56 protein-coding genes and 1 tRNA gene (1 of these 57 only partly in view) are annotated in these 56,784 nt (G+C 56.4%); 18 read left to right on the top strand and 39 right to left on the bottom strand.

What is annotated here, in order from left to right:
* The 6 genes from JaAD80_RS10985 to JaAD80_RS10960 form a co-directional block, all read left to right on the top strand.
* A protein-coding gene (locus tag JaAD80_RS10985; RefSeq protein WP_219726809.1) for a heparinase II/III family protein crosses the window boundary here: on the top strand, positions 1–1,655 show its 3' portion. 58 nt of this gene lie to the left of the window's left edge; 1,655 of the gene's 1,713 nt are visible here — the last part of the coding sequence; its start codon lies beyond the left edge, outside the window; it ends in the stop codon at positions 1,653–1,655.
* The gene (locus JaAD80_RS10980) at positions 1,652–2,884 is read left to right on the top strand and encodes a glycosyltransferase family 4 protein (RefSeq protein WP_102294200.1); all 1,233 of its coding nucleotides are present in this window, start codon (positions 1,652–1,654) and stop codon (positions 2,882–2,884) included. The genes JaAD80_RS10985 and JaAD80_RS10980 overlap by 4 nt, the downstream gene beginning before the upstream one ends.
* Positions 2,885–2,891: 7 nt before the next feature.
* Positions 2,892–3,836 carry an SDR family oxidoreductase gene (locus JaAD80_RS10975; protein ID WP_102294199.1) on the top strand — a complete coding sequence of 315 codons (945 nt, stop codon included), beginning with the start codon at positions 2,892–2,894 and terminating at the stop codon, positions 3,834–3,836.
* A gap of 5 nt (positions 3,837–3,841) precedes the next feature.
* Positions 3,842–4,402 carry a sugar transferase gene (locus JaAD80_RS10970; RefSeq protein ID WP_102294198.1) on the top strand — a complete coding sequence of 187 codons (561 nt, stop codon included), beginning with the start codon at positions 3,842–3,844 and terminating at the stop codon, positions 4,400–4,402.
* 76 nt (positions 4,403–4,478) lie between these two features.
* On the top strand, positions 4,479–6,401 hold the full coding sequence (locus JaAD80_RS10965) for a nucleoside-diphosphate sugar epimerase/dehydratase (protein ID WP_102294197.1): 1,923 nt from the start codon (positions 4,479–4,481) through the stop codon (positions 6,399–6,401).
* A gap of 251 nt (positions 6,402–6,652) precedes the next feature.
* Positions 6,653–7,924, top strand: coding sequence for a lipopolysaccharide biosynthesis protein (locus tag JaAD80_RS10960; protein ID WP_146012354.1), 1,272 nt, complete (start codon positions 6,653–6,655; stop codon positions 7,922–7,924).
* A 596-nt stretch (positions 7,925–8,520) separates the two neighbouring features.
* Here the strand turns inward: JaAD80_RS10960 and JaAD80_RS10955 are convergent.
* Positions 8,521–10,059, bottom strand: a complete 1,539-nt coding sequence (locus JaAD80_RS10955; RefSeq protein WP_102294195.1) for a DEAD/DEAH box helicase — start codon at positions 10,057–10,059, stop codon at positions 8,521–8,523.
* A 318-nt stretch (positions 10,060–10,377) separates the two neighbouring features.
* Between JaAD80_RS10955 and JaAD80_RS10950 the strand changes: the two genes are divergently transcribed.
* Positions 10,378–10,629: an oxidoreductase-like domain-containing protein gene (locus tag JaAD80_RS10950; RefSeq protein ID WP_102294267.1), complete on the top strand. Its 252-nt coding sequence runs from the start codon at positions 10,378–10,380 to the stop codon at positions 10,627–10,629.
* 170 nt (positions 10,630–10,799) lie between these two features.
* Here JaAD80_RS10950 and JaAD80_RS10945 read toward each other — a convergent pair whose 3' ends face one another.
* Positions 10,800–12,497: a methyl-accepting chemotaxis protein gene (locus JaAD80_RS10945; RefSeq protein ID WP_102294194.1), complete on the bottom strand. Its 1,698-nt coding sequence runs from the start codon at positions 12,495–12,497 to the stop codon at positions 10,800–10,802.
* Between the two features lie 579 nt (positions 12,498–13,076).
* Between JaAD80_RS10945 and JaAD80_RS10940 the strand changes: the two genes are divergently transcribed.
* The 4 genes from JaAD80_RS10940 to JaAD80_RS10925 all read left to right on the top strand — a co-directional run bounded on the left by JaAD80_RS10940 (position 13,077) and on the right by JaAD80_RS10925 (position 16,002).
* Positions 13,077–13,796, top strand: coding sequence for a Crp/Fnr family transcriptional regulator (locus JaAD80_RS10940; protein ID WP_102294266.1), 720 nt, complete (start codon positions 13,077–13,079; stop codon positions 13,794–13,796).
* A gap of 186 nt (positions 13,797–13,982) precedes the next feature.
* Positions 13,983–14,645, top strand: a complete 663-nt coding sequence (locus JaAD80_RS10935) for a hypothetical protein (protein WP_180979376.1) — start codon at positions 13,983–13,985, stop codon at positions 14,643–14,645.
* A gap of 155 nt (positions 14,646–14,800) precedes the next feature.
* The gene (locus tag JaAD80_RS10930; protein WP_102294193.1) at positions 14,801–15,268 is read left to right on the top strand and encodes a lipocalin-like domain-containing protein; all 468 of its coding nucleotides are present in this window, start codon (positions 14,801–14,803) and stop codon (positions 15,266–15,268) included.
* Positions 15,269–15,510: 242 nt separating this feature from the next.
* A complete protein-coding gene (locus JaAD80_RS10925) occupies positions 15,511–16,002 on the top strand; it encodes a DUF4265 domain-containing protein (protein WP_102294192.1) in 492 nt (163 codons plus the stop codon).
* Between the two features lie 15 nt (positions 16,003–16,017).
* Here the strand turns inward: JaAD80_RS10925 and JaAD80_RS10920 are convergent, their stop codons facing one another.
* Positions 16,018–16,551, bottom strand: a complete 534-nt coding sequence (locus JaAD80_RS10920; RefSeq protein ID WP_102294191.1) for a DUF2947 family protein — start codon at positions 16,549–16,551, stop codon at positions 16,018–16,020.
* Positions 16,539–17,264: a pyridoxine 5'-phosphate synthase gene (locus JaAD80_RS10915; protein ID WP_102294190.1), complete on the bottom strand. Its 726-nt coding sequence runs from the start codon at positions 17,262–17,264 to the stop codon at positions 16,539–16,541. The genes JaAD80_RS10920 and JaAD80_RS10915 overlap by 13 nt, the downstream gene beginning before the upstream one ends.
* A 163-nt stretch (positions 17,265–17,427) precedes the next feature.
* Between JaAD80_RS10915 and JaAD80_RS10910 the strand changes: the two genes are divergently transcribed.
* Both JaAD80_RS10910 and JaAD80_RS10905 read left to right on the top strand, forming a co-directional pair.
* Positions 17,428–18,141, top strand: coding sequence for a YjjG family noncanonical pyrimidine nucleotidase (locus tag JaAD80_RS10910; RefSeq protein ID WP_102294189.1), 714 nt, complete (start codon positions 17,428–17,430; stop codon positions 18,139–18,141).
* Positions 18,142–18,224: 83 nt separating this feature from the next.
* Positions 18,225–18,680 (top strand): DUF2726 domain-containing protein, encoded by a 456-nt coding sequence (locus JaAD80_RS10905; protein WP_146012353.1) that lies wholly within the window; start codon positions 18,225–18,227, stop codon positions 18,678–18,680.
* 44 nt (positions 18,681–18,724) lie between these two features.
* On the opposite strand, the gene JaAD80_RS10900 is transcribed toward JaAD80_RS10905, so the two are convergent.
* The 14 genes from JaAD80_RS10900 to JaAD80_RS10850 form a co-directional block, all read right to left on the bottom strand.
* Positions 18,725–19,060 carry an FKBP-type peptidyl-prolyl cis-trans isomerase gene (locus JaAD80_RS10900; RefSeq protein WP_102294264.1) on the bottom strand — a complete coding sequence of 112 codons (336 nt, stop codon included), beginning with the start codon at positions 19,058–19,060 and terminating at the stop codon, positions 18,725–18,727.
* Positions 19,061–19,324: 264 nt separating this feature from the next.
* Positions 19,325–19,732 carry a hypothetical protein gene (locus tag JaAD80_RS10895; protein WP_102294187.1) on the bottom strand — a complete coding sequence of 136 codons (408 nt, stop codon included), beginning with the start codon at positions 19,730–19,732 and terminating at the stop codon, positions 19,325–19,327.
* Positions 19,733–20,122: 390 nt separating this feature from the next.
* A complete protein-coding gene (locus tag JaAD80_RS10890; protein ID WP_102294186.1) occupies positions 20,123–21,955 on the bottom strand; it encodes an ATP-dependent helicase in 1,833 nt (610 codons plus the stop codon).
* A gap of 2 nt (positions 21,956–21,957) precedes the next feature.
* Complete coding sequence (locus JaAD80_RS10885) at positions 21,958–23,844, bottom strand: ATP-dependent endonuclease (protein ID WP_102294185.1); 1,887 nt, start codon at positions 23,842–23,844, stop codon at positions 21,958–21,960.
* Positions 23,845–24,471: 627 nt separating this feature from the next.
* The gene (locus tag JaAD80_RS10880; RefSeq protein ID WP_102294184.1) at positions 24,472–25,764 is read right to left on the bottom strand and encodes a type II secretion system protein GspD; all 1,293 of its coding nucleotides are present in this window, start codon (positions 25,762–25,764) and stop codon (positions 24,472–24,474) included.
* Entirely contained in the window at positions 25,761–26,915 is a 1,155-nt protein-coding gene (locus JaAD80_RS10875) for a zonular occludens toxin domain-containing protein (RefSeq protein WP_102294183.1), read from the bottom strand. The genes JaAD80_RS10880 and JaAD80_RS10875 overlap by 4 nt, the downstream gene beginning before the upstream one ends.
* Before the next feature lies 1 nt (position 26,916).
* Positions 26,917–27,219 (bottom strand): hypothetical protein, encoded by a 303-nt coding sequence (locus JaAD80_RS10870; protein WP_102294182.1) that lies wholly within the window; start codon positions 27,217–27,219, stop codon positions 26,917–26,919.
* Positions 27,220–27,228: 9 nt separating this feature from the next.
* Positions 27,229–27,660, bottom strand: a complete 432-nt coding sequence (locus tag JaAD80_RS30300; protein ID WP_146012352.1) for a hypothetical protein — start codon at positions 27,658–27,660, stop codon at positions 27,229–27,231.
* A 2-nt stretch (positions 27,661–27,662) separates the two neighbouring features.
* The gene (locus JaAD80_RS30295) at positions 27,663–29,204 is read right to left on the bottom strand and encodes a hypothetical protein (RefSeq protein ID WP_146012351.1); all 1,542 of its coding nucleotides are present in this window, start codon (positions 29,202–29,204) and stop codon (positions 27,663–27,665) included.
* A 68-nt stretch (positions 29,205–29,272) separates the two neighbouring features.
* Entirely contained in the window at positions 29,273–29,488 is a 216-nt protein-coding gene (locus JaAD80_RS30290) for a major coat protein (protein WP_146012350.1), read from the bottom strand.
* A 301-nt stretch (positions 29,489–29,789) separates the two neighbouring features.
* A complete protein-coding gene (locus tag JaAD80_RS31975; protein WP_219891698.1) occupies positions 29,790–29,876 on the bottom strand; it encodes a tail virion protein G7P-2 in 87 nt (28 codons plus the stop codon).
* Between the two features lie 195 nt (positions 29,877–30,071).
* Positions 30,072–30,407, bottom strand: a complete 336-nt coding sequence (locus JaAD80_RS10860) for a hypothetical protein (RefSeq protein WP_102294180.1) — start codon at positions 30,405–30,407, stop codon at positions 30,072–30,074.
* Positions 30,408–30,436: 29 nt separating this feature from the next.
* Entirely contained in the window at positions 30,437–31,834 is a 1,398-nt protein-coding gene (locus tag JaAD80_RS10855; RefSeq protein ID WP_258002930.1) for a replication initiation factor domain-containing protein, read from the bottom strand.
* Complete coding sequence (locus JaAD80_RS10850; RefSeq protein WP_070346269.1) at positions 31,831–32,049, bottom strand: hypothetical protein; 219 nt, start codon at positions 32,047–32,049, stop codon at positions 31,831–31,833. Before JaAD80_RS10850 ends, JaAD80_RS10855 begins: the two co-directional genes overlap by 4 nt.
* Positions 32,050–32,230: 181 nt before the next feature.
* Here JaAD80_RS10850 and JaAD80_RS10845 point away from each other — a divergent pair, with 181 nt between their 5' ends.
* Both JaAD80_RS10845 and JaAD80_RS10840 read left to right on the top strand, forming a co-directional pair.
* Positions 32,231–32,818, top strand: a complete 588-nt coding sequence (locus tag JaAD80_RS10845) for a hypothetical protein (protein ID WP_146012349.1) — start codon at positions 32,231–32,233, stop codon at positions 32,816–32,818.
* A 12-nt stretch (positions 32,819–32,830) separates the two neighbouring features.
* Positions 32,831–33,919, top strand: a complete 1,089-nt coding sequence (locus JaAD80_RS10840; RefSeq protein WP_258002929.1) for a tyrosine-type recombinase/integrase — start codon at positions 32,831–32,833, stop codon at positions 33,917–33,919.
* A gap of 449 nt (positions 33,920–34,368) precedes the next feature.
* Here the strand turns inward: JaAD80_RS10840 and JaAD80_RS10835 are convergent, their stop codons facing one another.
* The 19 genes from JaAD80_RS10835 to ybiB all read right to left on the bottom strand — a co-directional run bounded on the left by JaAD80_RS10835 (position 34,369) and on the right by ybiB (position 52,259).
* Positions 34,369–34,830 (bottom strand): DUF1508 domain-containing protein, encoded by a 462-nt coding sequence (locus tag JaAD80_RS10835; RefSeq protein WP_102294177.1) that lies wholly within the window; start codon positions 34,828–34,830, stop codon positions 34,369–34,371.
* Positions 34,831–35,188: 358 nt separating this feature from the next.
* Positions 35,189–36,064, bottom strand: a complete 876-nt coding sequence (locus JaAD80_RS10830; protein ID WP_102294176.1) for a site-specific integrase — start codon at positions 36,062–36,064, stop codon at positions 35,189–35,191.
* A gap of 39 nt (positions 36,065–36,103) precedes the next feature.
* The gene (locus JaAD80_RS10825) at positions 36,104–37,006 is read right to left on the bottom strand and encodes a hypothetical protein (RefSeq protein ID WP_102294175.1); all 903 of its coding nucleotides are present in this window, start codon (positions 37,004–37,006) and stop codon (positions 36,104–36,106) included.
* Positions 37,007–37,227: 221 nt separating this feature from the next.
* Positions 37,228–37,497, bottom strand: a complete 270-nt coding sequence (locus JaAD80_RS10820) for a hypothetical protein (protein WP_102294174.1) — start codon at positions 37,495–37,497, stop codon at positions 37,228–37,230.
* A gap of 240 nt (positions 37,498–37,737) precedes the next feature.
* Positions 37,738–39,042, bottom strand: coding sequence for a type II secretion system protein GspD (locus JaAD80_RS10815; protein ID WP_102294173.1), 1,305 nt, complete (start codon positions 39,040–39,042; stop codon positions 37,738–37,740).
* On the bottom strand, positions 39,039–40,184 hold the full coding sequence (locus tag JaAD80_RS10810; RefSeq protein WP_102294172.1) for a zonular occludens toxin domain-containing protein: 1,146 nt from the start codon (positions 40,182–40,184) through the stop codon (positions 39,039–39,041). Before JaAD80_RS10810 ends, JaAD80_RS10815 begins: the two co-directional genes overlap by 4 nt.
* Before the next feature lie 9 nt (positions 40,185–40,193).
* Positions 40,194–40,529 carry a hypothetical protein gene (locus tag JaAD80_RS30285; protein WP_146012348.1) on the bottom strand — a complete coding sequence of 112 codons (336 nt, stop codon included), beginning with the start codon at positions 40,527–40,529 and terminating at the stop codon, positions 40,194–40,196.
* A 2-nt stretch (positions 40,530–40,531) separates the two neighbouring features.
* Positions 40,532–41,035: a hypothetical protein gene (locus tag JaAD80_RS31445; protein ID WP_102294171.1), complete on the bottom strand. Its 504-nt coding sequence runs from the start codon at positions 41,033–41,035 to the stop codon at positions 40,532–40,534.
* 9 nt (positions 41,036–41,044) lie between these two features.
* Positions 41,045–41,785 (bottom strand): hypothetical protein, encoded by a 741-nt coding sequence (locus tag JaAD80_RS31440; protein ID WP_146012347.1) that lies wholly within the window; start codon positions 41,783–41,785, stop codon positions 41,045–41,047.
* Positions 41,786–41,841: 56 nt separating this feature from the next.
* The gene (locus JaAD80_RS10800) at positions 41,842–42,057 is read right to left on the bottom strand and encodes a major coat protein (protein WP_102294170.1); all 216 of its coding nucleotides are present in this window, start codon (positions 42,055–42,057) and stop codon (positions 41,842–41,844) included.
* A 518-nt stretch (positions 42,058–42,575) separates the two neighbouring features.
* Positions 42,576–42,917 (bottom strand): hypothetical protein, encoded by a 342-nt coding sequence (locus JaAD80_RS10795; RefSeq protein ID WP_258002928.1) that lies wholly within the window; start codon positions 42,915–42,917, stop codon positions 42,576–42,578.
* 472 nt (positions 42,918–43,389) lie between these two features.
* A tRNA-Ile gene (locus JaAD80_RS10790) sits at positions 43,390–43,468 on the bottom strand.
* A 108-nt stretch (positions 43,469–43,576) separates the two neighbouring features.
* Positions 43,577–45,817: an RNA polymerase sigma factor RpoD gene (gene rpoD, locus JaAD80_RS10785; protein WP_102294169.1), complete on the bottom strand. Its 2,241-nt coding sequence runs from the start codon at positions 45,815–45,817 to the stop codon at positions 43,577–43,579.
* Between the two features lie 467 nt (positions 45,818–46,284).
* Complete coding sequence (dnaG, locus tag JaAD80_RS10780; protein ID WP_102294168.1) at positions 46,285–48,081, bottom strand: DNA primase; 1,797 nt, start codon at positions 48,079–48,081, stop codon at positions 46,285–46,287.
* A gap of 132 nt (positions 48,082–48,213) precedes the next feature.
* Entirely contained in the window at positions 48,214–48,666 is a 453-nt protein-coding gene (locus tag JaAD80_RS10775; RefSeq protein WP_102294167.1) for a GatB/YqeY domain-containing protein, read from the bottom strand.
* Positions 48,667–48,862: 196 nt separating this feature from the next.
* The gene (gene rpsU / locus JaAD80_RS10770; RefSeq protein WP_008451879.1) at positions 48,863–49,075 is read right to left on the bottom strand and encodes a 30S ribosomal protein S21; all 213 of its coding nucleotides are present in this window, start codon (positions 49,073–49,075) and stop codon (positions 48,863–48,865) included.
* A 158-nt stretch (positions 49,076–49,233) separates the two neighbouring features.
* A complete protein-coding gene (locus tag JaAD80_RS10765) occupies positions 49,234–49,845 on the bottom strand; it encodes an FxDxF family PEP-CTERM protein (protein WP_102294166.1) in 612 nt (203 codons plus the stop codon).
* A 150-nt stretch (positions 49,846–49,995) separates the two neighbouring features.
* A complete protein-coding gene (locus JaAD80_RS10760; protein WP_102294165.1) occupies positions 49,996–51,210 on the bottom strand; it encodes an NAD(P)/FAD-dependent oxidoreductase in 1,215 nt (404 codons plus the stop codon).
* 56 nt (positions 51,211–51,266) lie between these two features.
* The gene (gene ybiB / locus JaAD80_RS10755) at positions 51,267–52,259 is read right to left on the bottom strand and encodes a DNA-binding protein YbiB (RefSeq protein ID WP_102294164.1); all 993 of its coding nucleotides are present in this window, start codon (positions 52,257–52,259) and stop codon (positions 51,267–51,269) included.
* Between the two features lie 160 nt (positions 52,260–52,419).
* Here ybiB and JaAD80_RS10750 point away from each other — a divergent pair, with 160 nt between their 5' ends.
* Together JaAD80_RS10750 and JaAD80_RS10745 are read left to right on the top strand one after the other, a co-directional pair.
* Positions 52,420–53,097 carry a hypothetical protein gene (locus JaAD80_RS10750; RefSeq protein ID WP_102294163.1) on the top strand — a complete coding sequence of 226 codons (678 nt, stop codon included), beginning with the start codon at positions 52,420–52,422 and terminating at the stop codon, positions 53,095–53,097.
* Between the two features lie 151 nt (positions 53,098–53,248).
* Positions 53,249–54,310, top strand: a complete 1,062-nt coding sequence (locus JaAD80_RS10745) for a 3-deoxy-7-phosphoheptulonate synthase (RefSeq protein WP_102294162.1) — start codon at positions 53,249–53,251, stop codon at positions 54,308–54,310.
* Between the two features lie 269 nt (positions 54,311–54,579).
* On the opposite strand, the gene JaAD80_RS10740 is transcribed toward JaAD80_RS10745, so the two are convergent.
* Positions 54,580–54,987 (bottom strand): nitrite reductase (NAD(P)H) small subunit, encoded by a 408-nt coding sequence (locus JaAD80_RS10740; RefSeq protein WP_146012346.1) that lies wholly within the window; start codon positions 54,985–54,987, stop codon positions 54,580–54,582.
* 212 nt (positions 54,988–55,199) lie between these two features.
* On the opposite strand from JaAD80_RS10740, the gene tsaD reads away from it, so the two are divergent.
* Positions 55,200–56,240, top strand: a complete 1,041-nt coding sequence (tsaD, locus tag JaAD80_RS10735; protein WP_102294160.1) for a tRNA (adenosine(37)-N6)-threonylcarbamoyltransferase complex transferase subunit TsaD — start codon at positions 55,200–55,202, stop codon at positions 56,238–56,240.
* Here the strand turns inward: tsaD and JaAD80_RS10730 are convergent.
* Positions 56,237–56,784, bottom strand: a 548-nt coding sequence (locus JaAD80_RS10730) for an ethanolamine ammonia-lyase light chain EutC (RefSeq protein ID WP_180979375.1), incomplete at its 5' end; no start/stop codon positions are given. The genes tsaD and JaAD80_RS10730 overlap by 4 nt on opposite strands.

The raw sequence follows: 56,784 nt of genomic DNA, 5'->3' as shown, positions 1-56,784 counted from the left end.
CAGGGGGAATTCCGTTGAAGCCCGGCCTGCTACTCTACTGGCATACGTTGCGCCACCTGAAACCGGTGCAATTTTATGGCCGGCTGCTGTTTCGCATGCGCCGTCCACGCCCGGACCTGCGCACCGCGCCGCCGCTACGTCCGCTTGCCGGTACCTGGCAACTGGCGGCCCGGCGCGATCCCAGCCTGACCGGGGACGATACATTCTGCTTTCTCGGCCAGAAGCACGAGCTGTGCGCCATCAATGGCTGGAATGACGGCACGCTGGACAAGTTGTGGCTGTACAACCTGCACTATTTTGATACCCTCAACGCCAGCAATAATATGGCGTTGACAGCACAGCACCAGCGCCTGCTGACGCGCTGGATCGAGGCGAATCCCCCTGGCCATGGTAATGGATGGGAACCGTATCCTATGTCCTTGCGCATCGTCAACTGGATCAAATGGGCGCTGGCGGGGAATACGCTCGATACACAGCAGCTCAACAGCCTGGCGGTACAAGTGCGCTGGCTGGCCGGACGCCTGGAGATCCATTTGCTGGGCAATCACCTGTTCGCCAATGCCAAGGCGCTGCTGTTCGCCAGTCAGTTCTTTATGGGACCGGAGGCCGATGCCTGGCGTGTTACGGCGCTGCGCATCCTGGCGCGCGAAGTACCCGAACAGATCCTGGCCGATGGCGCGCACTTCGAACTGAGCACGATGTACCACGTGCTGGCCCTGGAAGACATGCTGGATCTTGTGAATCTGGCGCAAGCGTTTGACGCGCTCGACGGCCAAGCCAGCGACTGGCGCAGCCGCATTCCGGCAATGCAATCCTGGCTAGCCATGCTCAGCCATCCTGACGGTGGAATCGGTTTCTTCAACGATGCCGCTTTTGGCATCGCCGTGGAAACGGCCGAACTGGCGCGCTATGCAGACAGCCTCTGCTGCCCTGTGCCGCCAATGCCCGCCGACGGCGTCACCCACCTCGCGGCCAGTGGCTACCTGCGCCTGCAACAAGGGATGTCCGTGCTGCTGCTCGACGCCGCCGCCGTTGGTCCGGACTACCTTCCCGGTCATGCGCATGCGGACACATTGTCATTCGAATGGTCGCTGTCCGGCCAGCGCCTGCTGGTCAACAGTGGCACTTCGCAGTATGGGCTGGGCGCCGAACGCTTGCGTCAACGAGGTACCGCCGCGCACAATACCGTGCAAATAGACGGCACCGATTCGTCCGAGGTCTGGAGCGGCTTTCGCGTGGCGCGCCGCGCCTATCCGCACGATATCCGCATTGATGCACCGGGTCCTGTCTTGGGTATCAGCTGCACGCACGATGGCTACCTGCGCCTGCCAGGAAAAAATATCCACCGTCGTCACTGGCGCCTGGCAGCAGGCGAGCTCGCCGTCCACGATCGCGTGAGCGGCCCGTTCCGCCTTGCCGAAGCGTTTTTCCACCTGCATCCGGCAATCCGTGTGGCGCCCGGCGCTGACCGGCAACAATGCATGCTGTTGCTGCCCGATGATAGCACCGTGCATGTCACCATCGACCAAGGCACCCTCAGCGTGCAGCCTGACCATTGGCATCCGCGCTTTGGTGTCAGTGAGGAAACGCATTGCCTTCGTATCCGCTTTGAAGGCGCGGATCTGACTACCCGCTTCAGCTGGAACTATCCATGAGAATTTTAGTTTTAAGTTTTTATTATCCGCCCGACCTCGGTCCCGGCCCGTTCAGAGCATCGGCGCTGGTCGAGGCGCTACGCGAAATTTTGCCGGCTGACACGCATATCGACGTCGTCACGACCATGCCGAACCGCTACAGCGGCTTTAACGCGGCCGCGCCGGCACTGGAAGAGCTTCCTGGTCTGACGTTGCACCGTATCAACTTGCCCGCACACCAGAGCGGCATGCTGGATCAGTCAAAGGCTTTTCTCACCTACGCCCGCAACGCCGTCAAGATAGCCCGTCAAAACAAGTACGATCTGGTCCTGGCCACCTCGTCGCGCCTGATGACGGCTGCACTGGGCGCATGGATCAGCCGTCGCACGAGCGCATGCCTGTACCTCGATATCCGCGACATTTTTGTCGATACCATCAAGGATGTGCTGCCGAAACGCTTTGCGCGCGTGGCCAAGCCCCTGTTCTCGGTATTGGAAGGCTGGACCATGCGCCGTGCCAGCAAAATCAACCTGGTCTCGGCCGGCTTCGGCGAATACTTTTCGACGCGCTATCCGCGCCAGCCCTACTCCTTCTTCACCAATGGCATCGACGATGAGTTCCTGCCCGAGGCTCTGCCGCTGGCCGCGCCCGCACAAGAAAAGAGTGGCAAAATCCTGTCAGTACTGTATGCCGGCAATATCGGGGAAGGCCAGGGTTTGCACACGATACTGCCGCCGCTGGCGGCACGCATGCACGGACGCCTGCATTTCAACGTGATTGGCGACGGCGGACGGCGTGCCGCCTTGCAGGCAGCGTTGGCACAAGCCCGCGTGGACAACGTGACGCTGATGGCGCCGATGAAGCGCAGTGAACTGATTGCTGCCTACCGCGACGCCGACGTCCTGTTTGTACATTTGAATGACTATGCCGCCTTCAAAAAGGTGCTGCCGTCCAAATTGTTCGAATATGGAGCGATCGGCAAGCCCATCTGGGCAGGCGTGGACGGCTACGCGGCTCAATTTGTGGCCACCGAAATCCCTAACGCCGCCGTGTTTTATCCCTGCGACGTGGATGCCGCAGTGAACGCGTTTGACAGCCTGCGCCTGCACGACATGCCGCGTCCCGAATTTATCACCAAGTTCTCCAGAAAAAACATCGTACGGGCGATGGCGCGCGACATTGTGACGCTGCTGCCACCCGCAGCAGGTGAGTGCGGCGCGGCGCGGCAGATCGTTGACGTACAGAATTAACACATACATGAAAAAAATACTCGTAACGGGCGCCAGCGGCTTTGTCGGCTCTGCGCTTTGCCAGACACTCATCTCCCGCGGCTGGCCCGTGACGGGATCGGTGCGCGTGAAAAGCGCACCTTTCCACTACGCCAGCGGCGCCCTGAGCGCCAGCACCGACTGGTCCGGGGCACTCGACGATTGCACCTGCGTCATCCATCTGGCAGCGCGCGTGCATGTGATGAAAGAATCGGCCGCCGATGCGCTGGCGGCATACCGCGCCGTGAACGTGGACGCGACCATGCATCTGGCGCGCCAGGCCGCTGCGTCCGGTGTGCGGCGCTTCATCTTCGTCAGCAGCATCAAGGTCAATGGCGAAGCGAGCGGCAAACATCCGTTCCGCGCCAGCGATGCACCGGCGCCGTGCGACCCATATGGCCAATCGAAAATGGAAGCCGAGCAGCAACTGCAGGCATTTGCCGCCACCAGCGGCATGGAACTGGTAATCGTTCGCCCCCCCCTCGTCTATGGGCCGGGTGTGCGCGCCAATTTTCAACGCCTGATGGAGCTGATCAAGTCTGGCTGGCCGCTGCCCTTCGGCGCGGTCGGCAACCGGCGCAGCATGGTAGCGCTGGACAATCTGATCGATCTGCTGCTGCTGTGCTGCACGCATCCAAAGGCGCCAGGCGCGGTCCTGCTGGTGTCCGATGACCATGATGTGAGCACAGCCGAGCTGATACGCATGCTGGCGGCCCCCATGGGGCGCCGCGCGCGTCTGCTGGCCGTGCCGACCTCGTTGATGCGCGTGGCAGCGGCAGCCATCGGAAAATCCGCGCAGGCAGACCGCGTGCTCGGATCGCTCCAGATCGATGTGGCACCGACCAGGCGTTTGCTCGACTGGCATCCACCTGTTGCGATGCAAGCCGCATTGAACCAGACAGTGACCGCCTTCCTGAACCATATCAAGAGCTGATAAACATGAAAAGACTGTTCGATTTACTATTGGCGCTATGCGCATTGCTGGTACTGCTGCTTCCGTTTATCATCGTGGCACTGCTGGTCAAGGCCACATCCAGCGGACCCGCGCTATACTGGTCCGACCGAGTCGGGCGCCACAACCGGTTGTTCCGCATGCCCAAGTTCCGTACCATGCGCGTCGACACACCAGCGGTGGCTACCCACCTGTTAACCGACCCGGCCAGATTTCTGACGCCGCCAGGTTCCTTCCTGCGCAAGTCAAGCCTGGATGAGTTACCACAGTTGTGGAGCATCCTGTGCGGCGATATGAGTTTCGTCGGCCCCCGTCCCGCGCTATTCAACCAGCAGGATCTGATTGAGCTGCGCACGCGCTACGGCGTTGATAAGCTGTTGCCGGGGCTCACAGGATGGGCTCAAATCAACGGTCGCGATGAATTGCCCATCCCCGAAAAGGTGAGCCTTGATGTCGAATACATGCAACGCCAATCGTTTGTGACCGATCTACACATCATTCTGCGGACCTTTCTGAAAGTCGTCCGACGGGACGGCATCGTGCACTGAGGCATCGCCCGGTGAACGGAACAGACCAAGCCACGCATCGCCATTGCGACAAGCGGCACCTTTAAAAAACAGGCACATGAAAAAATTTATAGTACTACCGAGGTTTCAAAAACAGCTGATCGCCATCATGGCCGACATGTTTTTTTTGCCACTAACCTTTGCCTTGGCGCTACTGCTGCGTTACGACACCGCCAGTCTGGCGCTATTTTCACAGTACCTGTGGCTGATCCTCGCGGCCCCCCTGATTTCAGTGCCCGTGTTCATCCGGCTCGGCCTGTACCGTGCCGTGGTGCGCTTCATTGACCACAAAATTGTGTACGTGGTCATCCTCGGCGTCACCATTTCTGTGGCTGTATTGGTGGCAATGGCAGCATTCGCTTCGCACATGGTGGGCTATTCCCGTGGCGTATTTGGAATTTACTGGATCAGCGCCATTACCTACGTGGTGGCAAGCCGTTTTGTGGCGCGCGGAATGCTGCGCCACACCAATGCCGAGAACGATATTGTCAAAGTGGCGATTTACGGTGCGGGCAAGGCGGGTAGCCAGTTGGCTAGCGCTTTACGCGCCGGCAATGAATACCTTCCCGTCGCATTTATCGACGACAAGCCTGAATTAAAAGGCGCAATAATCGCCGGCATCAAGGTACATTCTGCAGCCTCGTTAAGCCAGCTAATCGAAAAAAATGGCATTAGCGACATCTTGCTCGCCATGCCCTCACTGAGCAAAAGCCAGCAAAAACGCATCCTCGACCAGCTCGAACGCTTCAAGATCAAGATCAAGGTGACCCCTCCCATTGCCAGCCTGATCACTGGCGAGCTGCGCGTGCAGGATGTGCGCGATATCGAAATCGAAGACTTGCTGGGACGCGACCCGGTCGCCCCAGATGCCTGCCTGATCGCCAGCGGCATCACGGGCAAGGCCGTGATGGTGACGGGTGCCGGCGGCTCGATTGGCTCGGAACTGTGTCGCCAAATCATCAGTTTGCGTCCCAGCCGGCTGCTCCTGCTGGACATGTCCGAATTTGCGCTGTATTCGATCAAGCAGGAACTGAAAGGCCTGAAAACTGCGCAAGGACTAAAGGTAGAACTGCTGCCGTTCCTCGGTTCGGTGCTGGAGACTGAAAAGTGCACCGCCATCCTGAAGACCTTTGCCATTGACACCATTTACCACGCTGCCGCCTACAAGCATGTGCCGCTGGTCGAGCACAATCCGATCGCTGGCGTACGCAACAATGTCTTTGGAACCTGGAGTATCGCCCAGGCAGCAATCGCGGCCAATGTGAAGTCGTTTGTCCTGATCTCCACCGACAAGGCGGTGCGTCCGACCAATGTCATGGGCGCCACCAAGCGATTCGCGGAACTGATTTTGCAAGCATTATCCCGCGAGCAAGAAAACACGCGTTTCTGCATGGTCCGTTTTGGCAATGTGCTCGGTTCCTCAGGCTCAGTCGTGCCGCTCTTTCGTCAGCAGATCATCCAGGGCGGGCCGATCACCCTGACCCATCCGGAAATCACGCGCTACTTCATGACCATCCCTGAGGCCGCTCAGTTGGTTCTGCAGGCGGGAGCGATGGGCGAAGGCGGCGACGTCTTTGTGCTCGACATGGGCGAACCAGTAAGAATCATGGATCTGGCCGAGCGCATGGTGCACCTGAGCGGGCTGGAAGTGAAAAGCAAGTCGGCGCCCGATGGCATCGATATCCAGCATGTGGGGCTGCGTCCGGGTGAAAAACTCTACGAGGAGTTACTGATCGGCGATAACGTGGAGGGAACCGAACATCCATTGATCATGCGTGCCCAGGAAGCGGAAATTCCCTGGGCCGAGCTGCACCCCTTGCTGGAACAACTCGACCATTGCTGCGTCCGCTTCGAATACGACCAGGTACGCGCCTTGCTGTTGCGCGCAGTGCACGAATACGCGCCTCAGTGCGGCATCGAAGACCTGATCTGGCTGGAACGTCAGAAATTCGGCACAGCTGGCAAGCCCGACCTTTCCTAAAACAAATTCCGGCGCCGCCAGCGGCGACCGGGCCAACAATAGGCAACGCGTGGCTCTTTTCATATCTCATGTCGCCTGGCAAGCCGAGTCAATCCACCCGTGACATTCCATCAACTGCATCGGCCTGCATCAGGTTGCTCGTGTATTTTCGTACGCTCTCAACTTCGAAAAAGCAGCTATCTCGTTTATACTGTGGCTGAAATGACCGGATTAAATATTTCTATTTTCCAACAAAAAACATTCTCTCTTTCTTGATTACCAATCAATTTCGCATTAAACCAGCAAAGAAAATTATGATAAAAGTAAATGAATTCAAAATTAACAACGAGGATGAAAATTCGGGCATTTCATTTACGCAGCTGATCATGGTGTTCTGGCGTGAGCGCCGGATGATTTCTGCTATTACGCTGGCAGCGACCGCAGTCGGGATCGGTTTCACCTTGGCATTTCCTACCTATACCAGCGTTGGCTATCTGCAAATCGGCTCAAGCCTCCCCATCCAGCTGGAATCCAAAAAAGACGTCGAGGCAGCGCAGGGCATCACGATCTCGGATTACAAACGCTATTCTGCAGCATTCAATACCAGCGAACGATTCAACGATTTTATCCAGGAATATAAAATCGAAAACCAAACTGGCATTGATCAATTACGCGGTGCATTCTCTTCGCGCAAAGGAATTACCTCAAATATAGAACCAGTCTATCCATTTACCAAAATCGATGCAAAAGACTTGGTCATGGAACAGCCGAAAAATGGCAGCAACAACATTATTGGCGTTCTGATTCGTTACGAAGATAAGGATCCGGCAATTGCCAAAAATATGGTGGAAACACTTGGCCGCTATACCCTCGACAGCATTATGTATATCTTCTATGCAGATTTTTTGCGCTACAGGTTGAGTGAAATCGAGGCAAAGATCATTCGCCTTGAAAATAGCATTATTGAAAACAACATGGATCTGCAAGAGTATGAACGCAAAAGCGTCGACTTGAAAAAGATCATTGCACGCCACCCGGAGGCCAACAACACCGGCATTCAGGCGATCGTTTCGGTGACGGAAGAGAACGCCCGCTTCCTGGCACCCAGAACGCAGCTGATGACCACTGAAGTCCAAATGTCGGAAGCCAACGAAAAAAACATCCGCGCCCGGCACAATGAAATCCAATACCGAATCTTGCGTGAGTATTATCTGCTGGCCAAAAAGGCTCTGGACAGCACCCGGTCCGGTGAAACGATGTTACACGCCATGACAACGATTAGCGATACCGTGTTCAAGAACAAGAATTTAAAAGATGAAAACGTTCAGAAAGTTTACAATAAAATCTCGATGGAGAATAAGGAAGCGATCAGCGTCTTCCATGAACAAAGCCGCTTTATCGCTGGCCCGAGCCTGCCGCAGAATCGCTCCACCAGCCTGTCCAAAGTGGCCATCATCAGCTTTATGGCCGGCCTGATTCTTTCTTTAATCCTGGCTTTTGGTCGTGACCTGCTGGCGGCTAACCGCAATAAGCAGCAAGATTAACAACGACTAACAACACCGTAGCGAGCGGAAGGAAGTTGTGGTTGAGAAGCGCAACCGTACGAGGGTACAGTGGGCATCGCAAACCGCAAATTCCGACGCGCAGTAGGTTTTGATAGACGTTCTCAGCAATTTAAAAGAAGTGGCATTGCATCGGGAATGCAGCTGTTCAGTGCCATGCCTTGCAGTATTGCCAGGCTCCCGCGGCAGGCAAGTATGCGTTCCCCAAAAAAAACAGCCAGCCTTTCAGGCTGGCTGCTGTTGATGCGGCCGCAGGTGGATCCACGCTGTCGAAGAGCCTCCCCTTGCATGGTCTTTCCGAGGTACTGTGCCCGTGCTCTTCGCACTTTGGGCATCCACGGTGCCACAGGTCATCACCCCGGCGCGCCCAGTGCGCTCGCGTTCGTGGCCCATCTGAGATCTCTGTGCTACCGGTTAAGTCGGCCGGATACGGCTTCCTGCTCATACCATTAGCTGGCACGTCAACCCATCGCCTGCGTCGTTTGCCCGCAAAACGTTAATCGGCTTCTGAAACGCCGGAACCAGACCCTGGCCCGGCATGATAGCCACGTGCCTGACGACGCCGGGCCAATCGCTGGCTACTTCGGCAAACCGCCCAACAATGCCGCAATCTTTTGCTTTGGTTTCGCTGGCGGCAAATTGGCGTTGCTGACCACTGGCGCGGTAGCTTTCGCCGGCTCATACGGCTTCAGGAACCACGGATCGGCCTTTTCGCGGCGGGCGCCGGGACCAAAGGCGGGACGCGTACCGCGCTCGGCAGTGCGGCTGTCGCGGCTTTCAGCGCCATGACGGCTGTCGGCCGGGCGGGCGGGACGGGACTCGCCCGCTTCGCTGCGGCGCGGCGGACGGCGCTCGCTGTCGCTGCCACGCGCAGGCGCTGGCGAGAAGCCCGCCAGTTCGCCGCGCTTGATGCTTTGCTTGATGAGCTTTTCGATGTCGGCCAGCAAGCGCTCGTCTTTATCCGAATAGATCGAGATGGCATCGCCCGAAGCGCCGGCGCGGCCCGTGCGGCCGATGCGGTGCACATAATCTTCCGCGTTGTACGGCAAGTCGAAGTTGATGACGCAAGGCAGGTCGGAGATATCCAGGCCGCGCGCCGCCACATCGGTAGCGACCAGCACGTCGATCTCACCCTTCTTGAACGCTTCCAGCGCCGCCATGCGTTCCTGCTGGCTCTTGTCGCCGTGAATCGCGGTGGCGCTCATGCCTTCCTGTTCCAGCACGCGGGCCAGGCGCGAAGCGCCGATCTTGGTATTCGAGAAAACGATGACCTGCTTCAAGTCGCGCTGGCGCAACAGATGCGCTACCAAGGCGTGCTTCTGGTCTTCCGGCACCTTGTAGACCACTTGCGTGACCTTGTCGGCCGTCTGGTTGCTGCGCGCCACTTCGATCGTCAGCGGATCGTTGAGGAAAGTCGCGGCCAGCTTTTTGATCTCTGGCGAGAACGTGGCCGAGAACATCAGGTTCTGGCGCTGCTTCGGCAGCAAATTGATAATGCGCTGCAAGTCCGGCAGGAAGCCCATGTCCAGCATGCGGTCGGCTTCATCCATGACCAGCATCTGCACCTGCCCCAGGCTGATGTTCTTTTGCTCGATATGGTCGAGCAGACGGCCTGGCGTGGCAATGACGATTTCCACGCCGCCACGCAGGATGACGGTCTGCGGTTTCATGTCCATGCCGCCGAAGACGACGGTCGAGCGCAGCGGCGTGTGCTTGGCGTAAGCCTTGACGTTTTCGGCGACCTGCACCGCCAGTTCGCGCGTCGGCGTGAGGATCAGCGCGCGCACCGGATGGCGAGCGGGCGACATGCTGCTGCTGGCATGGGCCAGCAGCAACTGGATGATCGGCAGCGAGAAGCCGGCCGTCTTGCCCGTACCCGTCTGCGCGGCGCCCATCACATCGCGGCCTTGCAGCACCACGGGAATGGCCTGTTCCTGGATCGGCGTCGGATGGGTATAGCCTTGCTCGGCCAGGGCGCGCTGGATTTCAGGCGCGAGGCCAAAGTCGGCGAAAGTCAGGGAGGGAGCAGCGGATGCGGCAGGTGCAGGTGCGGCGGCAGGCGCCACTTCAGGGGCAATCGCCGGGCTAGGCGTAGGAGTCGATTCGGTTTCAGACATAAATTTTCTGGTGTGCCTCCGCACTGCGGAAGCCATGCTTTCTCAATAAACAACATTTCTGGGCACAGGCAGCTCCGTCTTGCAAGCCATGGATCATCGTTCTTGCGGCACTTCCGTGCTCCGGGACATGCTGTAGGGCGTATGCGGGAGCATCGGGGAAGTGTGCTGCGATGGCGGCGGAGATCGCGCCGGCGGAACATCGCGCGCAGAAGATACAATATCAGTGCTGTAAACGATACCCTAAATCACCGCAACTGTACACGGAAACCGTGATTTTTGAGCAAAAAGCGTTCCAGCAATGCGCCGCCGGAATGCCGTATGATGCCAGCTCCGCCGTCCCTTGCCGCTACCATGCCCACCCCGCCCGTCCCCCTTGATCCGCCTCCGCAGCCTCCCGGCAAACCGGGCAATGACGAGTGCTGCCACAGTGGCTGCACCTTTTGCGTGCTGGAGATGTACCAGGAAGACCTGGCCGCCTATGAGGACGCCCTGCGGGCATGGCAGCACCGCCAGGAAGCCGCTGCCGCTGCGTCCGCCAAAGGCAGCAAGCCCGCGCGCAAGAAGGCCTGACGGCGGCGGATAACACCGTGGCGCGGACAGGGCGCATGCGGCAATCCTGCTATAGGAGCAACGCCACCGCCCGCAACTGGCGTGGCAGTGTCCGTTGCGGCAGGGCCGCCGGGGCCGTGCGCATTCCAGGCTGGCCCTCACGGCGGTCAGCAGTTGCGGATCGCCGCCTTTTAAAAGCTTTCCCACTCATCGGCCGGTGCGCTGCTGCGCGCCGCGCTGACCAGCTTGCGGGGCGCCATTGTCGGCACCGTCGCAGTAACCGCCTTGACGGCCGGGCGCTGCTGTTTGACGGTCGCGCTGGCAGCGCCCGCCGCATGGGAGGCGTCGAGCTTGAAGACGCTGACCACCTCGCTCAAGCTGGCTGCCTGCTCCTGCATCGATTCCGCCGCTGCGGCAGCCTCTTCCACCAGGGCCGCATTTTGCTGCGTCACCTGGTCCATCTGGGCGATCGCCTGGTTGACTTGCTCGATGCCGGCGCTCTGTTCGCTGCTGGCAGCCGTGATTTCACTCATGATGTCCGTCACGCGGGTAATGCTGGCAACGATGTCATCCATCGTGCGGCCCGCCTGGTCCACCAGCCTGGAACCCTCCTCGACCTTCTCGACGGAATCGCCGATCAAGACCTTGATATCCTTGGCCGCCGCCGCCGAACGCTGCGCCAGGTTGCGCACTTCGGTAGCCACCACGGCAAAGCCACGGCCCTGCTCGCCTGCGCGCGCCGCCTCGACGGCCGCGTTCAGCGCCAGGATATTCGTCTGGAAGGCAATCCCGTCGATGACGGCGATGATGTCGACGATCTTGCGCGACGAGGCATTGATCGACGCCATCGTGCCCACCACTTCGCTGACCACCTTGCCGCCCTCGATGGCGATGCTCGACGAGCTCAGCGCCATGGTATTGGCCTGGCGTGCATTGTCCGCGTTCTGCTTCACGGTCGACGTCAGTTCCTCCATCGACGAGGCGGTTTCTTCCAGCGAACTGGCCTGCTCTTCCGTACGCGACGACAGATCCTGGTTGCCGGCGGCGATCTGGCTCGACGCCGTGGCAATGGTATCGGTGCCGCTGCGCACCTGTCCCACCAGGCGTTGCAGGCTGGCATTCATATCCTTCAGGGCCAGCATCAATTGCCCCGTTTCATCCTGCGACTGGATGACGATGTGCGCCGTCAAATCGCCCGCCGCTACCTGGCGCGCCACGCCGACGGCCTCGATCAGCGGACGCGACACGCTGCGCGCCACCCACAGGGCCAGCAGCATGCCGACGGCGACGATACCCACCAGCAGGCCGATCAGGGTGGCGCGCGCGGTGGCATAGGTCGCGTCGGCGCCGGCGCTCGAGCGCACGCCGCCGTCGGAGTTGATTGCCACCAATTTATCCAGCTCCACCATCATGTCCGTCATGACCTTCGCCGACTGGCCCACTGCAAGCGCGCGCGCCTCCTCCTTCTTCATCTCGCGCGACAGGCCCAGCATGGTCGCATGCAGGCGCATGAATTCATCGTTGAGCAGCATGAAACGCTCGAATATCTCCTTCTCGCCCGGCTCCGAAATCAAGGTACGGTATTTGTCACCGTCCGCCTTCAGCTTGCTCTGGGTTTCCGTCATGCGCGTTTCATTGAGCACCATGTCGGAATCCTGCGCGGCCAGCATGTGCGCCAGTTCCCAGCGGCGGAAATCGCTGACATCGCTGCGCATGTTCATGGCGGCCAGCACGCTGGGCATCCAGTTGGCCGACAGGTCGGTCGACGCGTCATTGATGCGCGCCATGGAAAAGATGGCCGACACGCCCAGCGCCGCCGTCAGCAGCAGCACGGCGCCAAACGACAAGATCAGCTTGATGGCAATTTTCAGATCATAGAACCATTTCATGCGTTGCATCCTTATTAGTCATACGGGACAAGACAGGCGCGTGCACCGGCAGGGCACGGCACAGCCCATGCAGCAAATGGACCGGCGCCACACAAGGGCATCCCGGCCGGCCGGCGGCAAAACCGCCGCCGCACCAGCACGCGACAAGCACACATGCCGGGACGCAAGTCAAATTTCCGCACTGCAACATTTTATCACTGCCGCTCCGGGCGCAGCATGGTTTGATCAGTTCACGCAGCCAAAGTTCGCTGGATGCCGCCATCGTGTCGCATTTTTGACAAACCACTGTTATTTCCGTGTGGAAATATTAAAAGCCAGCGTAGGAGTCGGATGACACGAGGCTATGTTCCTAGCCTACATAAGCGCGTCGGCTCATCCGATGTCGGCCTGCGCCTCCGCGTTTTATAGTGGATACAACATTCAGCACAACGCTAGCAAGCCAGAAAAGCAGCGCCATCCAACAAAATCAGAAGACGAGGCCATATCATGTACAAAGCTTATAGCAACCTGACACCAGCAACCAACAATGCCGTGCAGCATGACTGGCAAGCCGCCCCAAGCCGGGCGCCGGCTACGCCCATGATCAGCATCACTGGCGCCCAACAGAACGAATTGCTGCGCGCCTTGTCGCGCACCGATCTGGAACGCCTGTTTTGCCAGCTGGAACTGGTGGCTCTGCCTGCCGGCAAGCATCTGTTCGATTGTGGCGGCAAGATCGAGTACACGTATTTCCCGACCAATGCCATCGTTTCCCTGCTGTATGTCATGGAAGACGGCGCCACTACGGAGATCGCCGTGATCGGCCGCGAAGGCGTGGCGGGCGTGGTGCTGTATGAAGCCGAGCGCGCCACCTGCACGGCCATCGTGCAAAGCGCCGGCTACGGTTACCGCCTGAAAACGGCTTTCCTGCGTGAAGTGTTCCAGGAAGGGGGCGCCCTGGCGCAATTGCTGATGCGCTACACCAGTGCCATGTTTGCGCAAATGGCGCAGAACGTGGTGGGCGGACGCCATTGCAGCATTGAACAAAAGCTGTGCCGCTGGCTGCTCGACCGTCTCGACCGCTCGCTGTCGAACGAGCTGAAAGTCACGCAAGACACGATGGCCAACATGCTGGGCGTGCGCCGCGAAAGCGTCACCGTCACGGCCCGCAAACTGCAGGACGAAGGCTTGATCCAGTACCGTCGCGGCACCGTGGAAGTGCTGGACCGTGAAGGCCTGGAAGTGGCCGCCGGCAATTGCTACAAGGCAGCGCGTGCAGGCTTCGAGCAATTCCGCAGCGGTATCAGCGCCCACAATTAAGCACCAGCATCGGCGCGGCGGCAGGTGTTGCGGCAGGAATGCAACACCTGCCGCCGCTATTCCCCGCTTCACCTTGCCTTGCGCCAGTCCAGGCTCTATCATCCTCGCAGAAATTGTCTTTGGGAAACTTTGTTTCCTGTACGGCATATTTATCGCGTGTTTGAATAACGACTGGAGTCCGTAAGCATGAAACAGCAATACCTGATCGCCGCCTTGCTGGCTGGCATGTTCTGCGCAAGCCAAGCCCAGGCACAAATGGCCATCGCGGCCGACGTGGGCACGACGGGCGTAGGCGCCCACCTGAGCGTGCCACTGCAATCGAACCTGAATGCCCGTTTCGGCGTCGGCTTCCTGAACTACTCTTACGACTCCAGCACCGACGACGTCGACTACAAGCTGAAACTCAAGCTGCGCACCTTCGACGCCCTGCTCGACTACTTCCCCATGGACGGCGCATTCCGTCTGAGCGCGGGTGTCGTCTATAACGGCAATAAAATCGACGCCAAAGGCAAGCCGAACAAGACCGGCAGCTACACCTTGAACGGCAACACTTACACGGCAGCCAGCGCAGGCCAGCTGGACGGCACCATCGATTTCCGCAAAGTTGCCCCGTACCTCGGCATCGGCTGGGGCAACCCGGTCAAGGCAGCGGGTTGGGGAATTTCCAGCGATATCGGCGTGCTGTTCCAGGGTTCGCCAAGTACCTCGCTGCGCAATACCGGCTGCGACCCGCTGGTATGCGCCGCGCTGAAAACGGACGTGGCCGCTGAAAACGCGAAACTGGCCGACAAGGTCAAGGATTTCAAGGCTTACCCGGTGCTGCGCATCAGCGCGACCTACCGCTTCTAAGGCGGCCGCAAGCCTGCCAGGCTCGCACCCCAAGCACGCTGCGGCGTGCTTTTTTCATGCCTGCCAGCGACTTAAAACGTGCGTCACGGAAATAATCACCGTGATGTAATGTGCACCGCAACATACCCACTTTGATCTACCTCAAGGAGTATGCAATGAGCGGCACATTACGTGAGCAATTGATCGGCACCTGGCATTTGCAGTCCTACACGGAAACGGCGGTCGGCGAGTCGCAAGCCTCGTATCCGCTGGGCGAAGATGCGCGGGGCAGCATTTTGTATGCGCCCGACGGCTATATGTCCGCGCAGCTGATGCGTCAGGGACGCAAGGCCTTCTCCGGCGGCGACATTTATCAGGCCAGTGCCGATGAATTCCGCGATGCCGCCAGCGCTTACCTCAGCTATTGCGGCCCGTATCACGTCGATGAGCAGCGGGGCTTGCTCAGCCACTCGGTGGAATTGTCGCTCTTTCCCAACTGGATAGGCCAGGTGCAGCAGCGCGTCGCCCGCCTCGATGGCGATACCTTGCATCTGAGTACGTACAAGCCCATGCTGGCGCACGGACGCGAAGTGATCGCCCACCTGCACTGGAAACGCGCCGCGCCGCCCGCCCGTAGCGTTTAGTCCGCGGCAGGCAGGCCATTCGATGACGAGCCGTGTCGGCCGCCATCGGCAGCGCGGTGCACCGGCGCAAAGGCGGCCGGGACAGGGGCGCCGGCACGGCCAATGCGCGGCTGGAATAATCAGGCGCCCGGCACCACAGCCGTCTGCCGGCATGCTTTATCGATTGTTTTCCCTTGGCCGCAGGCGTGCGCCAGCGACCCGGTACAATATTGCCATCATTATGTTTCCGACTGAAAGATCCGATGAACGACATCAATTGCGAAGGGCTGCCGCACATCCGCGTGCTGGCAGGTGAAAATAAAAGCGGCCCCGTGTATGAAACCCTGCCCGCGCGGCAGATTGACGAGCACGTCTACGAACTGCTGGCCTCGCCCGGCCTGACCCTGAACCTGGCACGCGGCGACATCGTCAACATCGCCGACCCGCTGGCCCCGGCAGAAGTCCTGAAGCGCGGCGGCAACTTCTGCATCCAGATCTACGCCGATGCGCTGGAGCAATCCGCAATCGACCAGCTGGAGCGCGAAGTGCAAGAGCAGCTGGGCGGTACCCTGGATGGCCAGTACAAGGGCAACCTGGCCTTCAGCGTTCCTGGACATCACGGCATCTACAACGTCAACGGCCCCTTCGACGCCTTCCGCGAAGCAACGGGCGTCGAATGGTATTTCGCCAACATCTACGCCAACCTGGACGATGACGATGACGAAACCTTGCTCAAGTGGTGGGTGGATATGTAATCGCCGCTCATGCAGTCAGGGAGCAGGCGCCCGCCCGTCCTCGCCACCCGCCAGCGCCCCCTGCGGAGAAAAATAAACGAACTTGCCCGTGGCAGGCTGGTACAGCAAAGGCCCCTCGTCGGAAATGGCCAGCAAGCAAGGCCAGCATGCTGCAAGCGCGGCCGGTGTCAGTGCATAGGCGCGCGCCCGGCTGGCCATGAAAAAAACGGCTGCCGCCCCGGCAGCGTGAAAATGGGAAGAGAGAAACCTTGCCACGCGGCCATCCTGCGCCAAGTGTTCGCTGGAAACTGCATGGAACTCGGCCAGCCAGTCCGGCCCCGACACCGTCGTCCGCAGGCGGTGCCCCGCGCGCAGCTGCATGGGATGCATCTCGTCGGGACGGGCCGACACATGGCGCGTCCACAGTTGCGCCGCCGCATCGGACGTCAGCGCTTGCACCTGCGCCAGCGTCCGTGCCGTGACGGCGAAGTCGGCATCGAAGAATGGCCAGTCCGGCTCAGGCTGCAGCGGCCGGCCAGCGGCGCCGTCCAGGTTCACTATGATTGACATATCTCAAGGTAGCGGCGCAGCACCTTGTCCATGCCCAGCTCAAGGCATTCGACCATCAGCGCATGGCCGATCGACACTTCCAGGATGCCGGGAATATCCAGGAAGCGCGCCAGGTTGTGCAGGTCGAGGTCGTGCCCCGCATTCACGCCCAGTCCCAGGGCCTGCGCCCGCTGCGCCGCCTGCTGGTACAGCACAAACACGGCATCGGCCTGCGCCGTGTCATGGCTTTCGGCAAACCGTTCCGTGTACAGCTCGACCCTTTGCGCCCCCACTTCGCTGGCCCATTCCAGGGCCGGATAGTCAGCATCGACAAACAGGCTGACGCGGATGCCGAGCTCGTTCAATTCCCCGATGACGGGACGCAGCAACGCCGCCTGCCCTTGAATATCCCAGCCGTGATCGGACGTCAGTTGCCCCGGCAGGTCAGGCACCAGGGTGCATTGCGCCGGGCGCGCACTTTTGACGACCTGCAAAAATTCCGCCGTCGGATATCCCTCCACGTTCAGCTCGCGCCCCCGCTCCAGGCACAGGCGCTGCAGCGGCGCCACGTCGTCGTAGCGCGCATGGCGCTGGTCCGGGCGCGGATGCAGGGTAATGCCGGCGGCGCCCAGGTCGAGAAAGCGCGCGGAAAAGGCCAGCAGGTCGGGAAAGTTGCGGCCACGTGAATTGCGCAGCAAGGCGATTTTATTGACGTTGACGGAGAGCTGGGTCATGGACATGGAAAATGAGGACAGGCATCAGTATGAGCAGCGATTGTAGCTGATCGCCCAATGAAATCATTGCCTGCAGACAAGCGTTTCGCACAGTGGCCCAGGCATCCGACCTCATCAGTACGTGCTACCATGCAAGATGGACTCACCGTTTTCAATACATATCATGAAGTACACGCTATTCCTGTTTGACCTGGACGATACCCTGCTCGATTTCAGGGCGTCCGAAAAACGCTCGTTCATGCATACCATGCACACCCTGGGCCTGCGCGACGGCATCGATGCGCTGTTCACGCGCTACCAGGAAATCAACGTCGACCTGTGGAAACGTTTCGAATTGGGAACTGTCACCAAGGACTTCCTGAAAGTGGAACGCTTCCGCAAGTCCTTCCAGGAAAACGCCGTCGACCTGGACCCGGAACTGGCCAGCCGTGTATACCTGGAGTCCCTGCCCGATACGGTCGTGCTCCTCGATGGCGCCAAGCAAGTCTGCGCAGCGCTGTCGGCCATCGGCGAAGTGGGCATCATTACCAACGGCGTCGAAGCCATCCAGAACCGCCGCATCGCCGCATCCGGCCTGGGCGGCTACATCTCGTTCGTCGCCACCTCCGAAGCCTGCGGCCACGCCAAGCCGGACGTGCGCTTCTTCGAATATGCCACCAAGATGGCCAGCGCATTCAACAAGGAAACAACCGTCATCATCGGCGACCGCCTGGACGCCGACATCCTCGGCGCCAATCGCTACGGCATCGACAGCTGCTGGTTCAATCCAGAGCGCTTGGCGAACACATCGGCAGCCGTGCCCACCTATGAAGTGTCCAACCTGCTCGACATCGCAGCTGCGCTGGACGCGGTGCAAGTCAACTTGAAACAGGCTTGATCTCGATCAGGCGTGCGAAGTGACATGCGCGGGAAGCAGTGCAAAAGCGCCCGGCTTCTCGCGTACCATCAAGACTGCGCACCTTGAAGCGTATCCATGCCGACCTGCACTTTCCTGTTACGGATCGGGGCATTGCTCCTGTTGCTTGCCATGCTGGCCACGCAGCGGACCGCAAGTCCCGTGCACCGCTGCAGCAGCACAGCAGCGCCATCATGACGGCGCGCGAGCAGCGGATGCACCTCCTGCTGCCGGCAGCTTTGCCGGAATGCACGGTGCTGGCACAAGTGGCGTTTTCCGCCGGTGACAGCGAAGGCTGGGTAGACAGCAACCGTTTCGACCGCAAGGTGGCCGCTTTCGTCCTGTGCAGCCAGCAACTGCACGTCATCGCCGTCATCGAACTCGACGATAATAGCCACGCCGGACGCGAACGCCAGCACAGGGAACGCGACGCCATGCTCAAGCTGGCAGCGTACGCCGCCTTGCGCTACGCCCCCTCCCCACGCAACCGGCGCTGCGCGCCACTATCGGGCAACTGCTGAAGCAACAAACCGGTGCCCTGCCCGTCTGATGCCACACCACACCATCAATCGCGCGTCAGCACTTCCAGCAAGTCAATTTCAAAGATCAGATTGGCATGCGGCGGAATCAAGCCCACCTGCCGCTCGCCATACGCCAGCACCGCCGGCACCCACAGCTTGCGCGTGCCGCCCACCTGCATGCCTTGCAAGCCCAAGATCCAGCCCTGGATCACCTTGTTATTGCTCAGTACGCAGCGAAAAGGCTCACCACGCTTGTGCGACGAGTCAAACTCCGTGCCATCTTCCAGCCAGCCACGGTAATGCGCCGTGATCAACGCGCCCCGCGCTGCCGCCTTGCCATCGCCCACCACCTTATCTTCAATCTTCAGCTCAGCCGTCATGTCGTTTTCATCCTTCAACAAATCGCAATGCCGCGATTGTACGACAGCATAAAAAAAGCCCCGGCAGTGGCCCACCGGGGCTTCGATCGATTGCTGCAAATTCTGGTGGGCCTCCCGTGAGTCGAACACGGCACCAACGGATTATGAGTGCGTCTGGAAACCCCTCAATAGCCGTCACCACTAATAAAATCAATTAGTTAGCTTGCAGCAAGTCGTCATCGAACGTCAATAGACACCAATAAACTGGACAATAAGTGGACATCATCATTTATCATACTTCCCCTTGCTTAGCTCACCCTTCGTTTCGAGTAGGCGTACAAGAATACGATGCTCCTTCTCAAACTCCCTGAGCTCGTTATCCGCAACAACTTTGATATCTTTAAGCCTAGTAAATTCCGCACGGCGCTCAGCCTCGTTCGCTTTGCTATATGCGCTGTCAGCGTCCTCTTGACTCATCCCATCGCTCTGAAGACCAAAGGCAGCCATTTCTTCGTATTTCTGCAAGCAAGTATTTCGCAATTCCTGATACTTACGATAAAGCTCAATCCTAGTTTCCTTTTCGTAGAATTCTTCTGCCAATCCTAACAAAGCGATAGCAGAAAGACGGCTACTCACCTTCTCCAAGGCCACAAGAAGTGGCTCCTGCGCCTTCAAAATACTACGGTCGTCCATACGAGCATCCCTATTTAGTTGCCATATGGAATTATATTCCTTAGAAGAGAGGCTTGTACTTTGTGTGCAAAGTCGATTAGCCGGCCGGCATCGTCGCTGGCCGGGACGACCGGCCAAAACGCTCCTACATGCCGCCGTGACACGAAAAGGGTTCCGCTTCGCTCCAGCCCTAGCGGGCCTCAAATCGCCCTTTTAGGGTACGGTGACATCAAAGCAGTCTAGCAGAGCCACTATGATTGTTGCATCAAATTCGACCAGGGAACAATATCGAGGGTGCGAAAATGGGTAGCGATAGCGGCCAAGCGGCCCAGTGAAATCAGGGGTAAAAGCACCAAGTACTCCCCCCAAAAAAATCATTGGGCGCTTGAACCAATTTATTCGAAAGCGAAATTAGCTCAAAAATCTAGATGGTGACTGCGCCTTCATATCCCCCCATGGCATAAGCTTCATTCTGGGATACGTAAGGTAGAGCAACCGCCTGGAACGTGTTACGGCGACGAATGCGCTACGCCGCTCCTCTTCCATAGTTGGACCTGGCCGAGCACGAAAATCAGGGAAAGTTCCTTCGGACATTCCGGCTATGAAGACCACATCGAACTCCAATCCTTTGGCCGAGTGAACAGTCAAAAGCCCAACGCCGTCGCGACTTGCCTTTTGCGTCGAACCCAGCGCTTTACTACTCATGAAGTTCGTGAGCGAACGTCCGGAGCTTCCAGATCTTAAATATTGATCCCATTCTTGACGAAAAACGGCTACGTCCTCGTAGACGGCCCGACGTTCTTCTTCGTCTAAAAGATCAGCTCGGGAAATAAGGATGGCAAGCGACGGCATCAAGTCGAACTTTGCCGAAGTATTAACCATGGCTCGCGCCGCATCGAAAGCTGACCTTGCTTCGGGAGCAGTCGCCTCCTTTGCCATCGATTCCACAGCAAGCAGTGCATCAGATGCGATAGCAGGCGGCACTACTGACCATCGCTTAGCCAGCGCCGCGAAGTGAAGCATATCCCTCGGATTCGCCACGAGACGCAAAATTAGTTGGAAATCCTCCACCATATTCGATTCGTTCTCATGATTAGCAGTTAAGCGTTTGTACAGCGGCACACCACGCGCACGCAGCTCTTTTTCTACTGCTAATAATGCAAACCGCGTCCTTGCTAAGACAGCACAGCTTGAGGGCGAAATCATGCCTTCAACATCAGGATGCCCGCTCACACAAAGCTGCTGGATTTTGTCCACAATGATCTTCGCTTCGTCGTCAGCGTCGGAACCGACCATGACAACGCATTCGCCAACGACTGGGACTTGGCCCTCAACGTAATAATTAGAATCCAACGAACGAGCCTTGGCGACAACCGCTTGGGACGAGCGGAAGTTCTCACGCAGCTCGACACGAGTGGCTTTGAATTCGATCTCGAACTGCTCCATGTATTTGGGACTGGACGTATTGAAGCCGTAGATGGATTGCTTAGGATCTCCAACAAGCATTACATTGTTAAAGGTTTCGCCACACAAAGCACGCACGACTGCATACTGAGCCTCGTTCAAATCTTGGGCCTCGTCAATGCAAATGAACTTATACAGACGTTGGTAAAAATCAGCCAACTTCGGATTTTCCGCAAGTAAGCGATAGGTGAGCAAAAGAAGATCATCGAAGTCGTAAGCATTACAAGCACGCATGCCAGCGTCATATCCCTCCACTACCCTTCGCGCTAACGGATCCTCGATTACCGCATAGGTAATCGGTTGTCCTTTGATCTTCGATATCATTTGCAACCATTCATCGACCCTGCGTGCACGCTCTTTTGCCCCCTCAGTATTACCTATCTCCTGCTCTAACACTGGATCGTCAGATATGGCTTTCAGCAAAATATCCCTGCGATCCTTGAACTGTTCGAAAATGTTGGGCGTATCATCTACTCCGACGAATTTACCGCGCTCGGAGAGCATGTCTAGGCAAAAGCCATGCAAAGTACCAATGAACGAGCGGTTGCGAGCTTCGCCTAGGTCCGTTAATCGTTCGCGCATCTCATCCGCCGCCTTGTTGGTGAACGTTAGCGCCAAGACCCGAAAATGCCCAGGCACATTTGTTAACAAGTACCTTACTCGTTCTGTAAGCACACGTGTTTTTCCTGACCCAGGGCCAGCCACGACCAACAAAGGCCCATCAATATGATTGACTACGCCTGTTTGCTGTGACGAAAGTCGGATGGTCGAAGTGTTCATAGTTAGATGTCCTCCGGCGCAAGTGGCGCCTCAAGCTTTGCGATACCCTGTTTGGCCGCAATCACTTCAAATAATGCACGGATGTTAGGAGGAAACTGCCTCGCAGGATCTTTCAAGCTTGAAATTGTAGTTGCTAACGGCTTCGACAGTTTTGTCTTTGCACCATCCATCGCATCCTTGGTCGCACGCTCTCGCCCGCCAGCACTCTTATAGTCCTTAAATCCTCCTCCATTGCCCTTGGACTGCGCTTTGCCATGATGGATTTCAATATATTGATCTAGGAAATTTTCCTTACCAGACATCACGTTCAGTGCCACCTCAATTTCCTGCATGTAACCGTTCGCTATAAGGTGACTTTCAAAATTCTCACCATTTGGGACAATTTCAACATTCGAGCATTTCGCTGCTGTCTCACAGCCGGCTTTTTTCAACGCAGCTTCCAGCCGGGTGACCGGAATCGGCTCTCCGTCCGCCATGATGAACCAGGGAATACCCATACTCTTGGCAAGCCAAATAAATGGAAAGTAATTGTCACCGTTGACACGCACGAAACTGAATCCAAGCTCATGAATGCTCGCCCCCCAGTACGCCTTCGCCCAAATTGGTAGAGCTTGTTCTTCCGTCTGTCCTTCAAAGAGGATCACAGCCGTAGCAAACAAGAGATCTCCACGCGACTCGATGACGGTTTCTTGTAGCTGTCGAAGATGATCCGGATTAGTGAGCTGTTTTAAGTCCAAGCTAGCTACTGTCGTATCGCCACCTTGCTTAATGAACAACCTCAAATCGCTCAAAGCCGCCTGGCCTGCAAAATAAGGCGAATGAGTGCTAACAACACGCTGGCCTGTGATGGCCTTGATGTGCCCAAACAGCGACCGTTGCGCTTGAGGATGTAGATGTGATTCTGGCTCCTCTAGCGCCAATACCGAGTGGACCATATCGCCACTCTCCTTAACTTTTTTGTCACGCCAAGAGGCAAACGCACGGAAGACCAATAACGATGCCAGGCTACGGGTTCCCATGCCATGCCGCGAAAGAGGAAATGATTGCGCTCCACATGTGGAAAATGAAACATCAATACCTTTGGATAAATCACGCAACTGACGGGCAACGGGGGCGATGTCGATTCCCGCGCTATCGGCAGAAACGACGTTTTGTAGGTCAGAAAGCCCTGTCTTGAGGTGCTTAAGAACCTCACTCTTCTCCACGATTTGTTGATTTATTTGAGACAAGGTCGCCTCGATCTCTTCAATGTCAGCATGCTCCAGCCCCAGATCGTCCGTCATCCTCCGCCAAAATGATCCGGCCTTGCGCAGGTCGTCGTCAAGATCACGTTTAGCGTCTATGTAATGTAGCGCGATGGGCTCTAGCTGGGCAGCAGTGATAGTTTTTTCGTTCAACGGGGTTTCACGCCATGTATCAAACGATCGCCACTCCTTAAGTGGCTTGCGCTCAACCACATAGTCCCCCTTAGCGTCGCTCCAGGCCAAAGTCGTTCTGAATGCAATGAATTCAATCAGGTCCATTTTTTCGTCCATGTCTATAATGAACGAGCTTCCCCATAACGTGGTCCAAAAGCTGCCCGGCGGAAACGCCAGCGCACACTTACCGTCAGGCCCGATTGGGAATACCCGCACGTCCACGACCACTGTCCTATCCTTAGGTGCAAACGATTCCCCTGGCTCGACACGAATATCGTTCGCGCCTAAATTTTTGCGACCAGCACCAATGGCCGCGAACATCGCATCCAAAAAACTGGTCTTCCCAGCATTGTTGGCGCCAATCAATACGGTAAGGTCACCCAAAACAACTTCGATATTCGCTAATGATCGGAAATTGCTCACTCGGACATCTGTGACAGCTATTCCACTGCTCGTTGCATAAATCGACATGGTAGTCTTTCTTCCGTTTAGTGCAGTCACATTAGGGTCGCGGTCGGCTTCCCCCTCCGATGGTAAAAGGGTAGAAGCACGAATCAGCTTCAACACTGACGATTAGTATGAGGGTAAGCACTCCATTCGTCACCACGATACTAGAGGCCGTCACCTTGTTTTATCACAGTGGACGAAAAAAAGTGGTGCAAATATGTCACCTTTCATTTTTCTGGAAAAATAGGGTAAAGCACGAATCATCTCCAGTACTGACGAATAGTACGGAGGTAACCCCTTTAGAGCGGCGCAAGCGCAATGGAAAATAAGAAGAAAAGCACGAAGCGATGCTTCGAGAGGCCCTCTAAGCAGATTGATATCTTACCGGCGACGCGAAATTACTTTAGCGCGCTAAAGTATTGGCAGGTCAAGATTCCATGACTTGCAAGATCAAAAGGGGCTCAACTCCCGCAACGGCGTCCATCCTGATGGACTTAAACGTTACGGTGTAGCCAGTGCTTCAGGATCACCCAGCGTCAACCCAGGCTTCCCATCGAGAACACTCAGCTCATGATTGACTCACTTTAGCGCGCTAAAGAATCTGCGAACATCTCGCCACAATCAGAAAATTTAGCGCGCTAAACTTTACAGTTACTCGACTAGTACTTTAGCAGATACTACAAGCACAAGATCGGTCTGTTGTTTGCTTCCTGATGTAGTAGACCAAGAAGCCGGCAGGAAGCCCAGCCCGGACTTGGACTCGGACGACTGCATATCCTGCAAACCACCCAGCAGCATTACGTCACCATCCTTGAGACCTACTGTAGTCGTCAATTGACGCAGGATCAATGTAGGCGACCCAATAAGCCCGTTCGTATTGGCCTTGAAACTGCTGATCTGCGCATCCACGTCCAGGCTAATCTCTCCGCCTCCTAATACACGAGGCAAGGTGTCGATGATGACTCCAGAAGGCGTGTACACAATATTTTGAACCCGATTTCCGGCATTGTCGTTGCCACTGCTGGAAACGGTGGCCGTCTTGTCACCCACTGTCAACTTAAGCTTCGTCCGGTCGTATCCGATAAGACGACTGTTTGTAACCTGCTTGAAACGAGCGTCGCTGTTCAACGCATCAATGACCAATTCAAAGCGGGTGTTCTTCAGGCTAATGGCAGAACCCGAAGTGATTGTGCCGAGCGAGGCTCCAAGCTTGGCACCGAGGAAAGAAGCCGCCAATGAAATACCACGCCCAGTGCCACTACTGTTAGTGACCTCAATCCAAGACGCTGAGACGTCGACCATCTTTGCATGCGTGTCGAGACTGCGGCATAGCGAAAGCATCTTGGAAATAGCAGCCTTAGAGCCCGTCAGCACAACCAGTTCGCCAGCAACAGTTGCCGCTTTGGGACCGAAGCCAGCGGCGACCACGGTGGCCACAAATTCGCTGGTCCGATGCTTCGGTGTGAACAGTTCAGTCTCATCGTCATCCTTACGACCTTGAAAGCCAGCGCCTTCTAATAGTGCATGGCCATCACTATCTGCAGGCACGATTTGCTGACTATTGGTGCTCGGAACAGAGCCGATTGGAGGTACTACTGATGATGCCTGACCAGCGACATCAGACTGAGCAGTCAAAGCTCCCAGCCGGTTAAGCGTCAAATAGTACACACCATCCCGTACCGTCGTCTGAATGCCTTCGCGAGCAAGCAAATCCTCCACAAAGCGCGGAAGATCATCGCTGCTGATCGACTTCACGTCTATGGTAATCCTCCGATCAAGACTCACCACGTCCGGAGCTACAACGAAATCTCGCTTCATCATGCCTTTGAACATGGCCTGCCCGAACTGGACAATCGACACAGCATTGAAACTCAAAGAAACCGGCTCTGCTTTACCAAAGGCGAAAGCCGGGACTAATACCAAAATAGCGACAAGTATTTTCATTGTGCTCCGCCCTTCACCCACAGGCCCTCAGAAATCTCAGCTTCCCAGCCGGCGGGGCCGCTCTTGAACCTAAGTGGCGATACCAAGCGACCATCGGAGAGGACGACGCTGACTGAGCCAGCGTTCGAGAAATATCCCTTGCCGGTCACGGTTTCGGAGTATTTGACCGGTTGCGAAGCATCAGGCACGGCCTTTATAGGAGCAAAAAATAGTGGACCGACGTAGTGCGAACCTGACGCACCGAGCGCAAGGCCCAACAGTAGGGAAAATGCAAGGAACTTGGTCATATGTTTGTGTGGTGGCTTCGGTGGTGATGGGCGGGGTGATAGTAGATCGTAGTCGTGGGGGATACGAACGGGACCAACAAACCCCTCGCGCATCCCGACGCTGGCCTGCAAGTGCCAGCTCGACAGCACAGAATGAATGCCATGCGGGTAGCTATCACTGAACACCTGCGTGGTGTTGTAGACGTTATTGAGGTCGTCGCCGCGGAAGTGCCAACGGTCAGCGACGATGCCGTCAGGGGAACTCCCCAGACGCACAACACCAATGTGCAAGCGCGGCATAGACCCATTGCTATAACCGGCTGTGAGTAGTTGGACACCGGCCGAAACGAAAGGGATTTTCATACGATCAAGGCGACTCATACGCACGACGTACTCAAATAACGACTGACGCAATTGCTTGTCGATCTGGTCAATATTCTGGCAAATGAAGTAGACATCCCAACCGTACTTGCGGGCGTGAATACACCATTCCAGAATAGACTTGCGGCCCTTTTCCTGAAAGTCACGAGTATTCAACCAGGACGCGCACTCATCAAGAAATAAGGCACCGTTGTGCGACTCATCGAAACCAACCAGCAGCTTGGGTGACGGTGGAACGTACTCGAAGACTTTGTCACACGATTTGACAATAGGCTCAAACTCAATGAAACGGTTGCCAGAACCAATAGCGTACAGATCGGCCACGTCCGGCTTGTCGGGCATCCTTATAACAGTGGCACAGGACTGACCTGGCATCATGTGCTCAAGGAATACATCGCAATTTGTGGCCACCCGCTTACCCGAGCGCAGATAGTCACGTAGGAGCTTCATCGCGCCCTTACCCTTGCCGGACCCGAGCTTACCGGTAATAGCGTAGACGGCCATATCAGACCAGCTTATCTAAGATGGTCTTCTTATACGTGTACAGGGCGCAAGCGGCCCACACGCTGCAATACACACTGGCGAGTGTGTATGTCACCGGGTTAAACGCCAGGGACAGGCCCACAGCAAAGTTTGGATGCGACTGGCTGATGGTCTGAATGACGGGTCCACAAACAACGTTTGCGCAGACCTGGCCCGCGGCCCACAACGCAGCGACCATAGCTGTGAGCGTGGTGACAGCCCAAACGCGCATGCCGACTTTGGCGGTGTTCTCGAAGCCAAGATAACCAATGAGAGTTGCCCACATAATGTACTCCTAGTTGACGGCCAGTGCGGCCCGAATTTGCTGGACACAGCCCAGCAAACAGAAGAAAGCCAGGACGCCATTAATGAACGTCTGGAAGGTAGCAAGTGGCGAGCAGACATCCATCATCACTGCCCCGGAATTATTAGGGCTGTCGATCATGGGATTGACGCAAGCGGTGGTCGGAATTTTCGGTATGAACGACCAATTGAAGCGGCTCCAAACGACATCAATCAGCGACTGCGAGGAGGTATTTTTACTGCTGATGCTATCCGTGTAGTACCTCGTTAAATCAGTGGTAGCCTGATCAACGGGGGCGACAATTTGACAGCGCGGTTGCGAAGAACCACCGCATGCCGTGCTTGTGGTCTGCGCAGCTGCCGTTACTGAAAGAATGGCGCACGCCATCCCCATGACCAGCGGACAAGAAGGGAATCGTTTCATCGTCAGTCTCGAATAGCAGATTGAATCTGATTAACGCAGCCATAGACGCAAAGAACGCCCAGAACTGCATTGATAAAAAAGCTAAGACGAGCGAACCATTTACAGATATCCATGTTCACCGTAACGTTTCCGATAGGGCTTTTAAGAGATGGATTCTTGCAGGATGCGGTGGGAATCGGAGGAATGAATGACCAGTCGAACTGATTTGAATTGATGGAATCCATCTTACCTTTCATACCTGTATCGGCCGCCCTGTTGGCCGAGCTGGTGTCGTTCGACTTGATCCAAGTCGGATTATCACCATCCTCTTGAACACTGCAGAGTCCTTGCCCGGGACCGCCACAGCCCAATCCATTATCAGAATTCGGTGGCGGCGTGATGTTGACATGAACAATGGGATACCCCCCAGCACCAGGGTCATAAACGCCGGTATCTAAGCCGGTTTTGCTGCCGTCTTGTTTAGTAATGCCAATGTCGAAACCATTACCAGCGTTCACTCCAACCTCGACCGTCTTGGAGCCGTCGGCGGACGACAAGGTGAGTTTTGCCGCGTCTGTGATACCGTCACAGGCAGGGTTTGCCTTATCCGTCATGAACAACTCCGTACCAGCGTCAAACAGTACTTCACACGTAGTATCAGTGGGTTTTTTAACCTTGCTGGCGTCAGTCAAAGAACACTGATAATTTCCTCCAGCATCCTTGCCAGCAGCAACATAACCAGAATCACAGGCCAAGGTCACATCTGTAGCCAAATCGTATAAGTAGGCGACGCTGATGTGACACTCAGCATTACTGTAGCAAGGAGTAATACTCATCGTACTAATGTACTTTTGGCCATTAAATTTCTTCAGATACTGCTCCGTTGCGGAAATAGGCAACATGCATTCCGCATATTGCTCATTCTCCTTAGGCACACAGGTAGTTTGCAGAGCCACAAACGGGATTGCCTTCGGCAAGGCTGGGAATTTTTGAGGTACAACTTCTATGCCAGTCACCAATCCTGCAGCATAGGAGGCGTTGTATTGGGCGCGCCGTACATTGGCATCTCCACCTGCTACACCAACGCCATTGTCGCGTGGTGATTGAATAAGCACACCGACTTCATAAAAGCCAGTAGGAACGCCTGGTACGCTCTGTCCGGTAGGTGGAGGCCCTTCACCAGAAGCAGCAATGATAGGTTTTGGCGTCACATCACGCTTCCCACTTCCTGCAGCTGGATCGTTAAATTTTTTCGGATCGGGATTCTCTCGCTTCGTATCAGGTTTCAGGCTGACTGTAATAGCAGGCTTCGGTTGGTGGGTAGAAGCAATTGGAGTCTTACTAGTGCATGGGGCACTGAAGGCAAATTTATTGCAGTCCCACCACAGAATCGCACTTATGATGCCAGTCTGGCCCGCGATCAAATCACCAATAAGAATAGAGCCGCCAGTCAGCTCAAGCAGCCAAGCAGCGATGACGGGAACAATAGCTTGTGACCGCATAGGCACGATTAACAACGCAGCAGAAACAAAAGCTACAGCGACAATTTTCTTGATAGATACCATAAGAAGAAGCCCATAAAAAACGGCCAGAGTCGTTAAACGCTGGCCGAGGGTGAAATCGGGACGGTGGATTAACCGGCTTTGCTAAAAGCCTTCTTCATCATCTTGATGCCCCAGAAACCGCCAGCAACCAACACGGCGACGGCAAACGCAGCGGTGATGTAGGTCTGCGCTTGAGTGGACAGCGCGGTGATGGCATCAACGCCTGGGTCGCCAGCGGCGAAGGCAGCGCCAGTAGCGGCCATTGCGGAAGCGGCTGCCGTAGCTTTTTGAACGATTGCTTTCATGTGTAACTTTCTAAAAAATGCCGTTATTAAAACCCCGGTTTGGCGACGCCGAGGAGTGCTGCGGAAACTTTACCGTGACCAGTCATGTTTTCAATCAAGCGACTCGATAGCCTGACGCGCGATACGTCGAATCGCACCACCTGCGTATCCCAAACCAAACGCGGTGAGGCAGTAGCCGACAACCTGATAGATACTCATTTGTGGTCCACAATGCGATGAATGACGTACTTAACAAGATAGACGGCGGCGACAAATAGTCCGGTTAGGAATAGGATCGGCCCGAGCGACTTGAGCAGATAACTCATCGTTGGCCTCCCGCAATCCAACCAAGAGCGAAGAGAACCACGACAGAGATGCTGATCAGTATTTCTGGCGTTACTGAATCCATTTGCACACCTCCGTGCATAAAACCTGCGACACAAAATATCCTTCGTGACAGTTCACAGAGGCGGTATCGCAAGCTTCGTCATAACCATCAAATTGACCGGCTTCATGAAGCCATCGCGTAAATCCAACGTCCCCCTGGATAGGAAGCAAAAAGCATCCTGATTCCTTGTCCTGGACTACAAACTTAACCCCCGCCTCATGCGGCAACATGCTTGGCACCCGGCGTAGCAGCCTTGGCTGCCTCAACCGGGCGCAGCGAGTGAATTACAGTTTTTTGGAGCTTGCCGTTCGTGACGATTTCCATTTCGGCCAAAGCCATGAAAGGAAACGCATCGGCGAGGTGCTTGTATTTCTGATATTCGTCTGCTTTGCCCAGGCCATACTCTGCGCAAGCAGTTCCCATGGCAGAGTCCTTGCTGTTGTCCAGCGCCGTTTCGACATACACTTTGGTGCTGTCGTAAGACTGGCCGTTCTCCATGGTGCCCTTGCTGAACTTCATGCCAGTTACTTTGAGTGTTGAGCTAAATTTCATGTTTTATCCTAGGTATTTTTTGAGACGGCCTACAGACGAGCCCGTTCCCCATTGAGGCCAAAAAATGGGGGGCTAGATGGAAAATGAGCGAAATCTGAAACGACTGGTTTTGCCTGCTTATGGATCGGGACAGGCCCTGAATCGTGAAAACTCAGGAACGGTTTCATACGCTTAGGAAATGCGTTTTCGTCTTTGTTAGTGATCAGGTCGAGCGTCTCCAGATCACCAAATAAGGCACGAAACACGCGAATGTATTTGCCAAATTGACGTTTTGTGATCGCAATCGAATCATCGACAGTAATGTGCTGTGCACGAGCTTTTACCGCCATACGTTCCGGCGTCTCCGTAGTACGGAAGGCGGTAAAGCATGGATATGCGCCGACGAAAAATTTGCTAGGATTTAGCAAAATCAGTGGGTTAATAACGGTATTGGTGTTCTTGAACTCCACTTCACAGCGACACCAGCTTGATTCCTTATCGCCTTCTTTTTTACCTTTTTCATAGAAGCGACAAAACTTAGATGACACACGTTGACCAATGGTCAGCGTCCGCCCTTTTCCACTAGGGCGATCCCAGTTGCCAAGCTTCTGAATTTCAGGCGGGCGACCGCCCTTTTTGAAGCTACAGCCACCATCTCTCCATTGCTGGTAAGCCCAATCCACCGATAAGTACGAGCCGTCAAAGTCGTCATGTGCGAGGTCGATTCGAGAAATCGAGGGCCGGATGGCCACTTGAGTTAAGAATTCATAAAGACGCTTTTCCCAGTCTGCAAGTGCATTCGTGCAGCCTTGTCCTGATAGCATGATCAACATGGTCCGGTTTTGCTTTCCGAAGCAGACAAAGCCCATGCCATCGCCCAGGACCCACGAATCGGCATACCAGTTCAACTTCATACCTCTATGCGTGGTAACGCCGAAACCAAAAATTTTCTCAAGTTGGCGACTGGCCTCTTCGACATACTCTTCATCGGTAATTAGTGTTCGTCCTGCTGTCTTTGACCACGTGTCTTCTGATACTGTGAAATTTAACCAGTCAATCACGCAGCACTGAGCTGATGACGGAAGACGGACCAGCAAGGTCTTGGTTTCACCCTTCCCGGTCAGCACCAGTTCCACCTCACCAAAATCTTCCTCACAAACGCTTTCCCAATGCTCAGGTTGGGCGCCCTCTAGGTTTTTCCCCATGTTATTAATGGGGGGGCATTCGGTGGCGCTTACATGCGCTATTTTCGGCACTAACCGGGCGTTTTCGGCAATCGCGCTGCTCCGCGCCGCCAGCGCTGGCGCGCTGTCAGCTCGGTCAGCGCGACCTGGCGAAGGTTCGCCGACGCCAAGTAATCCAGACTTTAGATTTCGAGCCGAAGACCGACCGGAAGCATCAATGTATGCCTGCACGGATGCATCAAAATCGCTAAACTTTGTGCTCATGAGAACTGAGCCTCAACACATCGTTGCTGAAGTAGCGCGATATTGATCAGTGACCGCTTGCCGATCTTTATGCAAGGTAAATACCCACGAGCAACCATTGCTTCAACCGTATCCATAGTCAGGCCAGTAACCTGGGCAAACTGCCGCCGATCCATCACAGGACAGAACGCCACAGATGGCGGCTGAAAATTTTCAAGTTTAGGAATGTTGCCCATGTATCTTTCTCAGAAATTCGAACCTAGTAGCCCATACGAAAAGCATGGTCGCGTCGCAATGCTTTCCAAGCACTTGGTTAGCAAGCATAATAGGCAAACACGACCACCAATACGGTTTAATTTACCAATTAAACGGTAAAATTTACCGCCAACTCGGCAAATATACTAGGAGAGATTCCCTATGTCAACATCCTTAAGCTCAGATGATGATGTTTTAACAATTACCGTTGACGATCGCCTTCGGTTATTGCTTCAACAATTGACCGGTGGAAAGGCAGATTGGAAGCAGCTGGAAGAGCGAACAGGCGTGTCAGCAGAAAAATGGAGGAACTTCCATCGAGGACAAACCAAGGCGTCGGTTGAGATGCTGGAACGGACCAGCCAATGCTGGCCCGAATATGCGTTCTGGCTGGTGACTGGTGTGAGTGATTGGCAACATGGGCACAGCCAGCCCAACATGACTAAAAAGGTTCGATTGCGAACTGCAGCTAAAGACCTGTTCCTAAAACAGCTGGAAGAACGTCGCTTACTGCAAGACAAGCTTTGGACTGATGAAGATCTAAAAAAATACCACTCTTTGCATACCCATCTTGCGTTAGGCGAAATAGCAGAGGCCAACGCGATCAAACTTGATGAAGCAATTCATCGTCAAATCAAACATTGGTATGACATCGTTGTGGACATTGACGAGCTACAACGAATCCGAGAAGAGCAAGAAACCACTCTCGAACAATTTGAAACTACCGAAGCAAATAAAGAAATGTTCTAACAACCACAATTCATGACAATTAGAAAAACTACATTAGGGTGGTTAGTAGATACCCGGCCGGAGGGGGCTACAGGCAAGAGATATCGTAAGTCTTTTGACACGAAACGGGAGGCGTTGGAGTACGAGGCATGGCTAAAGACAAATGCAACTCAAACTCCTGGATGGCAGCCGGCAAAGCGTGACGTTCGCAAACTTACTGAATTAATTGAAATTTGGCACAGCCAGCATGGACGCCAACTGTCCTCAGGTGAAGACACATACAGTCGCCTAAAGAAGATGGCAGAGGCCATGGGGAACCCCTACGCAGACAAAATGACGGGGGAGCTATTTGCACAGTATCGTGCCGTTCGCATTGAGGCGGGGATTTCAGCCAGCAGCATGAACAGGGAAAAGAGTTACCTGCAGGCTATGTTCAACGAGCTCGCTCGGCTGGACATATGGAAGGGAGAAAATCCGCTTCAAAAGGTCAGGTCATTTAAGATCGCAGAGCGAGAACTATCGTTCCTCACATACGATCAGATCGACCTGCTATTTGCTGAGCTTAAGAAAGGGCGCAACGAACATGTGCACATGATTTCGCAAGTGTGTCTAGCAACTGGTGCCAGGTGGAGCGAGGCTGAAACACTGAGACGTCCACAGGTGCGAAATGGACTGATTCAGTTTGCGCTAACCAAGTCTAAAAAAGTGAGAGCTGTGCCGATCGATGCGGATCTCGAGGCAACCCTTGATGGTCACTATCAGAAGCATTCTTCGACAATTGGGGACGAGCGCTTCTTCAGCACCGCTTACTCAGCATTTATTGAGGCATTGAACAGGACCGGCATAATACTTCCTGCAGGACAAGCTACGCATGTGATGCGGCATACCTTCGCAAGCCACTTCATGATCAACGGCGGCAATATTTTGGTCCTGCAAAAAATTCTTGGCCATAGTTCCCTGGCGATGACCATGCGCTACGCGCATTTATCCCCTGACCACTTGATAGAGGTTCGTACACTCAATCCGCTATCCAAATGGAAAAATGCACAAATTTGCGGTTTAACGGTGGCAGCCGAGGCGACGTCTGAATGCATAGCAATCGAAGCTCGTTCCCTACTATAGACATTTGACGCAACTTGAGCAGATCATTTGGCATCAAAGCTGTCAGGTTGAATTATTAAAGTATCTTGACAGCCAAATACTTCCTTATTTGGAGAAGAGCGTACGAGAAATTCGTATGGGACAAGATACCCCGCACTTGCCTCAGAACGAGCGCGTAAGGTATCCATAGTGAACCGAGCACGCCACCTACGCGAGCTATCCAATTTTTTCTTACGAGTACGATTTTTCATGAGGAGATACTACGCTCAAGTACAACATGAAGCTAACTGAAAAAAATTGGACAAAAACTGGACAACGCAATACAGCCTAAAACAAAAAAGGGTTAGCCGCGAAGCTAACCCTTTGTTTTTACTGCAAATTCTGGTGGGCCTCCCGTGAGTCGAACACGGCACCAACGGATTATGAGACCCATGCTCTACATGCTAAACCGCCTGATAAGAGGAAGCCTATCAAATAGCCAAATTAGCAAGCGAATTCAGACCTTTCACTTCCGTCACTCTCGTAAAAGTAGTAGTCGATTTCACCAGCGCAATCTCATGTAAACAAGAAGCCTCGTCGAAATATGCTTTATTTCCATGGATGATTTTGTTACCGTTTCGACTAATTAGCAACCAACGATAAGTAAATTGCCCCATTGAAAGCAATGTTGTGCCACTACCCGGCGTAACATATATCTCAAATCTTAAACCGCTTTGATCGTATTTTTGCTCAGCCGATTGCAGAAGCCCGCGCAACACTGGAGTTTTATCAACAGTAGCAACAACAAGATCGATGGCATGCTGAGCGCTCTCTTTGCTAACGTACCCATCACCAGTCGTAGCCAGCGGCCGCCCGTCATGAACTAACCGTACGTAAAACTCCCTAGCAGATCCAAGTAGAGAGACGTGCTCGCGAAAAATTTCAAAGTGCATAATTGCTCCTTAGAAAAAAAAGAGCTGACCAAGCTTAAAAACACCCATTACGATACACACGTCACGAAAAATGCCATGTATTATAGTGGTCTCTTCGTGCTGTTCTCACAAGGCCAGCCAGGTTCCCCTTTGGGCAAATGCCCAAGGGGCAGAACCGATCCCGGTTCCGTCCGACATTAATTCCATCAGCTCGCCAATTATACATAAACATCCCCGTTCGACCGCAATTTTCTACCTGTATACATATACAGCAATACTACTGTGGTTACGCACAGGTAATTATAAATGCGTCACTCTGCACTAACTGTATAAAAACCCAGTCGAATTGTTTGTTTTTAAGCAATGACATTATAGTACCTTAGCTCCCGCCTGGCGCCATGAGCACTGGTAAATTAGCGGCATGCACTGCGAGATGACCAGCAGAAAAATGAGCGTACCGCCTCACCATTTGCGCAGACTGCCAACCACCCAATTCCTGTAAAACATGTAGCGGCGTGCCACGCTGCACATGCCAGCTTGCCCATGTATGTCGCAAATCATGCCATCTGAAGTCTTCAATATCACAACGCTTTAATGCCTTGTACCATGCGGCCGTAGTGGCAGAAAACACAGGCTCACCGTTATACGTGAATACCCGTACAGGATGACGACCACGCTGCAATGTCAGCACACGCATAGCATCATCATTTAACGGAACAACAATAGCCTTACGTGTTTTACTTTGATCTGGATGAATCCAGGCAACCCGCCGCACAAGATCAACTTGAGACCAACATAGACCCAGAACGTTCCCCTTGCGCAATCCCGTGGCAAGACTAAAGGCCACCATATGCGACAAATGCTCAGGCAACGCATTCAATAATTCGGACGCCTCGCAATGAGTCAAATAGCGTACCCGGCGATCTGGCTCCTTCAACAAACGCACCTTTGGAATAGCATCAACCCATTCCCAATCCACACATGCCCGAATCAACACAGAACGCAGCAATGCCAGTGTTCTATTCACAGTTCCATTCTTGACACCGGTTGCTCGCTTTCGCTTTGTAATGGCATCAACAACAGAACGATTTATATCGTTTATATCGTAACCAGACAAAAATGGCTCAAGCCACCGAAAAATGCACTTATCAGAATGCAAGGACGCCTTATCAGCCTTTTCGGCCAACCAACGTTCAACCGCATCACACCAAGTTTTCCCGGACAAAGTTTCTAATACCAAGCCAGCAACTGCCATCTACGTGCCCCATAATAATGTTGCCATAAACCAACTATATCAGAACGGACAATCGTACGTCGCGTCAGGCACACCCGGCGCAGTCGCAAGATAAACTACACCCAGCCCGTTGTTACACCACGTCTGCAAACCGTCCATACAATGCCCCTCAATCGCACGGAAAGCGGCCTGCGCGGCGCTAAGCATCGACGTGCAGCCCAATAGTCGCCAAGAGTGGACTTCGGGAACCACAATGCCCTTGGAGCGGAAATAGCGCTTTTGATCGAGCGCCCTACATTGCATTTCCTTGCCGCAATATTTGGCAATGTAGCTGGCGATCTTGTGCGCGCCTGTAACGCCAAAGCCAAAACGATGCGGATCGCGGACGTTGACCTGCCCCATTTGCTCACCGTTCGGCCCAAGACCCAAGACGCTTTGCCAGATCGAACGCAAGAGCGCATACATTTGCCGACCGGCCACCGCCACATGAAAGTGCAGCGCGCCGCGCTCCTGTTCCTCGATAACGGCGACATAGTGAAATTGCTTGTGCTTGCCGAGCTTGCGGCAAAATGCTTTCCAGTGCTTGAGTGCGGTCTCACGATCCACCATATTTTCTCGATACGTCAGCGTGACCATGCGATCAGCACCGATCTGTTTGCAGCAGTGTTTGACGTTCTTTTTCGCACGGCGGCCAGCATCATCATCGTTTGCTTCGCGGTTTTCTGACTCGCCGCGCTTGGCCTTCGTTTTGAGCAGCCTAGCCGGGCCGACAAAGTGCCGTTCCTTAGTTACCGTCACTTCGCACTGTCCGTCAGGAAAAACGCGCTTACGGGCCGTATAGTTGTCGTTCCATGTGTTCTTGATTCCTTCATCGTCCCACCACTCCGGGCGATGTTGCGCAGATGGCTCTACAGGCGAGAAATCAATTGACGCTAAAGCGTTTTCATAATCTAATTCGGTCATTCGGTAGTCCTGTAACGGCAGGTTTATCGAAGGCCCCGGGCATTTAGTAGATGCCTGGGGCTTTTTTTTTGTCCATCAAAAAAACTGGTCTGAAATCCGGTACTGCACTTGCCCGTAACTGCGCTTTCTACTGCTGTGTTCTTAAGTGTCCCTAATACAAGTTTAGCGGCGCTTCGCGCCGCCACCCGCGCTGCGCACAGGTAGCGGCACGAAGCTTTCCGCTACCTTTTGCGCAGCAATTGCTGGCGCAACAATTTCTCGATGACTTGATCCGGCGTGATGTCCTTGAAGCGGATATACGCTTTCAACCCATCCAACAATTTCGCATCGACATGCACCGTCAAGAAGGCCTTGCCATCATCACGTAAGCGCGCCCTACGCTCCTTTTGCCGTTGCGCACTAGTCTTTGCCGCACCAGTAGCCGGACGGCCTCTACCGCGCTTAATCGGGCCGAGCAGATCAATCGTCTTGTCATCTTCAAGCTGTTTCATGCGCAGACCTTCAAAACGGTTTTTCAGAGTGGGCGATACTGGCCAACGTGCTACAGCGAGGTATTAACCAGGGCAGCGGACTGCCCGCTAAAACTTTGAAAACGTGTCGCTCCTCGCTCCGATGCGCACGGGCCGTCTGATGCCCTTACTTCAAAATCAAACGCCGACTTCGACCTACCCTCAAAGATTTTGCCCGCTGGGCCGCTTGTGCCGACACCCCGCAATTACCGTGACAAATCACTATTTTTCTGATGTGCGCGGAACTTGCGCGCTCAATATCAGCACCAAATCGGTATGCAGCTTAGTTCCTGATCGAGCAGCCCACGAGGAAGGCAGAAAGGCGAAGCCAGAGGAGCTATCGACGGTTTGCGCATCGTTCAAGCCACCAATCAACAGCACCTCGCCATCGTTGACCGTGACGGCTGTTTTCACCTGGCGTTTAATAAGCGTAGGCGAACCCGTCACGCCGCTAATAGTCGGCTTGAAGCTAGAAATTTGCCCATCGATGGCAAGGCTGATTTTTCCGCCGCCAAGCACCTTAGGCAGTACGTCGACAATGACGCCGGAAGGCCGATAGATGATGTTTTGCACGCTATTGCCAGAATTGTCTTTGCCGGTGCTGGCGATCGTCGGCGTTTCATCGCCCACCGTCAGCACCATCTTTTGATAATCATCACCCACAATGCGGCTGTTTGACACCTGCTTAAAGCGGCCATCAGTATTAAGCGCATCGATCACCAGCTGGAAATTTGTTCCGCGCAAGCTGATGGCTGACGCAGAATTGACGCTGCCCAACGATGCGCCAAACTTCGCACCGAGCACGCTGGCCATGATGGAAATACCGCGGCCAGAGCTGGCGTTATCCGTGACCTCAACCCATGATGCGGACACATCGACCATACGCGGAAGCTGATCGAGCGCACCGAGCAAAATCCGCATTTTGTTCAACTGCGACGGACTGCCGGTAAGCACAATTTGATTACCAGCCGCCGCAGCACTACGAGCACCAAAAGCCGCAACCACTACCGGCGCCAAGAAATCGGCCGAACGACTCGCCGGCACGTATACCTCAGATTCGTAATCACTTCCCCGGCCGGCGGCGAGACTGGCGTAATCCACGTTCTCACCATCCGAAGGCATGTCAGGCGATTTAAGCTTTTTCAATGGCGCGAACAAGGCCGAATCTGACGACGAGACGGCAGGACTGGCGACATCCAGAGGAGACGCATGCGCCATAGGCAGAGCCTTTGCAGCACGCAGGTAATACACACCGTCGCGCAACTCAGAAGCGATACCAAGATCAGCAAGCACGCCCTCAACAAACGCGGGCAACTGTTGCGGCGTCAAGGACCGAACGGATACGGAAATTTTGCGATCGAGCGCCAACGCATCAGGGGTGATTACGAAGTCACGATCGAGCATGTTTTTATAGGTAGCCTGTGCGAATGCCACCAATGACGCCGAAGCCAAATTGATACTCACCGGCTGACTATCCGCCAACGCCAAACCGGGCAGCATGAGCAACCACAACGCGAGCTTTTTCATACAGCCCCCTTCACCCACAAGCCGGGCTCAATTTGCGCAATCCAGCCACCATCCACGAAGCGAAAGCGCAGCGCCTGAATCACGCGGCCATCGGACAAACTGACCAAATATTTGTGCCCCTGATTCATGTAGCCCACGCCCGTGATCGTCTTTGAGTAGACAAATTCCTCCGTTTGATGCACCTCGCCAGCAGCAAGATACGGTTTGGAAAAGTGATAGCCGAAAATGCCAAGCGCGGCGCCCAGCAGTACGGCGCAAACTAAAAATTTAGACATATGCTTGTGTGGTGACTTAGGAGGAAGCGCCCGAGGACGCAAGAGCGACAAAGCGGCAGGCGTAGCCTGCAATGGCCCGATGAAATCGGGAGGAACACCAGCAAGAGCGGACAAGTGCCAAGACGACAGCAAGGAATGAGTACCATGCGGGTAGGTATCGGAAAACACTTGTGTCGTGTTGTAAGCATTGTTCAGATCATCGCCCCTGAAGTACCAGCGATCCGCCACAAGACCGTCAGGAGAGGCCCCCAACCGCACCACACCGATATGCAAGCGTGGCATGCTGCCGGTGGACGCTCCAGCCGTCATAAATGCAATGGCGGGGCTTAAAAGCGGCACCTTCATGCGATCAAGACGATTCAAGCGCACAACGTACTCAAGCAGCGATTCCCGCAACTGCTTATCAACCTGACTGATGTTTTGCATGATGAAAAAAATGTCCCATCCATACTTGCGCGCATGAATGGCCCACTCCAGCATTTCCGCCCTACCCTTGTCCTGAAAATTACGCGTATTTAGCCAGGAGCCGCATTCGTCCAAAATGAGCGCGCCATTGTGAAATTCATCAAACCCGGGCAACAACTTAGGAGACGGAGCGATAGCCGTCATACCAGCACGGCCATGCTGCAAAATTGGATCAAACTGGATAAACCGATTACCACTGCCCACCATGTACAGGTCGACCGCTGACGGCTTGTCAGGCACCCGTATGACAACGCTTTTATCCGTGGGAGGCATCAAGTGCTCAAGGAACACGTCGCAGTTTGTGGCCACCCGTTTGCCTTCCCGCAGGTAACGCCTAATCTGGTCAATTGCCGCTTTCCCCTTACCGCTCCCAAGCTTGCCTGTAATCGCATAAACAGCCATACGTGCCCCCTACTTAGTCACGATGTTTAAGCCTTTTTTCTGGAAAACGTAAATTTGGCACAAAAACCAAACTGACACGTAACAAGAAACAGCCGCCATCGTGGTCGAATTAAACGCAATGCCAAGACCCACAGCAAAATTTGGATGCGAGGTCGAAATGCCAGCAATACCCTGCGCACAAACTCCTCTGGCACATGACCCCATTGCTGCAATGACGACACTAAAAAACGCCATCATGACCAGCACGGCGGATAGCCGAAAAGCCTTTTCAGCAACCATAAATTTACCGAAAAAACCTATCAGTAATTGAACTATTGCTATGAGTAAATTTCCGAGAAGCGGCATGATTAAGCCTTAGCAGCTGATGTAACTTGTTGAACAGACCCGATCACAGCAAAAAAGCAAATGACCCCGGTAATAAATTTGGCAAATATTTCGACGTACTTACAAATATCGACTTCATAGCTACTAGCACCAAAAGGGTTAGGCACAGTAGGATTAGTGCACACCGCTGTATTAATCGTTGGAAACCAATCGCCATACATCAATTTCTCTTTCACAACAGAACCAATTTGATCAAGGGCGTTTTTATTGTGATAGTCAATGAGTGATAATTCTGAATCACCCTCATCACCATCAACCGACTTCATGCCCTCCTCAGAAATACGGCAAGCAGGTTGTCCAGGAGCGCCGCAATTTAGCTGTTCTTTACCGCCACCCGTGCCGCCACCCGGAGTACCGCCCGTGCCACCGCCCGGAGTGCCGCCCGTACCACCGCCCGGAGTACCGCCATCGCCACCCCGTGCCACCACCCGGAGTACCACCCGTGCCTCCGCCCGGAGTACCGCCATCGCCACCAGTCAGCCACCGCCCGGAGTACCACCCGTGCCACCGCCCGGAGTACCGCCATCGCCACCAGTACCACCGCCCGGATTCTCCGGATCCGTAGGCTCATTACCGGTGCCACTACCATCACCCGGGCCAACCGATCCGGTGAAAGCTGGCGTATCAGTAGGATCACCCCAAATCTGGCATTTTTGACTCGTTTCTTGCATCGCCAAAGTACACTTAACAAGCTCCAAATTTGGAGCCACTGTTGTGGCATCGTTGCAACCAGAAACATCTGTGGTTTTCGCCACGCAGCCCTGAATACACACCTTATAATTTTTAGCATCGGCATCAGCCATGATTGGCTGTTTTAAGACATGCGGAGAAATTTGCCAATACGCTGTAGCGACCTTATACGAACCGAGCGCATCACCTTCATTACACTGAAGCCGAACACATTTTTGCCCAAGAGGCTTCGAGCCATCAGCAGAGAAACGGCTACCATCACAAACTTCAGAAAGGTATAAAGTCACCCATACATAGTCACTTCCAGAACTAGGGTTTTTGGCATAGACCGTATAAGACTCATTCGCCGAAGAACACCTAGTGAGCGTCGGAGCGTTAGCGTATTTCGACTGCAACATAGAAACGACCTCTGCGCAGTTCTTAGGAAAGCCTTCGACAGACGCCCCGTTGCTCAAATTCATCCGGACAACGGCATTGGCCTGAACAGCCACAAAGAGCCAAAGACACAAAGCCAAAAAAAATCTCATAACAACCCCGCCCAAAAAAAAGGGCGACCGAAGCCGCCCGCACAACAGAGCCAGAATTAACCGGCTTTGGAGAATGCTTTTTTCATCATCTTGATGCCCCAGAAGCCACCGGCGACCAGGACGGCAACGGCGAACGCCGCCGAAATGTAAGTGGTAGCAGTGGCGGACAGGGCCGTGATCGCGGCAACACCTTCATCACCAGCAGCCGATGCGACAGCGGAAACGGACACAGCACCAGCCAGAGCCAAACCGCGCAGAATGTTTTTGTTCATTTTTCAATCCTCAGAAATTGGCCTACGAGTAAGATTGGCGACGGCCCCGCGCCAAAATAGAGCTAATCCAGTATTTCGATGGAACGACGGATAATTCGCTGTATCGAACCAGCGGCATAGCCAATCCCAAAAGCAGCCAGCGCAGCAGCGACGATTTCATAAATAGTCATAATTATTTAAAGTCCCAAAACCGCGAAGCAAGGTACTTGACGAGATAGACAGCCAGGACAAATAGGCCGAGCAAGATCAATGTTGGAAGCACCGAGACAAGCAAATCCTTCATCGTTGCGCCCCAGCGATCCAGCCGAGTACAAAAATAACGACCAAAGTCACCGGCAAAAACATAGCGTCTAACTCCTTTTGCGCAGCCTGCGCCTCAGCATATTCACGACCGGTTTGCATGACCCAAGTACAAACTTCAGGATCATTACGAAAGGGAACGGGAATGTAAGCTGACAACCCCGGCGTACGAGGCGCAGTAGTTACGGACATTCCTTCAACGCAGACTGGCATAGGAATTACGCGGCGGTTTGTTGACCAGGGTTCGCCTTAGCAGCTGGAGCAACAGCAGCGCTCTTCGATTGCGAGGCAGAGGAAACGGGAGTAATGGAGAAGACCTGCGAACCGACACGCTTGTCCTGCGAGATCGACACTTCGAATTCAACCTCATACATGCCCGGCTGAGTGTCTTTGAAGCGCTCCGGTAAGACCAGCTCGCCAATCAACGGCTCAATGACGCCGGTATCGCGGTTTGGCTTGTGGACGATGCATTGCGCCATGCGCATATCGTAGTCATTGCCGGTTTTTTTCGAACGGCCAGCCACTTGGGTGACATGCAGAATTTGGATAGTGTTTTTCATGGTCTTTTCCTTGGAGTAAGTCGCCCGCTAGAGCGATTGTGTTTTGCACGGATCAACAGCCGAAAAAACCTCCCAAGGCGTACCAGTGGGCAAACAGGCGGCCCTTGGGCCGGTGACTGAGCGGTTTACATTCAACCTAGATGTGCTATCGTTTACTTAGTTCAAACGGACAAGAGTAAGACCGCTCGGACTAAGATAATAGTATCAGTACGAACGGACTAACACAATTGGAAATAACTATGAATTACTCGGAAATGATAGCGAAAGCCCTTAAAGGGCGATCAGTAAACTCGATGGCAAAGCTATGGGGAGTGAGCCAGAAGGCGCTCGATAGATATGTGAAAGAAGAACGGATACCAGAATACGATCTGGCAGAAAAGATCATCCAAGAAGCGGGAATAAGTAAAGAAGAGGCGTTCGATGTGCTGGCAGCTGCAACCAGAGAGCACAAAGAACGCCTAAAAGATAATTCTGGTGGGCCTCCCGTGAGTCGAACACGGCACCAACGGATTATGAGTCCGCTGCTCTAACCAAGCATGAGCTAGAGGCCCGGGGACTGTGGCGTGGCGGCGCTGTTGATGCCCGCCTCGCGCGGCCGTTTTGGAAACGGACACGCGAGGATAGGGGTATCAGGGGCGCACGTCAAGCCCTATTGGCTTCTAGTTGCCTTCCAAGAAGCTTTTCAGCTTGTCGGAGCGCGATGGGTGGCGCAGCTTGCGCAGCGCCTTGGCTTCGATCTGGCGGATGCGCTCGCGCGTCACGTCAAATTGCTTGCCCACTTCTTCCAGGGTATGGTCGGTGGACATCTCGATGCCGAAACGCATGCGCAGCACTTTCGCTTCGCGTGGCGTCAGGGAGTCCAGCACGTCCTTGACGACGCCGCGCATGGACGCGTGCAGGGCCGCGTCGGCCGGCGCCAGGGTGTTGTTGTCCTCGATGAAGTCGCCCAGGTGGGAATCGTCATCGTCGCCGATCGGCGTTTCCATCGAGATCGGTTCCTTGGCAATTTTCATGATCTTGCGGATCTTGTCCTCGGGCATTTCCATCTTGATCGCCAGGGTGGCCGGATCGGGTTCCGCGCCGGTTTCCTGCAGGATCTGGCGCGAGATGCGGTTCATCTTGTTGATCGTCTCGATCATGTGCACGGGAATGCGGATCGTGCGCGCCTGGTCGGCGATCGAGCGCGTGATGGCCTGGCGGATCCACCAGGTCGCATAGGTCGAGAACTTGTAGCCGCGGCGGTACTCGAACTTGTCGACGGCCTTCATCAGGCCGATATTACCTTCCTGAATCAGGTCGAGGAATTGCAGGCCGCGGTTCGTGTATTTCTTGGCGATCGAAATCACCAGGCGCAAGTTGGCCTCGGTCATTTCGCGCTTGGCCTTGCGCGCCTTCATTTCACCGGCCGCCATCTGGCGGTTGATGTTGCGCAAGTCCGGCAGCGGCAGCACGACCCGCGCTTGCAGGTCGATCAAACGCTGCTGCAGTTCCTTGACGGTTGGAATGTTGCGGCCCAGGATGGCGCTGTAGGCGTGTCCTGCGTTGACTTCACCATCAACCCAGTCGAGGTTGGTTTCATTGCCGGGGAAGACCTTGATGAAGTGGGCGCGCGGCATGCCGCAGCGGTTCACGGCCACGTCGAGAATCTGCTTCTCGATATGGCGCACTTCGTCGACCTGGCCGCGCAGGGTGTCGCACAGCTTTTCCACCACCTTGGCAGTGAAGCGGATGCCGAGCAATTCCTGCGAGATGGCTTCCTGCGCCTTGGCGTACGGCTTCGAGTTGTAGCCTTCTTTTTCAAAGGCGCGGCGCATCTTGTCGAACTGCTGCGAAATGACGGCAAATTTTTCCAGCGCCGTGCGTTTCAGGGTTTCCAGCTGCTCGGCCGAGAAGCCGGCGGCGCCTGAAGCGCTCGCTTCTTCTTCCTCTTCTTCTTCCTCTTCTTCCGCTTCGCCTTCTTCCTCGTCTTCTTCGACGGGCGCGGCGATGACAGGCGCGGCGGCGACCGGTTCGTTTTCATCGACGAGGCCGTCAACGATTTCGTCGATCTTGATCTCTTCGTTGGCGATGCGGTCGGCGGCGGCGATGATTTCGGCGATCGTCACGGGACAGGCGGAGATGGCCTGGATCATGTCTTTCAAGCCATCTTCGATGCGCTTGGCAATCTCGATCTCGCCTTCGCGCGTCAGCAGTTCGACCGAGCCCATCTCGCGCATGTACATGCGCACGGGGTCGGTGGTGCGGCCAAAGTCGGAGTCGACGGTGGACAGTGCGGCCTCGGCCGCCGCCTCCGCCTCGTCGTCGCTGGTGACGACGGCAACGTTATCGGACAGCAGCAAGGTTTCCGCATCCGGCGCGTGCTCGTAGACGGCGATGCCCATGTCATTGAAGGTACCGATGATGCCTTCGATGGCTTCCGGATCGACGATATTTTCGGGCAAGTGATCGTTGATTTCCGCATACGTGAGGAAACCGCGTTCCTTGCCGAACTTGATCAGGGTCTTGAGTTTCTGGCGCCGGCGCTCGAGTTCTTCCTCGCTCGCTTCCGTGTCGGACGAGAACGCGTCCTTCAGCAGCGCGCGTTCCTTCGCCTTGCGGTCCTTGGCCTTGGCCTTGTCGACGGCCTTCAGTTCGGCCCGCTCGACGGCGTTCAGCGCGGCGACTTCATCATTTTCTGGCTGGAATTCTTTAGGCTTGCGGCCGCGGCGGCCTGGCACTTTTACCGACGGCAAGACATATCCGGACGTATCGATCGCGGCCAGGGTGGCGGCATCGGTCGTCTGGCTGACCACGGGAGCGCTGGTGACGCGCGCTTCAGGCCGGTCGAGCGCCTTTTCGGCTTTCGTGGTAACTTTAGTGGGCTTTGCAGCCGCTTTGGATTCGGGTTTCTTGATTGGCACAGGCGCTTTCGATTACACAACGACTTGCTTTACGGTGGATTAGGATAAAGTTTGCTGCCGGCCCCCTGTCTACCTGCGGGAACCACCATCTTCGAACCTGCCGACAACTCAGGTTCGACACTGTTACGTTACTTACACCTCATCGGCCACGATCCGCGGGATACGCAGCACTTCCTGTCCACCGACTGTCGCCAGCCGTGTTCGGCAGAAAATTCTGCATCCGACCGCGTTGGGAGCGAGAGCCTGGCGCGGCTTGCCGGCGTTTGCAAGCCCTGCTTGCCACGCCGAAAACGCCAGTTGGCCCTGGCTGCCGACACGATCCTTTTGCGCCGATCAAGAGCCTAACTTACTGAAAACAAATACTATTTACGAAACAGAACTAGCTTGCCAAAGCACACAATACTTAGCATTTAATTATAGCACGCGAAAAATGTTTTTCCAGTGCCCGCCGTACCCATCCAACAAGATTAGCGATTCACCAACTCGGCGTCGCGCTGACGCTCCAGCTCGCCCTGCTCCTGCGTGATTTCGCGGTAGCGTACACCAATTTTCTCGGATGGCAAACCCGAGGCAAACAATTGCTGCAATTCCGCCTTCAAGGCATTCAGTTTGATCTCGCGGATGGTGCTGACCAGCCACGACAATTCGCTGTCGTAATCGGATTCCGTGCCGGCCGCGATCTCGCCGATGATCTCGTCGTATTCGCTGCCCAGCTCCTTCAATTGCTGCGCCAGCGCGGCAAAACTGCCATGCTCGCCCAGCGCCTGCCCCACGGCCACCAGCTGCCCCAGACTGTGCGCCGCATCCGGCCCCAGGTGCTGGAAGGCGGCCAGGGCCGCTTCGTCGATGCGCAAGGTCAGCGGCGGATGGGCCACCAGCATGCGCATGATCTTCAATTCCAGCCCGACAGGCACGGGGCGGCCCGACTTCGGCGGCGCCCTGTGCGCCACAGCCACGGGCTTGGCCAGCTCAAACAGGCCTTCGATCTCGGCCGGCGTGGACTGCGTCAGGGATGCCAGCCCGCGCACGATCTGCAGGCGCAGGGACGACGGCGCCATCAGTTGCAGCAGCGGCTTGGCGTCGAACTGCACGCGGGCGCGCCCTTCCGGCTCCGACAGATCATGCTCGCCCGACACTTCCTTCAGCAAGAACTGCGACAGCGGCATGGCTTCATGCACCTGCTGCTCGAAACCTTCGGCGCCGAACGCGCGGATGTAGCTGTCCGGGTCATGTTCCGACGGCAAGAACAGGAACTTGATGGTTTTATTGTCCGACACATGGGCCAGGCTCGCTTCCAGCGCGCGGCGCGCGGCGCGGCGGCCGGCCTTGTCGCCGTCGAAGCTGAAAATCACGTTGTCCGTCTGGCGCAGCAGTTTTTGCACGTGGGTGGGCGTGCACGCCGTGCCCAGGGTCGCCACTGCCTGCGGGAAACCCATTTGCGCCAGCGCCACGACGTCCATATAGCCCTCGGTCACCAGCACGTAGCCGGCGTCGCGGATGGCCTGGCGCGCCTCGAACAATCCATATAGTTCGAATCCCTTGGAAAACAAGGGGGTTTCCGGCGAATTCAGGTATTTCGGCTCACCATGGTCGAGCACGCGCCCGCCAAAGGCGATGACCTGCCCCTTGGTATTGCGGATCGGGAACATGATGCGTTCGCGGAAACGGTCATAGCGCTTGCGGTTATTCCCCTCTTCATCGACCTTGTCGATCACCAGGCCTGCCTCGGCCAGCGCCACCACGTCGTAGTCGGGGAAGACGGAACGCAGGTTGTCCCAGCCGCCAGGCGCGAAGCCCATGCCGAAGCGGGCCGCCACTTCGCCCGTCAGTCCGCGGTTCTTCAGGTAGGCGATGGCTTCCGGGGCGTGGCGCAATTGCCCGCGGTAATAATCGCAAGCCTGCGTCATGGCATCGGACAGCGCCAGGCTCTGCGCCTGGATCTGCGCGCGCTGGGCCGGCGGGATTTTATCGTCCGCTTCCGGCACCACCATGCCCACGTTCTGCGCCAGGTCCTTGACGGCATCGACGAAGCCCATGCCCGAATACTCGATCAGAAAGCCGATCGAGGTGCCATGCGCGCCACAGCCGAAGCAGTGATAGAACTGCTTGGTGGGACTGACGGTAAAGCTGGGCGACTTTTCACTGTGGAACGGGCACAAGCCCATGAAATTGGCGCCGCCTTTTTTCAGTTGCACATAGCGCCCCACGACATCGACGATATCGACGCGGTTGAGCAAATCGGAAATGAAGGATTGAGGTATCACTGGCGAGGGCGGGTCTTGTTGTAGGTCAGACTATACTACCGCACGCGGCCTGATGTTGAGCCAGGTCAACGTGTGGGCTGTTGAGAGGCTGCCAGCGCGATGGCCGGCAGCCTTTGTTACTTTATATGCGGCTTAGGCAGCCGGCGTCAATGCCTTCTTGACCAGGGCCGAGACGACCGTCATGTCGGCACGGCCAGCCAGCTTCGGCTTGACGATGGCCATGACCTTGCCCATGTCTTGCGGACCGGCTGCGCCCGAGGCGGCCACGGCGGCAGCCACTTCAGCGGCCACTTCTTCTTCCGACAGGCCGGCAGGCATGTAGCCGATCAAATGCACCAGCTCGGCTTTTTCAATATCGGCCAGGTCGGCGCGGCCGCCCGCTTCGAACTGGGTGATCGAATCCTTGCGCTGCTTGATCATCTTTTCCACGATGGCCGTCACGTGCGCATCCGTCACTTCGATGCGCTCGTCGACTTCCTTGCGCTTGATTTCCGCCAGCAACAGGCGAATCGTGCCCAGCTTGCCCGCTTCCTTGGCGCGCATGGCGTTTTTCATGTCTTCGGTAATTTGTTCTTTCAAGCTCATGGCAATCCTCGTTGGTCAGTGTGGGAACGGTGCTCGTGCGCGACCAGAAATAAGTACGGGCCACAAAAGCGAAAACCCGCTGCGGCGAACCGGAGCGGGTATGCGACTCATCTGAAGTATAACCCCAGGCGAATCAAAACAAAACCCGTGGCGAACAAGGCGCCGTACTACCCGGGTTGGTTCTGATTGAACAGTCTTAGAATAATTTTTTCGGCAGTTGTTGGCTGCGGATGCGTTTGTAATGACGCTTGACAGCAGCTGCCAGCTTGCGCTTGCGCTCAGCTGTTGGCTTTTCGTAGAATTCGCGAGCGCGCAATTCGGTCAGCAGACCAGTTTTTTCGATGGTGCGTTTGAAGCGACGCATTGCGACTTCGAACGGCTCGTTTTCTTTAAGGCGAATAGTGGTCATGTAAAATTCAAACCGTTGAGGTGGTGTATAGGAAGAGATAGATAGTAGCAGCTTTTATTGGAAAAGGAAAGGCCCTTCCCCACTTGCGTGCGGCATGCAGCCTGAGATTGCTGCCTGGCTGTGGCGTAAACCACGCATCCAGGCAGCAGTATACCTGATTACGCTGACACGCCTGCCTTGCGGCGGCGCGCCATCAAGCCCAGCAAGCCCAGGCCCGCCAGCAGCATGGCATAGGTACCCGGCTCCGGCACGGCACTGACATTCATGCTGACGCCATCGAGGAAGGCCGAGGTATCGCGCGCATTGTTCGGATTGATGCCGGCAAAGCTCAGGGTATGGCTGCCGGCGCCGATGTTGAGTGCGTTCACGCTGAAACTGGTCCAGCCCGTGCTGCTGACGCCATACAGGCCCAGCTGCGTGCCGTCCAGGCTGACAGTCACGGCCTGGCCCTGGTCGTAGCCGGGGCGCAGCGCCAGGTTGAAGGCGAACGCGTAGTCGGCGGCACCCGTGCTGACGAAGCTTTGCGAGATGGAGGACGTATTTTGCAGGAAGGCAAAAGCATTGCCTTCCTGCGCCACGCCATTCCAGGCCGTGTAGCTGGCCGACACACCGGCGCCGCCCGTGAAGCTCCAGCCCGGCGCCACGTCGCCATACAGGTAGCCGCCGCCGACGGTATTATCTTCAAAACCGCCATTGCTCAACACGGGGGCGCTGGCGAAGGCGCTGGTACTGAGCAAGGCAACTGCGGCGGCGGCGATCAGGCGTTTCATGATGACTCCAGGGTAATGTTCATTTAATTGCCATCAGGCATGTAAAATATCTAAAAATCAATTTACATGGCAAGTATTTAACATCCACTTCTTGAAGTCAAGAAAATTATCACCAATAATCACAAGCTGAGGCCGCCCAGCAACTAACTATTACTGCAGGGCAATTCCTGCCGCCACGCCCGAGGCCCACGCCCACTGGAAGTTGTAGCCGCCCAGCCAGCCCGTCACGTCCACCGATTCGCCGATGAAATACAGGCCCGGCACTTTATTCGCCATCATGGTCTGCTGCGACAGTTCGCGCGTGTCGATGCCGCCGCGCGTCACTTCCGCCCTGCGGTAGCCTTCGGAACCGTTGGGCACGATGGACCAGGCATTGATGGCCTGGCCCAGCTTGCGCAATTGTGCGTCCGGCATGTCGGCGATGCGCGCGTCGGGCGCCAGGCCATTGACGGCCAGCAGGCAGTCGGCCAGGCGCTGCGGCAGCCACTGGGCAACGATATTGCCCAGCTGCTTCTTCAGGGTGCCCTTGCCTTCGATCAAGGTCTGCGCCACGTCCACTTCCGGCAGCAGATTGATGATGATGGGCTCGCCCGGCAGCCAGTAGCTGGAAATTTGCAGGATGGCCGGGCCGGACAGGCCACGGTGCGTAAACAGCAAGTCTTCGCGGAAACGCGCGCCCGTTGCCTTGCGGCCCTTCAGGCTGCCCGTTTCCACATCCACTTCCAGGGCGATGCCGGACAGTTCCGCGAACGGCGCCCAGCTGGCGGGATCGAACGTCAGCGGCACCAGCGCAGGGCGCGGCTCGACCATGTTCAATGCAAATTGTTTGGCGATGCGGTAGGCAAAGTCGGTAGCGCCGATCTTCGGGATCGACAGGCCGCCCGTGGCGATGACGATGCTGGCCGTCTCGATGTCGCCGCTGTCCGTCTGCAGCAGGAAACCGCCATCCGCTTGCTGGGCAACATTGTCGATCTTGCACGGCATGCGCCAGTGCACGCCGCCAGCGGCGCATTCATCCTTGAGCATGTCGATAATCTGCTCGGCCGATTCATTGCAGAACAGCTGGCCCTTGTGCTTTTCGTGGTAGCCGATGCGGTATTTTTTCACTAGCGCAAGGAAATCCTGCGGCGTGTAGCGCGACAAGGCGCTCTTGCAGAAATGAGGGTTTTCCGAGAGGAAATTGAGCGGCCCGGCATTGACATTGGTGAAATTACAACGCCCACCACCCGAGATGCGGATCTTTTCGGCCAGCTTGGCCGCGTGATCGATCAACACCACGCGCTTGCCCTGCTGGGCGGCTACCGCCGCACACATCATGCCGGCCGCGCCCGCGCCGATCACTGCCACATCAAATTGTTTTGCCATAAAAATTCCGCTCACCGCTGATTACAAAGACGCCATTGTAAACCGCGGCGCCCCGGCTAGCGCGGCCGTGCTGCAATCTGCCGCGACGCCATCAGGCATTGCGCGACCTGCTCCGCGATGGACGGCGGCACCGGCACCTCGCCACGCAGCACGGCGGCAATCCATTCAGCCGTGGTAGCCGCATCGCGCTCGGCGGGCAGGTGCGGCAAATCGTCCACCTGCAACTGCTTTTCCACCAGCAGCGTGCGCTCAATGCCGTGAAACCAGTCGATCTGCTGCGCCTTGTTGGCGTTGGCCACCGTTTCGCCTTCCGTGCCGCGCATCAGGAAGGCGTCGCCGCGCGCCGGTGGGGAGGCGGTGAGGAAATATTCTCCGAGCATTTCCAGGTATTCCGGATGCGTGTACGACACCAGGCGCAGGGCCGGGCCAGCGAACGGCTGCATGATTTTGACCAGGGTATGCGTGGAATTGCGCACGCCCAGCACGCGCCGCAGCGACAGCATCCAGGCCAGACGCGGCGCCAGCGCCTCGATAGGCATAAAGGCCACCTCGCCACGCGCCATGGCGGCCTCGGCTTGTGTATGGTCGGCGCAGGCTGATACGTCCAGCGCGGCCAGCACCTCGGCCGTGGTAATGCGGCCCGGGTCACTGGTAACGCCATGCACGAGCACGGGTGCGCCGGCGCGCGCCAGCAGCAGCGCCAGCAGGGCCGTCAGGTTGGCCATCTTGCGCGCGCCGTTGTAGCTGGGAATGATGATGGGGGCGAATGCGCCGACCGGCGCGGCCAGCGCCGCAAACGAGGCCTCTGCCGCGTCGAGGAAACCGGCGATCTCGTCCACCGACTCGCCCTTGATGCGCATCGACAACAAAATACCGCCCAGCTCCAGGTCCGAGACCCTGCCATCGAGCATGGCACGGTACAGGGCGTGGGCATCCATGCGCGTCATGCTGCGCGCGCCGTTCTTGCCGCGTCCTATTTCCTTGATGAAACGTGCGGCGGGAAATGGCTCACCGGCCACGTCGGTATGGGGTATGGAAACAGTAGTCATGGCGCCAGCTTACACGGATTTTTCCCTGTATAGCCATGCTGGCGGCGACGGAAGGCGACTATGCAACAGTCGCGGCAAAAAATATTTCCGCCAAAAAGTGCCGGTGCGCTGAATCCGGCCAACCGGCACCTGCGTATATGACTGCACAGGAGGACTCATCATGAACCACGCGATCAAACAGGAAACCGCCTTCGTCGGCATCGAAACGAGCAAGCTGCTGCTCAAGGCCGTGCTCATATCGAGCGGCGACGTGCTGTGCAAGGTGCTGGAAAACGACCTGGCCGGCTTCCGCTGGCTGCGCAGCTGGCTGCAAAAGAACGACGTGCCCGTGATGGGCTTGCGCGTCTGCCTGCGCCTGGATGACCCGAACAGCGAAGCGGCCGCGCGTGCGCTGGCCGGCATGGGCATGCTGGTCTGCGACGCCCAGCCCGGTCCGCTGGAAGCCTATGTGCACAGCTGCGGCTTGCCCGCTGGCGCGGCGCGCGGCGCCGTGGTGCTGGCGCACTATTGCGCCTCGGAACGCCCCGCGCGCTGGACGCCGCCCTCGCCCGCCTACGTGGAACTGCGCCTGTGGCTGCGCCGCCTGCAAGCCGTGCAGCAGGTGCGCAAGCAGGAAATCGCACGCCTGGAAAGCCATTTCCATGCGGGCCAGATCGCCCTGCACCAACTGCTGCGCCAGCAGATCGCCTGCCTTGACGCACAGATCCGCCAGCACGAAACGGCCATCCTCGCGCATGTGCGGCGCCACCCCGGCCTGCCCAAGCCGCCGGAACTGCTGGGCAGCCCGCAGCGTATCGGCCGCTACACCTTTGCCGCCAGCAACGCCAGCGGTCATTAAATTCCCCCTGTGCAACAGGCCGGGCTGCGCGCGGGCCTGTTGCAAAAAGCACTGCGCCATCATCGTTTTGCCGCACCGGCCGCCGCCAGGCCGCATTTCCGCTACACTATTGCCTCTTAAAGAACGCAATAGCGAAAGCCGAGCCAGAATCATGAATACGCCAGACATCGAAAATATCAACGTCACCTCTTTCGCGCCCATGCCGACACCGGCCGAACTGCACGCCAAGCTGCCCCTGTCGGAGAGCGCCTTCGACACCGTCAGCCGCGGCCGCGAAGCGCTGCGCAACATCATCGACCGCAAGGACCAGCGCCTGTTCGTCGTCGTCGGCCCATGCTCGATCCACGACCCGGTCGCCGGCCTTGATTACGCGCGCCGCCTGAAAGCGCTGCAAGAGGAAGTCAAGGACACGATGCTGCTGGTGATGCGCGTGTATTTCGAAAAACCGCGGACCACCACGGGCTGGAAAGGCTATATCAACGACCCGTACATGGATGATTCCTTCAAGGTCAACGAGGGCATGGAAAAGGCGCGCCAGTTCCTGCTCGACGTGTGCGAACTGGGCCTGCCTACCGCCACCGAAGCGCTGGACCCGATCTCGCCGCAATACCTGGGCGACCTGATCGCCTGGACCGCCATCGGCGCGCGCACCACCGAATCGCAGACGCACCGCGAAATGTCTTCCGGCCTGTCGACGCCCGTCGGCTTCAAGAACGGCACCGATGGCGACATCAGCATCGCCGTCAACGCCATTTTGTCCTCGGCGCACCCGCACTCCTTCCTCGGCATTAACGGCGAAGGCAATGTCGCCATCGTGCGCACGCGCGGCAACGCGTACGGCCATGTGGTGCTGCGCGGCGGCGACGGACGTCCGAACTACGATTCCGTCTCGATCGCCATCGCCGAACAGGCACTGGCCAAGGCCAAGCTGCCAGCCAACCTGGTGGTCGACTGCTCGCACGCCAACAGCTATAAAAAGCCGGAACTGCAGCCGCTGGTGATGGGCGACGTGGTCAACCAGATCCGCCAGGGCAACCGCTCGCTGGTGGGCGTGATGATCGAATCGAACATCGTCGGCGGCAACCAGAAGATCCCGCAAGACCTGTCGCAACTGACCTACGGCTGCTCCGTCACCGATGGCTGCATCGACTGGGACACGACGGCCACCATGCTGCGCGATGCGCATGCGCATTTGTTGAATCGTCCGGCGTAATCGCGGCCAACGATGTTGTCGGATTACGGCCCTGCGGGCCTAATCCGACCTACGGCTGCTGCATCACCGACGGCTGCAGCGACCGGGACACGACGGCCACCATGCTGCACGATGCGCATCTCGTCAATCGCCCGGCATAAAATATACGGCCAACGATGTTGTCGGATTACGGCCCTGCGGGCCTAATCCGACCTACGAAGTCACTGGCTGTGTCAATGCGTAGGTCGGCTTAGCGCGCAGCGCGTAAGCCGACACTGCCCCGTAACATATCACGCCATCTGCACATGCGGCAGCACGGCGAACGAGCCGGCCAGCGCCTGTTCCGCCTTGCTGGCGGGGATGTTCAATTCATTCATGTCCAGGTAAATGCGTCCGTCCAGGATACGCACGGCGTACAGGCGCGCCAGGCCTTGCACGGGCGCCACCAGGCGGCCCGAATCGAGCTCGATGATCCAGCTGTTCTTCGGCCCCATCAGGTTTTTCTCCATCAGCACCCCGTGCGCCAGCGGCCCGCCCAGGCAGGGCACCGTGTCGAGCAACGCATACACCGTGTCGTCAAAGGCGCGGAACAGCGCCACGCCGGGCAAATCCTGCCAGGCCAGGCCCCGCTGCACCATGCGCGCGCCCGTTGGCGGCATATCCTTCAGGCGGCAAATCATTTTCCATTGTTCTGGCATCGCTGGCTCCCCGTGAAAAATGCACAAGCATCCATAAGCAAGAGCGGTGCCAGTACCGGAACAGGCGATAAAAAGCAGTCAATCGAGGCAAAAATGCCACGACGGCGCACTGCGCAAGTGCACACTGCCGCCGAAATGGTGCGCCGGCCGCACGGTGGACTGCCTGGCTTTCCTTTACAATGGCGGATTACTCCTCCCTATTTAGCACCTTCATGATTGTTCTTGGCGTCGAATCCTCCTGTGACGAAACCGGCCTGGCCTTGTACGACACGCAGCGCGGCCTGCTGTCGCACGCCCTCTACTCGCAAGTGGCCATGCACGAGCAATATGGCGGCGTGGTGCCGGAACTGGCGTCGCGCGACCATATCCGCCGCGCCATCCCGCTGCTGGAAGAAACGCTGGCCAAGTCCGGCGTGAGCCTGCCCGAGATCGACGCCATCGCCTACACGCAGGGTCCAGGCCTGGCCGGCGCGCTGCTGGTCGGATCGTCCGTCGCCTGCAGCCTGGGCCTGGCCATCAACAAGCCGGTGCTGGGCATCCACCACCTGGAAGGCCATCTGCTGTCGCCGCTGCTGGCGTCGGAGCCGCCGGAATTCCCCTTCATCGCTCTACTCGTCTCGGGCGGCCACACGCAGCTGATGCGCGTCAATGGCGTGGGCCAGTACACGATGCTGGGCGAAACGCTCGATGATGCGGCCGGCGAAGCGTTCGACAAGTCGGCCAAGCTGCTGGGCCTCGGCTATCCGGGTGGCCCCGCCATTTCGCGCCTGGCTGAATTCGGCGACCCGCTGGCGTATAAACTGCCGCGCCCGATGATGCACTCGAAGGATTTCAACTTCAGCTTTTCAGGACTGAAGACAGCCGTGTTGACGGTGGTGAAAAACCATGAAGAAAAAGTCATCGCGAATATCTGCGAACAGGACAAGGCGAACATCGCGCGCGGCTTCGTCGACGCCATCGTCGAAGTGCTGACGGCCAAATGCGTCTCGGCCCTCAAGCACACGGGCCTGAAGCGCCTGGTGATCGCCGGCGGCGTGGGCGCCAACGCGCAGCTGCGCGCCTCGCTCAACGCGGCGGCCGCCAAGAAGCGTTTCAAGGTGTATTACCCGGAGCTGGAATTCTGTACCGATAACGGCGCCATGATCGCCTTTGCCGGCGCCATGCGCCTGCAGATCAATCCCGCCGCGGCAAAATACGACTACTCATTCAATGTGCGCCCACGCTGGCCGCTGGACGAAATCCGGGAAATCTAGAAACCCTCAAGCGAAGGGCCGGGATCAGCCCCTGAGGGGCTGGCTCCGGTCGTTGCTATCGGGTCTTGCTCCGCCAGCAAAAAATTCCGTCGCAATACTACGCTACCCTCCACCACCGTCTCATCCTTCAACGCCACGCCCGACACCTGCCGTGCAAATGCCTGCGACAGCAGGTAATGCAGCCGGTACGCAGCCGGCGCATACGCCAGCCCCTCGGGGCGCACATTCGAGATGCAATTGCGGCTGTCGTCCAGCAAGCCCGCTTTCGGCGCCCACGTCAAATACAGTCCCAGGCTGTCCGGCGAACTGAGACCCGGGCGCTCGCCGATCAGCACCAGCACGGCACGCGCCTGCAGCAGTTCTCCCACTTCATCACCGACTGCCACCCGGCCCTGCGCCACGATATGCAGCGGCGACAGCGTCCAGTTTTCCAGCGCCAGCCGTGCGCGCAGCGCGGCCAGGAACGGCGCCGCGTGGCGCTGCACGGCCAGCGCCGACAAGCCATCGGCTGCCACCAGGGCCAGGTCGACGCCCGGGGCACCGG

Source organism: Janthinobacterium sp. AD80 (assembly GCF_002878455.1).
Classification (GTDB): domain Bacteria; phylum Pseudomonadota; class Gammaproteobacteria; order Burkholderiales; family Burkholderiaceae_D; genus Janthinobacterium.
Note: the sequence above shows the minus strand (reverse complement) of the source record. Positions and strands in the feature narration are given on the sequence as shown.

Bases quoted from the DNA above. Each gene is read 5' to 3' on its own strand.
- JaAD80_RS10765 (WP_102294166.1), bottom strand. From the start codon at position 49,845: ATGAAACGCCTGATCGCCGCCGCCGCAGTTGCCTTGCTCAGTACCAGC.
- JaAD80_RS10935 (WP_180979376.1), top strand. From the start codon at position 13,983: ATGAAACAGCAATACCTGATCGCCGCCTTGCTGGCTGGCATGTTCTGC.
- JaAD80_RS10930 (WP_102294193.1), top strand. From the start codon at position 14,801: ATGAGCGGCACATTACGTGAGCAATTGATCGGCACCTGGCATTTGCAG.
- JaAD80_RS10885 (WP_102294185.1), bottom strand. From the start codon at position 23,844: ATGTCGATTTATGCAACGAGCAGTGGAATAGCTGTCACAGATGTCCGA.
- JaAD80_RS10870 (WP_102294182.1), bottom strand. From the start codon at position 27,219: ATGTGGGCAACTCTCATTGGTTATCTTGGCTTCGAGAACACCGCCAAA.
- JaAD80_RS10980 (WP_102294200.1), top strand. From the start codon at position 1,652: ATGAGAATTTTAGTTTTAAGTTTTTATTATCCGCCCGACCTCGGTCCC.
- JaAD80_RS31440 (WP_146012347.1), bottom strand. From the start codon at position 41,785: ATGAGATTTTTTTTGGCTTTGTGTCTTTGGCTCTTTGTGGCTGTTCAG.
- JaAD80_RS30285 (WP_146012348.1), bottom strand. From the start codon at position 40,529: ATGCCGCTTCTCGGAAATTTACTCATAGCAATAGTTCAATTACTGATA.
- JaAD80_RS10845 (WP_146012349.1), top strand. From the start codon at position 32,231: ATGTCAACATCCTTAAGCTCAGATGATGATGTTTTAACAATTACCGTT.
- JaAD80_RS10850 (WP_070346269.1), bottom strand. From the start codon at position 32,049: ATGGGCAACATTCCTAAACTTGAAAATTTTCAGCCGCCATCTGTGGCG.
- JaAD80_RS10825 (WP_102294175.1), bottom strand. From the start codon at position 37,006: ATGACCGAATTAGATTATGAAAACGCTTTAGCGTCAATTGATTTCTCG.
- JaAD80_RS10895 (WP_102294187.1), bottom strand. From the start codon at position 19,732: ATGGACGACCGTAGTATTTTGAAGGCGCAGGAGCCACTTCTTGTGGCC.
- JaAD80_RS31445 (WP_102294171.1), bottom strand. From the start codon at position 41,035: ATGGCGGTACTCCGGGCGGAGGCACGGGTGGTACTCCGGGTGGTGGCA.
- JaAD80_RS10875 (WP_102294183.1), bottom strand. From the start codon at position 26,915: ATGGCCGTCTACGCTATTACCGGTAAGCTCGGGTCCGGCAAGGGTAAG.
- JaAD80_RS10920 (WP_102294191.1), bottom strand. From the start codon at position 16,551: ATGTCAATCATAGTGAACCTGGACGGCGCCGCTGGCCGGCCGCTGCAG.
- ybiB (WP_102294164.1), bottom strand. From the start codon at position 52,259: ATGACTACTGTTTCCATACCCCATACCGACGTGGCCGGTGAGCCATTT.
- tsaD (WP_102294160.1), top strand. From the start codon at position 55,200: ATGATTGTTCTTGGCGTCGAATCCTCCTGTGACGAAACCGGCCTGGCC.
- JaAD80_RS10965 (WP_102294197.1), top strand. From the start codon at position 4,479: ATGAAAAAATTTATAGTACTACCGAGGTTTCAAAAACAGCTGATCGCC.
- JaAD80_RS10950 (WP_102294267.1), top strand. From the start codon at position 10,378: ATGATGCCAGCTCCGCCGTCCCTTGCCGCTACCATGCCCACCCCGCCC.
- JaAD80_RS10910 (WP_102294189.1), top strand. From the start codon at position 17,428: ATGAAGTACACGCTATTCCTGTTTGACCTGGACGATACCCTGCTCGAT.
- JaAD80_RS10890 (WP_102294186.1), bottom strand. From the start codon at position 21,955: ATGAACACTTCGACCATCCGACTTTCGTCACAGCAAACAGGCGTAGTC.
- JaAD80_RS10840 (WP_258002929.1), top strand. From the start codon at position 32,831: ATGACAATTAGAAAAACTACATTAGGGTGGTTAGTAGATACCCGGCCG.
- JaAD80_RS10800 (WP_102294170.1), bottom strand. From the start codon at position 42,057: ATGAACAAAAACATTCTGCGCGGTTTGGCTCTGGCTGGTGCTGTGTCC.
- JaAD80_RS10750 (WP_102294163.1), top strand. From the start codon at position 52,420: ATGAACCACGCGATCAAACAGGAAACCGCCTTCGTCGGCATCGAAACG.
- JaAD80_RS10835 (WP_102294177.1), bottom strand. From the start codon at position 34,830: ATGCACTTTGAAATTTTTCGCGAGCACGTCTCTCTACTTGGATCTGCT.
- JaAD80_RS30290 (WP_146012350.1), bottom strand. From the start codon at position 29,488: ATGAAAGCAATCGTTCAAAAAGCTACGGCAGCCGCTTCCGCAATGGCC.
- JaAD80_RS10815 (WP_102294173.1), bottom strand. From the start codon at position 39,042: ATGAAAAAGCTCGCGTTGTGGTTGCTCATGCTGCCCGGTTTGGCGTTG.
- JaAD80_RS10945 (WP_102294194.1), bottom strand. From the start codon at position 12,497: ATGAAATGGTTCTATGATCTGAAAATTGCCATCAAGCTGATCTTGTCG.
- JaAD80_RS10775 (WP_102294167.1), bottom strand. From the start codon at position 48,666: ATGAGCTTGAAAGAACAAATTACCGAAGACATGAAAAACGCCATGCGC.
- JaAD80_RS10975 (WP_102294199.1), top strand. From the start codon at position 2,892: ATGAAAAAAATACTCGTAACGGGCGCCAGCGGCTTTGTCGGCTCTGCG.
- JaAD80_RS10810 (WP_102294172.1), bottom strand. From the start codon at position 40,184: ATGGCTGTTTATGCGATTACAGGCAAGCTTGGGAGCGGTAAGGGGAAA.
- JaAD80_RS31975 (WP_219891698.1), bottom strand. From the start codon at position 29,876: ATGGATTCAGTAACGCCAGAAATACTGATCAGCATCTCTGTCGTGGTT.
- JaAD80_RS30295 (WP_146012351.1), bottom strand. From the start codon at position 29,204: ATGGTATCTATCAAGAAAATTGTCGCTGTAGCTTTTGTTTCTGCTGCG.
- JaAD80_RS10915 (WP_102294190.1), bottom strand. From the start codon at position 17,264: ATGACCCAGCTCTCCGTCAACGTCAATAAAATCGCCTTGCTGCGCAAT.
- JaAD80_RS10860 (WP_102294180.1), bottom strand. From the start codon at position 30,407: ATGAAATTTAGCTCAACACTCAAAGTAACTGGCATGAAGTTCAGCAAG.
- JaAD80_RS10820 (WP_102294174.1), bottom strand. From the start codon at position 37,497: ATGAAACAGCTTGAAGATGACAAGACGATTGATCTGCTCGGCCCGATT.
- JaAD80_RS10970 (WP_102294198.1), top strand. From the start codon at position 3,842: ATGAAAAGACTGTTCGATTTACTATTGGCGCTATGCGCATTGCTGGTA.
- JaAD80_RS30300 (WP_146012352.1), bottom strand. From the start codon at position 27,660: ATGAAACGATTCCCTTCTTGTCCGCTGGTCATGGGGATGGCGTGCGCC.
- JaAD80_RS10795 (WP_258002928.1), bottom strand. From the start codon at position 42,917: ATGAAAAACACTATCCAAATTCTGCATGTCACCCAAGTGGCTGGCCGT.
- JaAD80_RS10740 (WP_146012346.1), bottom strand. From the start codon at position 54,987: ATGCCAGAACAATGGAAAATGATTTGCCGCCTGAAGGATATGCCGCCA.
- JaAD80_RS10830 (WP_102294176.1), bottom strand. From the start codon at position 36,064: ATGGCAGTTGCTGGCTTGGTATTAGAAACTTTGTCCGGGAAAACTTGG.
- JaAD80_RS10900 (WP_102294264.1), bottom strand. From the start codon at position 19,060: ATGACGGCTGAGCTGAAGATTGAAGATAAGGTGGTGGGCGATGGCAAG.
- JaAD80_RS10925 (WP_102294192.1), top strand. From the start codon at position 15,511: ATGAACGACATCAATTGCGAAGGGCTGCCGCACATCCGCGTGCTGGCA.
- JaAD80_RS10760 (WP_102294165.1), bottom strand. From the start codon at position 51,210: ATGGCAAAACAATTTGATGTGGCAGTGATCGGCGCGGGCGCGGCCGGC.
- JaAD80_RS10940 (WP_102294266.1), top strand. From the start codon at position 13,077: ATGATCAGCATCACTGGCGCCCAACAGAACGAATTGCTGCGCGCCTTG.
- JaAD80_RS10745 (WP_102294162.1), top strand. From the start codon at position 53,249: ATGAATACGCCAGACATCGAAAATATCAACGTCACCTCTTTCGCGCCC.
- JaAD80_RS10880 (WP_102294184.1), bottom strand. From the start codon at position 25,764: ATGAAAATACTTGTCGCTATTTTGGTATTAGTCCCGGCTTTCGCCTTT.
- JaAD80_RS10855 (WP_258002930.1), bottom strand. From the start codon at position 31,834: ATGAGCACAAAGTTTAGCGATTTTGATGCATCCGTGCAGGCATACATT.
- JaAD80_RS10955 (WP_102294195.1), bottom strand. From the start codon at position 10,059: ATGTCTGAAACCGAATCGACTCCTACGCCTAGCCCGGCGATTGCCCCT.
- rpsU (WP_008451879.1), bottom strand. From the start codon at position 49,075: ATGACCACTATTCGCCTTAAAGAAAACGAGCCGTTCGAAGTCGCAATG.